This is a genomic window from Pseudomonas fulva (genome assembly GCF_023517795.1).
GTDB lineage: Bacteria > Pseudomonadota > Gammaproteobacteria > Pseudomonadales > Pseudomonadaceae > Aquipseudomonas > Aquipseudomonas fulva_D.
On sequence record NZ_CP082928.1, the window covers coordinates 3471999 to 3528891 of the forward strand.

General features: G+C 65.2%; 48 protein-coding genes (1 of these 48 running past the window's edge). 15 read left to right on the forward strand and 33 right to left on the reverse strand.

Annotated features, from left to right (window positions below; translation table 11 throughout):
* Positions 1-110: 110 nt before the first annotated feature.
* Positions 111-668: a hypoxanthine-guanine phosphoribosyltransferase gene (locus K8U54_RS15865; RefSeq protein WP_249906715.1), complete on the forward strand. Its 558-nt coding sequence runs from the start codon at positions 111-113 to the stop codon at positions 666-668.
* 246 nt (positions 669-914) lie between these two features.
* On the opposite strand, the gene dauA is transcribed toward K8U54_RS15865, so the two are convergent.
* The gene (dauA, locus tag K8U54_RS15870) at positions 915-2621 is read right to left on the reverse strand and encodes a C4-dicarboxylic acid transporter DauA (protein WP_249906716.1); all 1707 of its coding nucleotides are present in this window, start codon (positions 2619-2621) and stop codon (positions 915-917) included.
* Positions 2622-2817: 196 nt separating this feature from the next.
* On the opposite strand from dauA, the gene K8U54_RS15875 reads away from it, so the two are divergent.
* Positions 2818-3105: a PA4642 family protein gene (locus tag K8U54_RS15875; protein ID WP_249906717.1), complete on the forward strand. Its 288-nt coding sequence runs from the start codon at positions 2818-2820 to the stop codon at positions 3103-3105.
* Between the two features lie 293 nt (positions 3106-3398).
* Here K8U54_RS15875 and K8U54_RS15880 read toward each other — a convergent pair whose 3' ends face one another.
* The 14 genes from K8U54_RS15880 to K8U54_RS15945 form a co-directional block, all read right to left on the reverse strand.
* Positions 3399-3701, reverse strand: coding sequence for a DUF2845 domain-containing protein (locus tag K8U54_RS15880; RefSeq protein ID WP_434059954.1), 303 nt, complete (start codon positions 3699-3701; stop codon positions 3399-3401).
* A 2-nt stretch (positions 3702-3703) separates the two neighbouring features.
* Entirely contained in the window at positions 3704-4000 is a 297-nt protein-coding gene (locus K8U54_RS15885; RefSeq protein WP_249906719.1) for a DUF2845 domain-containing protein, read from the reverse strand.
* Positions 4000-6942: a DUF748 domain-containing protein gene (locus tag K8U54_RS15890; RefSeq protein ID WP_249906720.1), complete on the reverse strand. Its 2943-nt coding sequence runs from the start codon at positions 6940-6942 to the stop codon at positions 4000-4002. Before K8U54_RS15890 ends, K8U54_RS15885 begins: the two co-directional genes overlap by 1 nt.
* Positions 6943-7019: 77 nt before the next feature.
* Complete coding sequence (locus K8U54_RS15895) at positions 7020-8036, reverse strand: class I SAM-dependent rRNA methyltransferase (protein WP_249906721.1); 1017 nt, start codon at positions 8034-8036, stop codon at positions 7020-7022.
* A gap of 78 nt (positions 8037-8114) precedes the next feature.
* Positions 8115-8990: an oxygenase MpaB family protein gene (locus tag K8U54_RS15900; protein ID WP_249906722.1), complete on the reverse strand. Its 876-nt coding sequence runs from the start codon at positions 8988-8990 to the stop codon at positions 8115-8117.
* Positions 8991-9060: 70 nt separating this feature from the next.
* Positions 9061-10998 (reverse strand): acetate--CoA ligase, encoded by a 1938-nt coding sequence (acs, locus tag K8U54_RS15905; RefSeq protein WP_249906723.1) that lies wholly within the window; start codon positions 10996-10998, stop codon positions 9061-9063.
* A 122-nt stretch (positions 10999-11120) separates the two neighbouring features.
* The gene (pgi, locus tag K8U54_RS15910; RefSeq protein WP_249906724.1) at positions 11121-12785 is read right to left on the reverse strand and encodes a glucose-6-phosphate isomerase; all 1665 of its coding nucleotides are present in this window, start codon (positions 12783-12785) and stop codon (positions 11121-11123) included.
* A gap of 95 nt (positions 12786-12880) precedes the next feature.
* Entirely contained in the window at positions 12881-13741 is an 861-nt protein-coding gene (gene panC / locus K8U54_RS15915) for a pantoate--beta-alanine ligase (RefSeq protein WP_249906725.1), read from the reverse strand.
* Entirely contained in the window at positions 13738-14538 is an 801-nt protein-coding gene (panB, locus tag K8U54_RS15920) for a 3-methyl-2-oxobutanoate hydroxymethyltransferase (RefSeq protein ID WP_249906726.1), read from the reverse strand. Before panB ends, panC begins: the two co-directional genes overlap by 4 nt.
* Before the next feature lie 210 nt (positions 14539-14748).
* Positions 14749-15231 carry a 2-amino-4-hydroxy-6-hydroxymethyldihydropteridine diphosphokinase gene (gene folK, locus K8U54_RS15925; RefSeq protein WP_249906727.1) on the reverse strand — a complete coding sequence of 161 codons (483 nt, stop codon included), beginning with the start codon at positions 15229-15231 and terminating at the stop codon, positions 14749-14751.
* 3 nt (positions 15232-15234) lie between these two features.
* On the reverse strand, positions 15235-16632 hold the full coding sequence (locus K8U54_RS15930) for a polynucleotide adenylyltransferase PcnB (protein WP_249906728.1): 1398 nt from the start codon (positions 16630-16632) through the stop codon (positions 15235-15237).
* A gap of 646 nt (positions 16633-17278) precedes the next feature.
* A complete protein-coding gene (locus K8U54_RS15935; RefSeq protein WP_249906729.1) occupies positions 17279-18700 on the reverse strand; it encodes a sigma-54-dependent transcriptional regulator in 1422 nt (473 codons plus the stop codon).
* A 94-nt stretch (positions 18701-18794) separates the two neighbouring features.
* A complete protein-coding gene (locus tag K8U54_RS15940) occupies positions 18795-21749 on the reverse strand; it encodes a sensor histidine kinase (protein WP_249906730.1) in 2955 nt (984 codons plus the stop codon).
* 51 nt (positions 21750-21800) lie between these two features.
* Positions 21801-21977: a hypothetical protein gene (locus K8U54_RS15945; protein WP_042556252.1), complete on the reverse strand. Its 177-nt coding sequence runs from the start codon at positions 21975-21977 to the stop codon at positions 21801-21803.
* Between the two features lie 280 nt (positions 21978-22257).
* On the opposite strand from K8U54_RS15945, the gene K8U54_RS15950 reads away from it, so the two are divergent.
* On the forward strand, positions 22258-24726 hold the full coding sequence (locus K8U54_RS15950) for a circularly permuted type 2 ATP-grasp protein (RefSeq protein WP_249906731.1): 2469 nt from the start codon (positions 22258-22260) through the stop codon (positions 24724-24726).
* Positions 24723-25610 (forward strand): transglutaminase family protein, encoded by an 888-nt coding sequence (locus tag K8U54_RS15955; RefSeq protein ID WP_249906732.1) that lies wholly within the window; start codon positions 24723-24725, stop codon positions 25608-25610. Before K8U54_RS15950 ends, K8U54_RS15955 begins: the two co-directional genes overlap by 4 nt.
* A gap of 8 nt (positions 25611-25618) precedes the next feature.
* On the opposite strand, the gene K8U54_RS15960 is transcribed toward K8U54_RS15955, so the two are convergent.
* The 8 genes from K8U54_RS15960 to K8U54_RS15995 all read right to left on the reverse strand — a co-directional run bounded on the left by K8U54_RS15960 (position 25619) and on the right by K8U54_RS15995 (position 33960).
* On the reverse strand, positions 25619-25912 hold the full coding sequence (locus K8U54_RS15960) for a hypothetical protein (protein WP_249906733.1): 294 nt from the start codon (positions 25910-25912) through the stop codon (positions 25619-25621).
* Positions 25913-26236: 324 nt separating this feature from the next.
* Positions 26237-27568 carry a DUF58 domain-containing protein gene (locus K8U54_RS15965; RefSeq protein WP_249906734.1) on the reverse strand — a complete coding sequence of 444 codons (1332 nt, stop codon included), beginning with the start codon at positions 27566-27568 and terminating at the stop codon, positions 26237-26239.
* Positions 27569-27593: 25 nt separating this feature from the next.
* On the reverse strand, positions 27594-28643 hold the full coding sequence (locus K8U54_RS15970; RefSeq protein ID WP_249906735.1) for an AAA family ATPase: 1050 nt from the start codon (positions 28641-28643) through the stop codon (positions 27594-27596).
* Positions 28640-29866: a DUF4350 domain-containing protein gene (locus tag K8U54_RS15975; RefSeq protein WP_249906736.1), complete on the reverse strand. Its 1227-nt coding sequence runs from the start codon at positions 29864-29866 to the stop codon at positions 28640-28642. Before K8U54_RS15975 ends, K8U54_RS15970 begins: the two co-directional genes overlap by 4 nt.
* Positions 29863-31425 carry a DUF4129 domain-containing protein gene (locus K8U54_RS15980; RefSeq protein WP_249906737.1) on the reverse strand — a complete coding sequence of 521 codons (1563 nt, stop codon included), beginning with the start codon at positions 31423-31425 and terminating at the stop codon, positions 29863-29865. Before K8U54_RS15980 ends, K8U54_RS15975 begins: the two co-directional genes overlap by 4 nt.
* Complete coding sequence (locus K8U54_RS15985; RefSeq protein ID WP_249906738.1) at positions 31412-32392, reverse strand: stage II sporulation protein M; 981 nt, start codon at positions 32390-32392, stop codon at positions 31412-31414. Before K8U54_RS15985 ends, K8U54_RS15980 begins: the two co-directional genes overlap by 14 nt.
* Positions 32389-33114 (reverse strand): RDD family protein, encoded by a 726-nt coding sequence (locus K8U54_RS15990; protein ID WP_249906739.1) that lies wholly within the window; start codon positions 33112-33114, stop codon positions 32389-32391. Before K8U54_RS15990 ends, K8U54_RS15985 begins: the two co-directional genes overlap by 4 nt.
* Before the next feature lie 90 nt (positions 33115-33204).
* Positions 33205-33960, reverse strand: a complete 756-nt coding sequence (locus tag K8U54_RS15995; RefSeq protein ID WP_249906740.1) for a hypothetical protein — start codon at positions 33958-33960, stop codon at positions 33205-33207.
* Positions 33961-34149: 189 nt separating this feature from the next.
* Between K8U54_RS15995 and sbcB the strand changes: the two genes are divergently transcribed.
* On the forward strand, positions 34150-35595 hold the full coding sequence (sbcB, locus tag K8U54_RS16000) for an exodeoxyribonuclease I (protein ID WP_249906741.1): 1446 nt from the start codon (positions 34150-34152) through the stop codon (positions 35593-35595).
* Positions 35596-35725: 130 nt separating this feature from the next.
* Here the strand turns inward: sbcB and mvaT are convergent, their stop codons facing one another.
* A complete protein-coding gene (mvaT, locus tag K8U54_RS16005) occupies positions 35726-36109 on the reverse strand; it encodes a histone-like nucleoid-structuring protein MvaT (RefSeq protein ID WP_249906742.1) in 384 nt (127 codons plus the stop codon).
* A 347-nt stretch (positions 36110-36456) separates the two neighbouring features.
* Between mvaT and purU the strand changes: the two genes are divergently transcribed.
* Genes purU through K8U54_RS16020 form a run of 3 tightly spaced genes read left to right on the forward strand, consistent with a single transcriptional unit; the run spans position 36457 to position 37952 of the window.
* Entirely contained in the window at positions 36457-37308 is an 852-nt protein-coding gene (gene purU / locus K8U54_RS16010; protein ID WP_070887596.1) for a formyltetrahydrofolate deformylase, read from the forward strand.
* Positions 37309-37346: 38 nt separating this feature from the next.
* A complete protein-coding gene (locus tag K8U54_RS16015) occupies positions 37347-37769 on the forward strand; it encodes a CBS domain-containing protein (RefSeq protein ID WP_249906743.1) in 423 nt (140 codons plus the stop codon).
* Positions 37770-37775: 6 nt separating this feature from the next.
* Positions 37776-37952 carry a hypothetical protein gene (locus tag K8U54_RS16020; protein ID WP_249906744.1) on the forward strand — a complete coding sequence of 59 codons (177 nt, stop codon included), beginning with the start codon at positions 37776-37778 and terminating at the stop codon, positions 37950-37952.
* 40 nt (positions 37953-37992) lie between these two features.
* Here the strand turns inward: K8U54_RS16020 and K8U54_RS16025 are convergent, their stop codons facing one another.
* Positions 37993-39888: a methyl-accepting chemotaxis protein gene (locus tag K8U54_RS16025; protein ID WP_249906745.1), complete on the reverse strand. Its 1896-nt coding sequence runs from the start codon at positions 39886-39888 to the stop codon at positions 37993-37995.
* Between the two features lie 158 nt (positions 39889-40046).
* On the opposite strand from K8U54_RS16025, the gene K8U54_RS16030 reads away from it, so the two are divergent.
* Entirely contained in the window at positions 40047-41531 is a 1485-nt protein-coding gene (locus K8U54_RS16030; protein ID WP_249906746.1) for a helicase HerA-like domain-containing protein, read from the forward strand.
* Positions 41532-41575: 44 nt separating this feature from the next.
* Here K8U54_RS16030 and K8U54_RS16035 read toward each other — a convergent pair whose 3' ends face one another.
* Together K8U54_RS16035 and K8U54_RS16040 are read right to left on the reverse strand one after the other, a co-directional pair.
* Positions 41576-41794: a hypothetical protein gene (locus tag K8U54_RS16035; protein ID WP_027906000.1), complete on the reverse strand. Its 219-nt coding sequence runs from the start codon at positions 41792-41794 to the stop codon at positions 41576-41578.
* A gap of 210 nt (positions 41795-42004) precedes the next feature.
* Positions 42005-42874: an aldose 1-epimerase gene (locus K8U54_RS16040; RefSeq protein ID WP_249906747.1), complete on the reverse strand. Its 870-nt coding sequence runs from the start codon at positions 42872-42874 to the stop codon at positions 42005-42007.
* A 114-nt stretch (positions 42875-42988) separates the two neighbouring features.
* On the opposite strand from K8U54_RS16040, the gene K8U54_RS16045 reads away from it, so the two are divergent.
* Positions 42989-43744 carry a FadR/GntR family transcriptional regulator gene (locus K8U54_RS16045; protein WP_070887592.1) on the forward strand — a complete coding sequence of 252 codons (756 nt, stop codon included), beginning with the start codon at positions 42989-42991 and terminating at the stop codon, positions 43742-43744.
* Between the two features lie 110 nt (positions 43745-43854).
* On the opposite strand, the gene K8U54_RS16050 is transcribed toward K8U54_RS16045, so the two are convergent.
* From K8U54_RS16050 to K8U54_RS16075, 6 genes are all read right to left on the reverse strand, one after another.
* Positions 43855-44766 (reverse strand): EamA family transporter, encoded by a 912-nt coding sequence (locus K8U54_RS16050; protein ID WP_249906748.1) that lies wholly within the window; start codon positions 44764-44766, stop codon positions 43855-43857.
* 117 nt (positions 44767-44883) lie between these two features.
* Positions 44884-46164: a TRAP transporter large permease gene (locus K8U54_RS16055; RefSeq protein WP_249906749.1), complete on the reverse strand. Its 1281-nt coding sequence runs from the start codon at positions 46162-46164 to the stop codon at positions 44884-44886.
* Entirely contained in the window at positions 46164-46691 is a 528-nt protein-coding gene (locus K8U54_RS16060) for a TRAP transporter small permease (RefSeq protein WP_249906750.1), read from the reverse strand. The genes K8U54_RS16055 and K8U54_RS16060 overlap by 1 nt, the downstream gene beginning before the upstream one ends.
* A 110-nt stretch (positions 46692-46801) precedes the next feature.
* Positions 46802-47776: a TRAP transporter substrate-binding protein gene (locus tag K8U54_RS16065; protein WP_111464066.1), complete on the reverse strand. Its 975-nt coding sequence runs from the start codon at positions 47774-47776 to the stop codon at positions 46802-46804.
* Positions 47777-47858: 82 nt separating this feature from the next.
* Entirely contained in the window at positions 47859-48752 is an 894-nt protein-coding gene (locus tag K8U54_RS16070) for an SMP-30/gluconolactonase/LRE family protein (RefSeq protein ID WP_249906751.1), read from the reverse strand.
* A 40-nt stretch (positions 48753-48792) separates the two neighbouring features.
* Complete coding sequence (locus tag K8U54_RS16075) at positions 48793-49620, reverse strand: NAD-dependent epimerase/dehydratase family protein (RefSeq protein WP_249906752.1); 828 nt, start codon at positions 49618-49620, stop codon at positions 48793-48795.
* Between the two features lie 372 nt (positions 49621-49992).
* Between K8U54_RS16075 and kdgD (K8U54_RS16080) the strand changes: the two genes are divergently transcribed.
* The 5 genes from kdgD (K8U54_RS16080) to garD all read left to right on the forward strand — a co-directional run.
* The gene (kdgD, locus tag K8U54_RS16080; protein WP_249906753.1) at positions 49993-50904 is read left to right on the forward strand and encodes a 5-dehydro-4-deoxyglucarate dehydratase; all 912 of its coding nucleotides are present in this window, start codon (positions 49993-49995) and stop codon (positions 50902-50904) included.
* Positions 50905-51357: 453 nt separating this feature from the next.
* Positions 51358-52269, forward strand: a complete 912-nt coding sequence (kdgD, locus tag K8U54_RS16085; protein ID WP_249906754.1) for a 5-dehydro-4-deoxyglucarate dehydratase — start codon at positions 51358-51360, stop codon at positions 52267-52269.
* 246 nt (positions 52270-52515) lie between these two features.
* A complete protein-coding gene (locus K8U54_RS16090) occupies positions 52516-53556 on the forward strand; it encodes a LacI family DNA-binding transcriptional regulator (RefSeq protein ID WP_249906755.1) in 1041 nt (346 codons plus the stop codon).
* A 416-nt stretch (positions 53557-53972) separates the two neighbouring features.
* Complete coding sequence (locus tag K8U54_RS16095) at positions 53973-55325, forward strand: MFS transporter (protein ID WP_249906756.1); 1353 nt, start codon at positions 53973-53975, stop codon at positions 55323-55325.
* 67 nt (positions 55326-55392) lie between these two features.
* On the forward strand, positions 55393-56893 hold the 5' portion of the coding sequence (gene garD, locus K8U54_RS16100) for a galactarate dehydratase (protein WP_249906757.1). 56 nt of this gene lie beyond the right edge of the window; 1501 of the gene's 1557 nt are visible here — the first part of the coding sequence; its start codon is at positions 55393-55395; the stop codon falls past the right edge of the window.

Here is a 56893-nt window from a genome sequence, read left to right on the forward strand (position 1 = left end):
GCCTTGCCGAGCGGATGCGTAACGTTGCCGGCTTTTTTCTGACCCGGTGATCAACTCCTGCGCCGGGGCCACCCATGCGGTGCATGCCAGCCCGCCTACGAGGACACGATATGTCTGCCGATCTCGCCCACATCCGCCAGGTAATGGCCGAAGCCGACTGCCTGTACAGCGAAGCCGACGTGGAGGCCGCCATCACCCGCGTCGCGGCGGCCATCAACGCCGACCTGGCCGAGCGCAACCCGGTGGTGTTCTGCGTGATGAACGGCGGGCTGATCTTCTCCGGCAAACTGCTGACCCAGCTCGGCTTCCCGCTGGAGGCCAGCTACCTGCACGCCAGCCGCTACCGTAACCAGACCAGCGGCGGCGAGTTGTTCTGGAAGGCCAAGCCGGAAGTGTCGTTCATCGACCGCGACGTGCTGATCATCGACGACATCCTCGACGAAGGGCACACCCTGGGCGCCATCATCGACTTCTGTCACCACGCCGGTGCCGCCAACGTGCACACGGCGGTGCTGATCGACAAGGATCACGATCGCAAGGCACGCCCGGACCTGAAAGCCGATTACGTCGGCCTGCCGTGCATCGACCGCTATATCTTCGGTTACGGCATGGATTACAAGGGCTACTGGCGCAACGCGCCGGGCATCTTCGCGGTCAAGGGGCTCTGAGAGCCTGTTCACGATCTTTTTAGGCGACATTAAAGAGACTGCTACAAAGCGGCCGGTCGTGCTGCGATTTCAAACCTGCTGATATTGGTGGGCTGAAGCCCACCCTACGGGGCTGGCACGATCTGTAGGGTGGGCTTTAGCCCACCACTGCAAATGGCCTCTTCCGCCACTTTGCAGGCAAAGCGCTGAAATCGAGCCGCAAGATCGTGAGCGGCTTCCAAGCCCTTCGGCTGGCCGGGGCGCGTTTCAGGCGTCGCCGGGCCAGCCCTCGCAGATCGCCCGCGCCTGGGGCAGATCCCGGGCGTAGCTGAGGCGCCCGTGGGCTCGCTGCAGGCCGGCCCGGCGCAGCTTCAGGCGCAGTGACGGCGAGGCGCCGCTGACGATCAGGGCGATGCCCTGCTGGCGGTATTCCAGCACGGTGCTGTGCAGGGCGGCGAGGGCGGTCATGTCGAGCATCGGCACGGCGCTGACATCCAGAATCACCACGCGGATATGCGGGTCGAGGCGGCGCAGGGTTTCCAGGGTGCGCTGCGCGGCGCCAAAGAACAGCGGCCCGCGGATGGCCAGGGCCAGCACGTGCTCGGGCAGGTCGCTCAGGGCCTGGTGGCCGTGGCTGGGCAGGCGCCGGGCATCGGTCAGCTCGCTCATGCGCTTGATGAACAGCCCGGCGGCCAGCAGCAGGCCGACGCCCACTGCCAGCACCATGTCGAACAGTACCGTCAGCGAGAGGCAGGTGAGCAGCACCAGCACGTCGCTGCGTGGCGCGATGCGCAGGGTATGGGCCACGTGGTGGGCTTCGCTCATGTTCCAGGCCACCATCAGCAACAGGGCAGCCAGGGCGGCCATCGGCAGATAGCTGAACAGCGGGGCGAGAAACAGGATGGCGGCCAGCACCACGCCGGCGTGGATGATCGCCGCCAGCGGCGAACAGGCGCCGGCCCGCACGTTGGTGGCACTGCGGGCGATGGCCGCGGTGGCGGTGATGCCGCCGAACAGCGGTGCCACCAGGTTGCCGATGCCCTGGCCGAGCAGTTCGGCGTTGGGGTCGTGCCTGCTGCCGGTCATGCCGTCGGCGACCACCGCGCAGAGCAGCGACTCGATGGCGCCAAGCATGGCGATGGCAAAGGCCGGCGCCAGCAACTGGCGGATCAGCTCGAACGACAGCAGCAGCGGCTGGCCATCGGCGCCCGGCAACTGCCAGGGCCAGGCGAAGCTCGGCAGGAAAGGCGGAATGCCTGGGTAGCTGATGCCATCGACGCTGTAGCTGAAGCGTTCACCGAGCGTCGCCACCGACAGGCCGCCATGCTCCAGCAGCAAGCCCAGTAAAGCGCCGACCGTAAGTGCTGCCAGATGCCCGGGCACCCGCGGTACCAGCCGCGGCCATAGCAGCAACACGGCCAGGCAGGCCAGGGCCACCAGGCTGTCGCCGAGCTGGATGCCGGGTAACGCCTGCCAGAGCATCTGCAGCTGCTGCACGTAGTGGCTCGGCTGCCCGGCCAGTTGCAGGCCGAGCAGATCCTTGAGCTGCAGGGTGGCGATGACGATGCCGATGCCGGCGGTGAAACCGAGGGTGACCGGGTAGGGCACGAACTCGATCAGGCGGCCGGCCTTGACCAGCCCCAGGGCGATCAGGATCAGCCCCGCCATCAGGGTGCACAGCAGCAGCCCGCCGATGCCGAACTGCCCGGTGATCGGCAGCAGGATCACCACGAAGGCGGCGGTGGGGCCGGAGATGTTGAAGCGCGAACCACCACACAGGGCGATCAGCGGAGCGGCGACCAACACCGTGTACAGGCCGTGTTGCGGCGCCACGCCGACGGCGATCGCCAGGGCCATGGCCAGGGGAATGGCGATGATGCCAACCGTCAGGCCGGCGGCCAGGTCGCCGCGCAGGCTGGCCCAGGTGTAGCCACTACGCAGGCTCTGGCGGCACGCGGCGAACAGGGTAGGCATGGTGGCGCTTCCTGAAGGAGTGCCGCCAGTATAGAGCGGCACCGGGTCCGTGGGTGTTGACTTATGTCGGCTAGCGACTGATGTACCGTGGTGTTAGAAAAACCGGCTGCAGGCGTTGATCACGACGTGCGTTGAGCGGCTGCAGCGCCGGCGTTACACTGCCGGCCCCGTGTATTCTGGTTGGCTGGAGTGAGCGATGCGTAAAGACAAGAAGCAGGTGATTGGCGACGACGTGAGCGATGAGCAGATCAAGCTGTTTCTCGCCGTGGAACCGGCCGATGCCACGCCGCCCTCGCTGCACAAGCTGGTCAAGGCCTACCGTGGCCTGCGCGATCACGACTTCGAGCGTTTCGTAGGCTTCTTCGTCGAGGCCGGTTATGACCTGGATGCCAAGGACGCCGACGGCAATGATTTCATCGCCCTGATCCAGGATCAGCGCAATGCTGAACCCTACATCCAGGCGGTCAAAGCCGCCCGCGGCTAAGAACCTGCTCACGATCTTCTTAGACGGTATGAAAGAGGTTGCTACAGGCAAAAGCGGCCGGTAATGCTGCAATTTCAAATCTGCTCATATTGGTGGGCTGAAGCGGATCGCCGCCCGGCCCAACCTACGAGGCTAGCACGATCTGTAGGGTGGGCTTTAGCCCACCACGGCAAATGGCCGCTTGCGCCACTCAGCAGCCAAAATCGACGAGCCTGTGCTTGAGGACTTTGATCAGGTTCCAGGGGCTTTCCGGCGACGGCATCCTGTCGTCGCCCACCTGATGTGGCAGCAAGCTAGTCGCCGCGCTTGCTGTCGATCCGCTCCAGGCGATTGCCCACGAAGCGCAGGAAGTAGTTCATGCCGTTGCGCGGGCCGTAGTTCCATTCCTCGATCTGCACCTCATGGGTGAAGCCGTAGCGGTCGGTCTGCTCCTTGTAGCCGATGAAGTCGCGGTTGTTCGGCTCGCCGCATTTGGCCTGCACCTCGGCCGTGGTGTCGCCTGTGCTGGCGATCGCGCTGCCGCAGCGCCAGGTCGCAGCATTCGCGGTGCCGGCGAGCAGCACCAGCAGGACGCAGGGGATGAGTGTCTTGATCATGGTCATTGCCGGCGTTTGCGCTCGATGCGCGTCAGCCGATTGCCCTCGAAGGTCAGGATGGTGAACATGCCGTTGCTGGGCTCATAGGCCCATTCCTCGATGTTGGTTTCACGTCGGTTGTAGGGGCCAACGGTATAGCCGACCGGATCGCGGAACGCCGGCTCGCCGCATTTCTGCATCACCTCGAAGGTGCGATCGCCCAGGTTCACCAGCTTGCTGCCGCAGCGCAGCGTGTCGGCATGGCTCAGCAGGGGGCTGGCGCACAGCATCAGCAGCAGACTCAGTCGTTTCATGTGCATCACTCGCTGCCCAGATGAAGAGGGGTGGCCACGCGGCCGTCGGGTTCGGCCTGGCCCAGGTTGACGTCGAGCAGGTAGATACGCTCGTCCGCCAGTTTGCCATTGTCCGCCAGATAGGCCTTGATCGCCGCCGCTCGTGCCTGCGCCAGCTGACGCTGCAGGCCGCGGCTGTCGCTCCAGGACGCCAGCACCGCCGCATGCAGTTTCGCGGTGCGTTGTTCATCATTCAGTTCGGCCCAGTCGGCCGGTGGCTGCTGCTTGAGGCGGGCGCGGTAGATGCCTTCGAGCAACGGCGCTTTTTCCTCCTCGGGCACCACCAGCTCCTCGGCGCTGGCCGGAACCTGGTCACCACGGCGCTGCATGATGCGGTACAGATAATCCTGATACTCGCGCTCCAGGCGCCGTTCGGCGAGCAGCGGGCCGTCGCTGCTCTGGGCGGCAGCGCCTTCGATTTCCAGGCGCAGGGCCGGGCGCTCCTGCAGGGCGCTGGCCAGGGTGTCGAGGGCTTTACGGGCCTGGCCGTCCAGCTCGGCACTGCCCGGGGCGAACAGCACGGTGCTGAGGTCCATCTCGCTGCCGCCGCTGACCAGGCCGCCAATGAACTTGAAGGGCGCCTGGGCGGTGCGCAGCACCAGGTTGCGCAGAGTCTGCCAGACGATCGGCATGACGCTGAACTGCGGGTCGTTGAGATTGCCCTGCAGCGGCAGCTCCAGGGCGATGCGCCCCTGGGTGTCCTTGAGCAGGGCCACGGCCAGGCGGATCGGCAGGTCGACGGCATCCGGGCTGTCGACCTTCTCGCCAAGCTGCAGCTGCTCGACCAGCACCTTGTTCTCGGCGTTGAGCTTGCCGTCGTTGATGCGGTAGTGCAGGTCCAGGTTCAGGCGGCCCTTGCGGATGCGGTAGCCGGCGAACTTGCCGGAGTAGGGCGTCAGGGTGGTCAGTTCGACCTGCTTGAACTGAGTGGCGATGTCCAGGCTCTGCAGCGGGTCGAACGGCGTCAGGCTGCCCTTGATGCTGACCGGTGCGTAGCGGTCGACCTTGCCGCTGATATCCACCGGAGCAGGCGTGTTGCCTGTGCTGTCGAGGGTGCCGATGCGGCCATTGAGCTGCTGCACGGCGGTGGCGAAGTTGGGCCTGAGGCTGAAGTCGGCGAAGTTGGCCGAGCCATCCCTGAGGCTGACCTCGCCGATGCGGATCGCCAGCGGTTTGCTCTCGGCCGCCGTGGCAGACGACTGCGCCTGCGCGGCATTGCCAGCTGGCTGCCTGATGATCAGTTCGTTGACGTTGGTGGTCAGGTCTTCGTTGATGATGAAGCGGGCATAAGGCTGCTGCAGGTCGACCCGTTCGATGTCCAGGCGCTCGCCATGGCGGTAATCGATACCGCCCAGGTCGAGCTGCTTCCAGCGCAGCAGGTCGCGGTCCTTGAGGGTGTCGAGGGTATGCAGCTGGGTCACCTGGGCCTTGCCCTGCACGCGCAGCGCCAGCGGCTCGGTGCTGGTCAGGGCGACGTCGAGGTCGCTGCTCAGCAGGCCGCTGCGCAGTTCCAGGTGCACGAAGGGGCTGATATAGGCCTGGGACACGCGCATATCGAGGTTGCGGGTGGCGACCTTCAGGCTGGCGGTGGTCGGGCTCAGCTGCACCTGGCCCTGGGCCTCGAGCTTGCCCTGCCTGCCGACCCCGGTATCCAGCTTGAGGGTGACGGGCGAGGTGCCCAGGCTGTCTAAATTCTGCATGTCGAGGTTGAGCGGGCCGAGTTCGACGGCGACTTCCTCGTCGGGTACGCGATCCACCAGGTGGGCGTGGTAATCACGCAGTTGTGCGTCCTTGATCTGTACCTGCCAGGGCCTGGCCGGCTGTTTCGCCGCCTGCGGGGCGTTTTCTGCTTTGGCGGGCTTTGGCTGCTCGGTGCCGGCTGCCGGGGCCTGCTTGGCGCCTTGGCCAGCCTCTCCAGCCAACAGCTTCTGCCAGTCCAGCTCGCCATCTTTTTCCCGCGCTGCCCAGGCTTCGAGCTGCTGCCCGCGCACCTTGCCGATCACCACCTGCTGCTTGGCCAGATCCAGCGCGGCTTCGCTGACTTCCAGGGATTGCAGCTTGATCAGCGGCTTGCCGTCCGGCGCTTTCATGGCGAAGGGCGCGGCCTTGATGCGCGTGTTGCTGAGGGTCAGCTCGGTGCCCTTGCGCAGGTCCAGGCGGTAGTCGGTGGCGAGATTCACCACGCCCTGCTCGAGCACCAGCGGCACGGCGTCGCGCACGTAGGGCCAGAAGGCCTGCATCGGCTCGTCGGTGATCTTCAGGGTGCCGCTGGAGCTGAATGGGCTGAGGCTCAGCTCGCCGCGCCAGTCGATGCGCCCACCGGCCGGGCCGGTGGCCACCAGGGTCATGTCGGCGTTGTCGTCGGGCAGGGTGCTGAGGTTGTGCAGCTCGAGGTTCAGGTCGTCGTAGTGGATGTCGATCGGCTCCTGCGGGCGCAGGTCTTGAAAGCGCAGGTTGCCGCCGGCGAGTTCGATACGATCGATACGCAGGGGGAACGGCTCGCTGGGCTCGTCGGGCTTGGGCTCGCTGGGCGGCAGCTTGAACAGTTGCGCCAGGTTCAGGCTGCCGTTCTTGGCGAAACGGACCTCGGTGTGCGGCTTGACCAGGGTCACGTCCGCCAGGTGCAGGGCGCCGCTCCACAGGCTGTCCAGCTGCAGGTCGACCGCCAGGTGTTCGAACGCCACCTGCTCCTTGCCGGGCTCGCCCAGGTGCAGGCCCCACAGTTTCAGTTCCAGGGTAAAGGGGTTGAGCTGCAGACGATCCAGCCGCGCCGGCTGGGTGGCGTAATTCTCCAGCTGCTGATTGGCGATGCGCAGGGCGACGCCTGGCAGGATCAGGAAGCCGATCAGGCTGTACAGCCCCAGGGCGATCAACAGGGCGGTGGCGGCGCGGCGCAATCCTTTGGGCATGGTCTCGCTTCATCTTCCTGGCGGGAGTGCCTTGGATTATGGCATGGGGCCTTGGTTCCGCGGGAGGCTGCTGCCTGTCAGAAATGCAGAACCAGGGTCTTCAGCGGCGGGTTGCCATCGCTCGAGGGAAAGTCCGCGGCCGGCTGCAACTGCTCGTGCTCGCGTACCGGACGGCCCAGCTTTGCGGCGCAGCGCAGCACCTGCTCGCGCCACTCGTCCAGGGGCACCTTTGCCAGGTTGTTGCAGCACACCAGGGTGCCGTCTTCGGCGGTGGCGAGAATCGCCGGCTTGAGCAGGCTCTGGTAATCGCGCAGCAGGTCGACGGTGCCAAAGGCGCTCTTTGCCCAGGCCGGCGGGTCAAGAAACACCAGGTCGAACTGGCGCTGTTCCAGGCGTGGGTAGCTTGGCAGCTTCTGGCCGCGCCGGGACGCGATGGGCAGACCGGCCCACTGGCGGATCGCCGGAAAGTAATCCGATTGCACGAACTGCATGGCCGGCAGATCCGGGTTGAGCGCGCCGTTCTCGCGGCCGACCGCCAGGTTGCCTTCGGCGAAGTCGAGGTTCACCACCTCGCGGGCACCGCCAGCGGCGGCATTCAGGCCCACGCCGCAGGTGTAGGCGAACAGGTTGAGCACGCTTTTCCCGGCGCTGTGGCGCTGCACCCAGCCGCGGGCGTTGCGCAGGTCGAGAAACAGCAGTGGGTCCTGGCCGGCATGCCGGCCGCGCACCCGGTAATCGAGGCCCCACTCCCGACCCACCAGGTCGACCAGCGCATCGTCAGCGGCGCTGTATACAGGGTCGCTGCGATCGACCCGCGAGTTGCCCCTGGAGCGGTCGTTGTAGACCAGCAGGGTGGACAGCTCGAGGGTTTCGTTGACCTGCTCGTGCAGGGCCAGTAGCTCGTCGCGGCTCAGCGTCTGGTGAAAGCTCTGCACCATCAGCTGCGGGCCGTAGCGGTCGACGGTCAGGCCGCCGGCGCCTTCCTGGCTGCCGTGGAACAGTCGATAGCAATCGGTGCTCTGCTCGTGCAGCTCGGCGATCAGGGCTTGGCGATTGGCGAGTGCGGCGCGCATCGCCTGGTCGAGAGACGGCATGGCGGCGACTCGTGGAAAAGGGGCGCGCAGTCTACCACCCCTGGAATCGGTTGAACGCCTGGCGGGCTTGCCGGACGCTCAGTATGGCGGCAGGCCCATGCGAATACGCGACCGGTGCAGCGAGCCACTGCGCACCGCCCAGCGAATGACCGGCGCGATGCCATGCACGCCGCTGCGTACCAGGCGGCTGCGCAGCGGCGTCATGGGTTGGTCGAGCATCTGCTGTGCCCAGTCTGGCAATAGGTCGATGCCGGCCTGCATGAACAGCTTGCCCACCGGTGCGGCCAGCCGGCTGGGCGCAGGTGCCGCCAGCAGGATGCGCAGGATTTCCCGCGAGCGCGCGTCGCACAACAACTGGCTGCGCATGCGCTGCAGGTAGCTGTCGATCTGCGCGCGGTCGCGCGGCACGTCGCGCGCGCCCAGGCGTTCGGCCACCAGGGCGATCTCGGCGTAGTAGCGATCCTGATCGGCGCCGCTCATCTGCGGGTTGAGGTAGCGCAGGTGGGCCCGCAGGAAGCTGTGCACCTCGGCGACATGCACCCAGGTCAGCAGTTCGGGGTCGCTGGCGCTGTAGGGGCGGCCATCCGGCGCGGTACCGACCACGTGCAGGTGGATGCGCCGGACCTTGTCGATCAGCCAGTCGGCGTCGGCCCGGCTGGCGAAGGTGGTGCCGGAAACGAACTGGCCGGTGCGGCGCAGGCGGCCGAGCAGGTCCTCGCGAAAATTGGAGTGATCCCAGACCCCGGCCAGCGCCAGTGGGTGCAGGGCCTGCAGCAGCAGGGCGGTGATGCCGCCGATCAGCATGCTGGTGAAGTCGCCGTGGATACGCCAGCACACCGCCTCCGGGCCGAACAGGCCGGGGTCGCCCTTGGGGTTTTCGAAGTCGATCTGGCCCAGGGAAATACCGCTCAGGCTCAGGGCTTGCTGTTCGATACGGCGGCGAATGATTTCCATGCCGCGAGCCTAATGCGCGCGGCTGCCGGCCACAAGTCAGGCCGCATTGGCCGATGCCCGGGAGCGGCAGTCAGCAATTGAGCCGCTCGGCCACCAGGCTGTCGACCACCGCCGGGTCGGCCAGGGTCGAGGTATCACCGAGGCTGTCCAGTTCGTTGCAGGCGATCTTGCGCAGGATGCGGCGCATGATCTTGCCCGAGCGGGTCTTCGGCAAACCGGGCGCCCACTGGATCAGCTCCGGTTTGGCGAAGCTGCTGATTTCCTTGCCGACCAGGCTGAGCAGTTCTTTCTTCAGTTCTTCACCGGGCTCCACGCCGTTCATGGTGGTGACGAAGGCGTAGATGCCCTGGCCCTTGACGTCATGGGGGTAGCCGACCACGGCGGCTTCGGCCACGGCGTCGTGGAGCACCAGGGCGCTCTCCACCTCGGCGGTGCCGATGCGGTGGCCGGAGACGTTGATCACGTCGTCGATGCGCCCGGTGATCCACCAGTAACCGTCCTCGTCGCGGCGTGCACCGTCACCGCTGAAGTAGTAGCCGGGGTAGGCGGTGAAGTAGGTTTCCAGCATGCGCTGGTGGTCGCCATACACGCTGCGGATCTGGCTCGGCCAACTGGCCTTGATCGCCAACACGCCGGCGCCGGGACCATCGATTTCCTTGCCTTGCTCGTCGAGCAGCACCGGCTGCACGCCGAAGAACGGCCGCGTCGCCGAGCCCGGTTTGAGGTCCGTGGCGCCGGGCAGCGGGGTGATCATGATGGCGCCGGTCTCGGTCTGCCACCAGGTGTCGACGATGGGGCAGCGCTGTTCGCCGACCACCTTGAAGTACCACTCCCAGGCTTCCGGATTGATCGGCTCGCCGACGCTGCCGAGCAGGCGCAGGCTGCTGCGCGAGGCTTTCTTCACCGGCGCCTCGCCTTCGCGCATCAGCGCGCGCAGGGCGGTCGGCGCGGTGTAAAAGATGTTCACCTGGTGCTTGTCGATCACCTGCCAGAAACGCGAGGTGTCCGGGTAGTTGGGCACGCCCTCGAAGATCAGGCTGGTGGCGCCATTGGCCAGCGGGCCGTAGACGATGTAGCTGTGGCCGGTGACCCAGCCGACATCGGCGGTGCACCAGTAGATGTCGCCGTCGTGGTAGTCGAACACGTACTTGTGGGTCATCGCTGCCTGCAGCAGGTAGCCGGCGGTGCTGTGCAGCACGCCCTTGGGTTTGCCGGTGCTGCCGGAGGTGTAGAGGATGAACAGCGGGGCTTCGGCATCCATCGGCTCGGCGGGGCAGTCGGCCGCCACCTGCTGCACAGCCTCGGCGTACCAGAGGTCGCGCTTGTCGTCCCAGTCGACCGTGTTGCCGGTGCGCTTGACCACCAGCACGGTGGACACGTCTGGGCAGCTCTTCAGCGCCTTGTCGACATTGCCCTTGAGGGGAATCAGCTTGCCGCCGCGCACCGCTTCATCGGCGGTGATCAGCGTGCGGCAGTCGGCATCGACAATGCGGTCGCGCAGGGCGTCCGGCGAAAAGCCGCCGAACACCACCGAATGCACCGCACCGATACGGGTGCAGGCGAGCATGGCGTAGGCCGCCTCGGGGATCATCGGCATGTAGATGCACACCCGGTCGCCCTTTTTCACGCCGCGGCTCTTCAGCACATTGGCCAGGCGGCAGACCTGCTGGTACAGCTCCCGGTAGGTGATGCGTGCCGAAGCCTGCGGGTCGTCGCCTTCCCAGATCAGCGCGACCTGATCGCCGCGCGCGGCCAGGTGGCGGTCGATGCAGTTGTGGCTGATATTCAGCTGACCGCCGGAAAACCAGCGAGCGTCGCCCTGGCCCAGGCTGCCGCTGCAGACTTCGTCCCAAGGCTTGAACCAGTCGAGAAAGGCCTTGGCCTGCTCGCCCCAGAAAGTCTGCGGATCGTCGACCGACTGGCGATAGAGGCGTTGGTAGGCTGCGTCGTCGAGGTGGGTACGCTGGCGCGCGGCGTCGCTGACGGGATAGCGATGGGGGAGAGACATGGCGGGTACCTTTGTTGTTATGTCCGCAATAGACATCAAGGGTAGCAGCCAAGTTTTGAGGTGCTGTCGCTGAGTGACGCAAAGTGTTGCAGACGCCCATTGCCGGGCGCCTGCAACAAGGATCAACCGCGGTGGCGCCCGCGGAAGTAGTTGATCAGCCCCTGGGTGGAGCCGTCTTCGGCGCTGGCTTGCTCGCTGCCGACCATGCGCGAGTACACGCCCTTGCCCAGCTCCTTGCCGAGCTCGACGCCCCACTGATCGAAGGCGTTGATGCCCCAGATGGCGCTCTGGGCGAACACCTTGTGCTCGTACAGTGCCACCAGGGCGCCGAGGCGGCGCGGGCTGATGCGTTCGAGCACCAGGGTGTTGCTCGGCCGGTTGCCGGGAATCACCTTGTGCGGCGCCAGGCGCTGCACGTCGTCCTCGCCCATGCCCTTGGCACGCAGTTCGGCCTCGGCCTCCTCGCGGGACTTGCCAAGCATCAGTGCCTGGCTCTGCGACAGGCAGTTGGCGTACAGCCACTGGTGGTGGTCGGCGACCGGGTTGAAGCTGACCACCGGCACGATAAAGTCCGCCGGAATCAGCTGGGTGCCCTGGTGCAGCAACTGGTGGTAGGCGTGCTGGCCGTTGCAGCCCACGCCGCCCCAGATCACCGGGCCGGTGGCGCCGCCCACCGGGCTGCCATCCTGGCGCACGCTCTTGCCGTTGGACTCCATGTCCAGCTGCTGCAGGTGCTTGGTGATGTTGCGCAGGTAATGGTCGTACGGCAGGATCGCCTGGCTCTGGGCCTCCCAGAAATTGCCGTACCAGATGCCCAGCAAGGCCAGCAGCACCGGCATGTTCTGCTCGAACGGGGCGGTCTTGAAGTGCATGTCCATGCTGTAGGCGCCGGCCAGCAGTTCCTTGAAGTTGGACATGCCGATGGACAGGGCAATCGGCAGGCCGATGGCCGACCACAGCGAGTAACGGCCGCCCACCCAGTCCCACATCGGAAAGATGTTTTCCTCGCGGATGCCGAAGCTCACCGCCGCCTCGCGGTTGCTCGACACGGCGATGAAGTGGCGGTACAGCTCGGCCTCCGAGCCGCCTTGGGCCAGGTACCAGCCGCGTGCGGCCTGGGCGTTCTTCAAGGTTTCCAGGGTGCCGAAGGACTTCGACGAAACGATGAACAGGGTGGTTTCCGCCTGCAGCTTGGCCGACAGTTCATGGAACTCACTGCCGTCGATATTGGCCAGGTAATGGCAGCGCACGCCGCGCTGGGCGAAGGGCAGCAGCGCCTCGGAGACCAGCTGCGGGCCGAGGAAGGAGCCGCCGATGCCGATGTTCACCACGTCGGTGATCGGTTTTTCGGTGAAGCCGCGCCACAGGCCGCTGTGGATGCGCCCGACCAGTTCGGTCATCTGCTGCAGTACACGCTGCACCTGGGGCATCACATCGACGCCGTCGACCAGCACCTTGTCGCCCAGCGGTCGGCGCAGGGCGGTATGCAGCGCCGGGCGGCCTTCCGAAGCGTTGAGTTTCTCGCCGTCGAACATGGCGCGGATCGACTGCTCCAGGCCGACTTCGCGGGCCAGGGCCATCAGCAGGGCGATGGTCTGGTCGCTGGCCAGGTTCTTCGAATAGTCGAGAAACAAGCCGCAACTGCTCAGGGAAAACTGCTCGAAACGCTTTGGGTTGCCCGCGAAGGCGTCGCGCATGCTGAAGTGCTGCATGGCCTGGCGGTGCTGCTGCAGCGCCTGCCAGGTGGGAAGGGCGAGAACATCGAGCGGCTGACGGTGATACGCCATAGGGCTTCCTTGTTGAGGCTTCGGTTGGCGGTGATTCAGGCATTAAAAAGCCCGGCTGATCGTCCGGGCTTTCAGTGTAGGCGTGCTGCGGTATATCAGTAACCCTGATCCAGGGTGAAAGTCAGGTTATCGATCAGTCGGGTGTTACCCAGGTAAGCGGCCACCAGCACCACCAGCTCGCGGTCGCCGGGGCTGGCCGGGCGCAGGGCCCGGGCTTCACGCACTTCCAGGTAATCGGCGCGCAGGCCCGCAGCGGCGTGCTGGCGCTGGGCGTCGGCGAGCAGTTTGGGCAGATCGCGTTCACCGCCCTGGATGGCCCCGGCGATATGCTTGAGCGAGCGATAGAGCACGCTGGCGGTCGCGCGCTGCTCGTCGCTGAGGTAGCCGTTGCGCGAGGACAGCGCCAGGCCGCTCTCGGCGCGTACCGTCGGCTCGCCGATGATCTCGATCGGCATGTTCAGGTCGCGCACCATGGTGCGGATCACCGCCAGTTGCTGGAAGTCCTTCTGGCCGAACACCGCCAGATCCGGCTGCACCATGTTGAACAGCTTGGTCACCACCGTCGCCACGCCTTCGAAGTGCCCGGGGCGGCTGGTGCCGCACAGGCCTTCGGACACGCCGGGCACGCTGACCCGCGTCTGCTCGCCCATGCCGCCGGGGTACATCTCCTCGACATCCGGGTGGAACAGCAGATGGCAGCCGGCGTCGATCAGGCGCTGCTGGTCGGCCTGCAGGGTGCGTGGGTACTTGTCGAGGTCCTCGGCGGGGCCGAACTGCATCGGGTTGACGAAGATGCTGGCGACCACGAAATCGGCGCGCTGGGCGGCTTTTTCCACCAGCGCGGCATGGCCGGCGTGCAGGTTGCCCATGGTCGGCACCAGGGCGATCTGCTTGCCTTCCCGGCGAGCCTGGGCAACGGCGGCGCGCAGCTCGCGCACGGTGTTGACGGTGTTCATGCGGAGAATCCGTGCTCGGCGGCGGGGAAGCTGACTGCTTTCACTTCTTTCACGTAGGCGGCGAGGGCATCCTGGATGCTCGCCTGGCCGCCCATGAAGTTCTTCACGAACTTGGCCACCCGGCCGCTCAGCGACAGGCCGAGCATGTCGTGCAGTACCAGCACCTGGCCGTCGGTCTGCGGGCCGGCGCCGATGCCGATCACCGGCACCTTCACCGTCCGGCTGATTTCGCCGGCCAGGTCGCTCGGCACGCACTCGAGCAGCAGCATGGCGGCACCGGCCTGCTCCAGGGCGATGGCGTCGGCGACCATCTGGCGCGCCTGGTTGTGCTCACGACCCTGCACCTTGTAGCCACCGAGGATGTTCACTGCCTGGGGCGTCAGGCCCATGTGCGCGCATACCGGCACGCCACGTTCGGCCAGCTTGCTGATCGATTCGGCCAGCCAGGCGGCGCCTTCGACCTTGATCATGTGGGCGCCGGCCTGCATCAGCAGGCCCGAGTTGTGCAACGTCTGCTCGAGCGTAGCGTTGGCCATGAACGGCAGGTCGGCGACGATCAGCGCGCCGGCATTGCCGCGCTTGACGCTGGCCGTGTGGTAGACGGTATCGGCCATGCTCACCGGCAGGGTGCTGTCGTGCCCCTGCAGCACCATGCCCAGCGAGTCGCCGATCAGCAGCACTTCGACCCCGGCCTTGCTGCAGGCATCGGCGAAGGTGGCGTCGTAACAGGTCAGCATGGCGATTTTCTCACCCTTCTGCTTGAGCGCGCGCAGGGTGGTCAGGGTTACATCAGGCATGAACGTATCCTCACTCGGAACCTGTGCGGGCCTGTTCATGCAGGCTCTCGTGGAGCAGGTTCACGTTGGCATCGAAGGGGCAGCGGGGCTGCTTCAATGTGGCCCCGGCAGGGGCAATGGGTGGCTATAGTCCCGATGGCAGGGGCGCAAGTCAATCGAATGTGTTACCGCGCTGTTACGACGTTACCGCCAGGGGCACGGCCACTGGCGTCAGGGCGTGAGGCGTTCCAGGCCCTCGAATGGGCAGGCCGCCAGCAGCTCGCCGAGGGGGCGGCCGTCGGGCAGTTGCAGATCGTCGGTGGCGATCTCCGCCAGGGGGTAAAGCACGAAGGCGCGCAGGTGCATCTGGTAATGGGGCACGCGCAGGCGCGGCTCGTCGATCAGCTGATTGCCGAACAGCAGGATGTCCAGATCCAGGGTGCGCGGCCCCCAGCGCTCAATGCGCTCGCGGCCCTGATCCAGCTCGATGGCTTGCAGGGCATCGAGCAACTGCAGCGGTTGCAGCACGGTATCCAGGGCGGCGACGGCGTTGGTGTAGCGGGGCTGACCGGGCAGCAGTGAATCGCTGACATAGAAGGAGGACACCGCAGCGAGGCGACTGTGCGGCAGCTGCTCCAGCGCCGCCAGGGCCTGGCGCAGCTGTTCGGCGGGGTCGGCCAGGTTGCTGCCCAGGCCGATATAGACGCGTTCCATCGCTTACTCGCCGGCGCCGCCGCCCTGGGGCGTGCGCTTGCGCTTGGCGCCGCCACTGCGACGGCGCTTGCGTGGCGCGCTGCCGGGCTCGTCCTTGCCCGACAGGTTGCGGATCATCACTCGGCGATCACTGTCGCTGGCGTCCTGGTAGTCGGTCCACCACTCGCCCAGGCCGCCGGTTTGCTCGCCAGCACTTTCGCGCAGCAGCAGGAAGTCGTAGCCGGCGCGAAAGCGTGGATTCTCCAGCAGCAGGTCGGCACGCTTGCCGCTGCGGCGTGGCAGGCGCTCCTGCATGTCCCAGATCTCGCGGATCGGCAGGGTGAAACGCTTCGGTACGGCGATGCGCTGGCACTGCTCGGCGATCAGCTCGTGGGCCGCTTCCTGCATGGCCGGGATGGCCGGCATGCCGCGCTCCTGCAGCCGAATCACCCGAGCCGGTAGGGCCGGCCAGAGCAGGGCGGCGAACAGGAAGGCCGGGGTCACCGGCTTGCCCTGGTGGATGCGCAGGTCGGTGTTGTCCAGGGCGTTGCGGATCAGCGTGTCGGTATATTCCGGGTTCTGGCGCAGCGCCGCGGCGCTGGCCGGGAACAGCTGGCCGAACAGGCCGTAGTCGACCAGCAGGTCGTAGGTGTAGATGGCGTAGCCGCTGAGAAACAGCTTGAGCACTTCATCGAACAGGCGCGCGGCGGGGATGCCGCCCAGCAGGTGCGCCAGGTCGTGGATCGGGTCGGCGCTGTGCTTCTCGATATCGAAGTCCAGCTTGGCGGCGAAGCGCACCGCACGCAGCATGCGCACCGGGTCTTCCTGATAGCGCTGGGTGGGGTTGCCGATCAGCCGCACCAGGTTGTTGCGGATGTCGTGCATGCCGTTGGCGTAGTCGAGAATCCGCTCGGAAACCGGATCGTAGTACAGCGCGTTGATGGTGAAGTCACGGCGCTGGGCGTCGTCTTCCAGGGTGCCGTACACGTTGTCACGCAGGATGCGGCCGCTTTCGTTGCGCGAGGACTGGTTGCTGTTCTCTTCCTCGTCGCCTTCCGGGTGGTTGGCGCGGAAGGTAGCGGTTTCGATGATCTCGCGGCCGAAGTGCACATGCACCAGCTTGAAACGGCGGCCGATCACCCGGGCGTTACGGAACTCGCCCCTGACCTGTTCGGGCGTGGCGCTGGTGGCGACGTCGAAATCCTTGGGCTCGATGCCCAGCAGCAGGTCGCGCACGCAGCCACCAACCAGGTAGGCCTCGTAGCCGGCGTTCTGCAGGCGCTCGACCACGCTGATGGCGTAGCGGCTGATCTGCCCGCGCTGGATCGGGTGCTGGTTGTTGTTCAGCACGTGCGGCGTGCTGTGGGGCTGGTGCGCACGGCGCAGCGGTGAGCGAAAGGACTTGAACAGCTTTTTCAGCATGGAGGGCACTGTATGGCGAATTGAGCGGCCAGAATAATGGAAAGGCGCAGAAATAGCGCGGATTCTAGCATCAGGTGGCAGCGGGGCGTAAGCGGGGAGGCGGGCAGGCCGGGGCGGGATACGACTGGGGGAGCCGAAGCTCCCCCCTAAATGTTGCCATGTCGTTCTTGTTATGCAGGCTGTTGTTCTTGTTGGGGTGCCTGTTTCCGGATCGGGTCCGGAGTACCTCCCGACTGGGAGCAAGAGCGAACGGATTATTTTGGATGCTGACGCTACCTCCGGCCCTGGACTTCACCCGTGGGTGCTGCCCGTCGACATTTATTGTTGTTGTCTGTCTGGCTGTGGTGCCGAGAGGCGATCCTCTCCAAAATAATCAGTTAGCTGCGCCTTCCGCGATCTTGTTCTTATTGTGCTGAAGCCGTTACGTCTTATTTTTATTATCGTGGGTCATGCTTGTTATTGTTGTTGTGCCAGAGATAAAGCATTCGGCGTGCCAGTTTTAATTTTTCCTTTAAAAACAGATGGTTGCGATTTTCATCATTTTTGTGGGCAGAAAAAAGCCGGGATTCCGTTACCGTAAACCCCGGCTTTGTTACGTGTTGTCATGATCGGCGGTAACACCCGCCCTAGAGCGCCGCGCGCCGTGCTACTCGCTGGCGGCTCCGGATTTGCGGCGCGGAATGCCCAGGCGCTGGCGCCGTTCCCACAGGCATTTGCGGCTGATGCCCAGCTTGCGAGCCAGCTCGGTCTCGGTCATGTGGTCCTGGTGCTCGAGGACGAAGTGCTGGAAGTAGTCTTCCAGTGACAGGTCTTCACTGGGATCCTGGCTGGTGGCGTTGACCGCGGCGCTCTGTGTCGCCAGGCCCATGAACACGTCCTCGTCCAGATCCTCCAGCTCGATGTCGATGCCCAGCAGGTCGGCGTTGATGGTGCTGCCGTCGCAGAGGATCACCGAGCGCTCGATGGCGTTCTCCAGCTCACGCACGTTGCCCGGCCAGCTGTAGTGGTGGATGGCCTGTTCGGCATCCGGGCCGAAGTGCAGGTCGGTGCGGCCCATGCGCGCCGACTGGCGGGCCAGGAAGGCGCGGGCGATTTCCAGCACGTCGGCGCCGCGCTCGCGCAACGGCGGCAGCTTCAGGGCGATGACGTGCAGGCGGTAATAGAGGTCTTCACGGAACTGGCCGGTCTTGGCCAGGGTTTTCAGGTCGCGGTGGGTCGCGGCGATCAGGCGTACATCGACCTTTTGCGACTGCACCGAACCGACGCGGCGGATCTCGCCTTCCTGCAGCACGCGCAGCAGGCGCGCCTGGGCTTCCAGGGGCAGTTCGCCGATCTCGTCGAGAAACAGCGTGCCGCCGTCGGCTGCTTCCACCAGGCCGGCGCGGCTGGCGCTGGCTCCGGTGAAGGCGCCTTTCTCGTGGCCGAACAGTTCGGACTCGATGAGGGTTTCCGGAATCGCCGCGCAGTTCACCGAGATCAGCGGCGCCTTGGCGCGCCTGGACAGGTTGTGCAGGGCGCGGGCAACCAGCTCCTTGCCGGTACCGGATTCGCCCTGCACCAGTACATTGGAGTCGGTGGGCGCGACCTTGCGGATCTTGCCGTACAGCTCCAGCATCGCCGGGCTGGAGCCGATGATGCCGATCTCGCCGGTGGCCGCCTTGTCGGCTTTCTCGGCACCACGCGGGGCAGCAGGCGCGCCGGCGGCCTGGTTGCGCGCCTCGCGATCACGCAGGATGCGCGCCACGGCCTGGAGCATCTCGTCATGGTCGAAGGGCTTGGCGATGTAGTCGACGGCGCCCATTTTCATCGAGTCGACCGCCGAGCGCAGGCTGGCGTAGCTGGTCATGATCAGCACCGGCGCGCCCTGGGCGAGCTTGATCAGTTCGGTGCCCGGCGCGCCCGGCAGGCGCAGGTCGCTGACCACCAGATCGAAGCCGGGAATATCGAAACGTTCCTGGGCTTCCTGTACCGAACCGGCCTCGCTGACCTGGTACTGGTTGCGTTCGAGCAGGCGACGCAGGGCAGAGCGGATGATGGTTTCGTCTTCGACGATCAGGATATGAGGCATTTAAACGAATTCTCTCGACGGTCTCGGAACCTGCTTCCTGGTGCTGCAGCCAAGCCCGGCCGCGCGCACTCCCGGGAATGCGGTTCTTCGGAATTTAGTTCGCCAGTGGCATTGCCTCGATGTGCCGCGGCAGCGTCACCCGGATGCGGGTGCCACGTTGCTGCTCGGGGTCGATCGGGCTGTCGATTGTTATCTGGCCATAATGCTCTTCCACGATGGAATAGACCAGCGCGAGGCCGAGTCCGGTTCCTTTTCCCGGGTCCTTGGTGGTGAAGAACGGCTCGAAAAGCCGGTCCATCACGCCCTTGGGAATACCGCTGCCCTCGTCCTCGACGATCAGGTCGACGGTGTGCTCGGACGCCTCGCTGCGCACGCGGATCGCGCCGCCGGCAGGCGAGGCGTCGCGGGCATTGCTGAGCAGGTTGATCAGCACCTGGGCCAGGCGCTGGGGGTCGCCTTCGGCGCGGTGCGCGGGGTCACAGAGGTTGAAGAACTGCACGTCGACGCTGCGCCGGTTGAGGGCCAGCAGGCCGATGGCTTCCTGGGCGATTTGCGCCAGGCACACCGGCTCGTCGGCCTGCTGGTGGTTGCCGGAGTGGGCGAAGTTCATCAACGAGTGGACGATGCGCGTGACCCGCTTGGTCTGTTCGAGGATCTGCCCGCTGATTTCGGTCAGCTCCGGGTCGTCCTCGCGTTCCTCGCGCAGGTTCTGCGCCAGGCAGGCGATGCCGGTGATCGGGTTGCCGATCTCGTGGGCCACCCCGGCGGCCAGGCGGCCGATGCTGGCCAGGCGTTCGGAGTGCACCAGCTTGTCCTCGAGCATCTGGGTTTCCGTGAGGTCCTCGACCAGCAGCACCAGGCCGCTGTTGCCGGGTGCCAGGGGCTCGTCGATGGCCGCCTTGTGCAGGTTCAGCCAGCGGGTCTGGCCGTCGAGGGCCAGGCGCTGCTTGTGCAGGTGCTCGTCGGGAATCTCGGTGAAGCTCTGCAGCAACTCGCGCCAGGGCTCGGCCAGGGTCGACAGACGCGAGCCGACGATGCGCTGGGCGGGGATCTCGGTGAGTTCTTCCATGGCCTTGTTCCACATCAGGATCTCGTGATCCTTGGCCAGCGAGCAGACGCCCATGGGCAGTTCCTGCAGGGTCTGGCGGTGGTAACGGCGCAGGGCATCGAGCTCGGCGGCCAGGCCCGTGAGGCGCGAGTGGTAGTCCTCCAGGCGGCTCTCGATGAAGTGGATGTCCTCGGTCACGTAGCCTTCGCTGCCGGACTTGTAGGGCAGGAAGGATTCGATGATGTCCTGGGCCACGCTGGGGCCCATCAGGCCGGACAGGTTGGCCTCCAGGCGGTCACGCAGGCGGCGTAGCGCGTAGGGGCGGCTCTCGTCGAAGGGCAGGTGCAGGTCGCGCAGGGCCTGTTCGACCTCGCGCTGGGCGGTCTTGGCGCCAAGCGGCTTGGCCAGTTGGGCAGCGAATTCCTGGGGTGACAGGGCCAGCAGTTCGCGGCGTTGCGGGCGGCGCACGTTGTCCACCGCGCAGGCCTCGGCGGCGCTGTCTTCCTCGGGGCTGGAGTCGGTGAACACCGACACCAGGGTGAACACCAGCACGTTGATGGCCAGCGAGGCGATGGCCGCTAGGTGCCAGCTGCTGTCATCGAGCACGTAGACTAGGTCCAGCACCGGCACGTACAGGCCGGGCAGGGTACCGAGCAGCGGCAGCAGCATGCTGACGCCCCACACCGCGATGCCAGCCAGCAGCCCGGCGATGAAACCGCGGCGGTTGGCGGTCGGCCAGTACAGCACCGAGAGCACGCCGGGCAGGAACTGCAGGGTGGCGACGAAGGAGACGATGCCCAGGTTGGCCAGGTCCTGCTGGGCGTCGAGCAGGTTGTAGAAGGCGTAGCTGGCCAGGATGATGGCGACGATCAGCGCGCGGCGCGTCCATTTCAGCCAGCGGTAGATGTTGCCTTCGGCCGGCGGCTGGTAGAGCGGCAGCACCACATGGTTGAGCAGCATGCCGGACAGCGCCAGGGTGGTGACGATGATCAGCCCGCTGGAGGCCGACAGGCCGCCGATGTAGGCGATCAGTGCCAGCGTCGGGCTGTCCACGGCGATGCCCAGGCCCAGGGTGAAGTACTCCGGGTTGGTGGTCGAGCCCAGGCGCAGCCCGGCCCACAGCACCAGCGGCACGGCCAGGCTCATCAGCAGCAGGAACAGCGGCAGGCCCCAGCTGGCGCTGACCAGTGCGCGCGGGTTGAGGTTCTCGGTGAAGGTCATGTGGTACATGTGCGGCATGACGATCGCCGAGGCGAAGAACACCAGCAAGAGGGTGCGCCACGGACCCTCCTGCAGCGGCGTGTGCAGGCTGGCCAGGGCAGCCTGGTTGAGCACCAGCCACTGCTCCAGCTCGCGCGGGCCGTCGAATACCGCATACAGCGCGTACAGGCCGATGGCGCCCATGGCCAGCAGCTTGACCACCGACTCGAAGGCGATGGCGAACACCAGGCCTTCGTGTTTTTCCCGGGTGGCCAGGTGGCGGGCGCCGAACAGGATGGTCACCAGGATGAACAGCCCGCAGAACGCCAGGGCGATCTGCGGTTGCACCGCTTCGCGGGTGAGGATGCCGATGGCGTCGGTCACCGCCTGGATCTGCAGGGCCAGCAGCGGCAGCACGGCGATCAGCATGCACAGGGTGCTCAGCGCGCCGGCCCAGGTACTGCGGAAGCGGAAGGCGAACAGGTCGGCCAGTGACGACAGCTGGTAGGTGCGGGTGATGCGCAGGATGGGGTAGAGCAGCACCGGGGCGAGCAGGAAGGCGCCGGTTACCCCCAGGTAACTGGCCAGGAAGCCGTAGCCATATTGGTAAGCGAGGCCGACGCTGCCATAGAAGGCCCAGGCGCTGGCATACACGCCCAGCGACAGGGTGTAGGTCAGCGGGTGGCGGATCAGACGGCGGGGGATCAGCCCGCGGTCGGCGCACCAGGCGACGGCGAACAGCACGAGCAGGTAGGCGGCGCTGATCAGCATCAGCCCACCGAGGCTAAAGTTCATCGGCATTCACGGCTCGGCGAGTCAGGGGAGGCGGCGGGGTTCGGCTGGCGCCTCGGTTCAGAGCTCATCGGCATCGCGCTGGCTCTGCAGGATGAAGGTCACCACGATCAGGATCAGCCACAGCATGTAGGGGCGGTACCAGGCGCCGTTGGGGTCGATCCACCAGTCCATGATGGCAGGCGAGAACAGGTAGATGCCGACTACCAGAATCAGAACCAATCGATAGATATACATGCCGCGTCTCGCTACTGAGTGTGCCGATGGTAACGGAAGCGCGGGGCGCTGGCTAAGGGGCGTTGCTCGGCCCGTTCGCCCATGCCCTGGTCGCCTCGACAATCCCATGGCTGGCGCTGCTGCTGGCGCATATCTTGCTGGTTGATCGCGCCTGGCAACTGGGCAGCGCCTGGTCCAGCTGGCATTCTTGACGATCTGCAGCCCCCTGGCGGGTGGCAGCAGCTACGCTTTCACGGCGCGCGGCAGCGCCGCGCCATCGACGGACTGCTCTGGGACATCCATGCCTGACTTGCTTGCCGGTTACCTGCCTGACGAGGCCGCCTACGACGAGTTGCTCGACCGCCAGGGGCAGGTGCGTGCGCACTGGCGGCCGGTGCTGGATCAGCTGCGGCGCAACACGCCCGCGCAGTTGCAACAGCGCCAGGCCATGGTCACCCGGCAGATCCAGGCCAACGGCGTCACCTACAACGTCTACGCCGATCCCGACGGCGCCGACCGCCCCTGGGAGCTGGACCTGCTGCCCAATCTGCTGCCCGCGGCCGAATGGCAGGCCATCGCCGCGGGCGTGGCGCAGCGTGCCGGCCTGCTCGACAAGGTGCTGGCCGACCTTTACGGCCCGCAGCACCTGCTGGCCGAGGGGCTGCTGCCGCCGGAGCTGGTGTTCGGCCACGAGAGCTTCCTGTGGCCGTGCCAGGGCGTACAGCCGCCCGGTCGTACCTATTTGCACCTGTATGCCGTGGACCTGGCCCGCTCGGCGGACGGCCAGTGGCAGGTGATCGCCGATCGCACCCAGGCGCCGGCCGGTGCCGGCTTCGCCCTGGAGAACCGGCAGATCATCTCGCGGGCCTTTCCCGAACTGTACCGCGACCTTGGCGTGCAGCACCTGGCCGCCTTCTTCCGTACCCTGCAGGACACCCTGACCAGCCAGGCGCCGGCCGGCAACGACACGCCGCTGGTGGTGGTGCTGAGCGCCGGGCGGTTCAACGAGAGCTACTTCGAGCACCTGTACCTGGCGCGCCAGCTCGGCTACCCGCTGGTGGAAGGCAGCGACCTGACCGTGCGCGATGCCACGCTCTACCTCAAGACCCTCGCCGGGCTGCAGCGGGTGCATGCGGTGCTGCGCCGCCTCGATGACGATTTCTGCGATCCCCTGGAACTGCGCAGCGATTCGGCACTCGGCGTGCCCGGGCTGCTGGAGGTGGTGCGCCAGGGCCGGGTGCTGATGGCCAACGCCCTGGGCAGTGGCCTGCTGGAAGCCCCGGGACTGAGCGGGTTTCTGCCGGCGATCAGCGAGCGCCTGCTCGGCGAGCCATTGCTGTTGCCCGGCCTCACCAGTGCCTGGTGCGGGGAGGCGACGGTGCTGGCGCAGGTGCTGGAAGACCCGCCGGGCTGGCTGATCCGCCCCTGTTCAGCGGCCCAGCGTCTGGCGGCGGGGCAGGGCGGCAATCCCGATGCCGATCACCTGCGCCAGCACCCCGAGGCCTATGTGGCCCAGGCGCCGGTACAGCTGTCCCAGGCGCCGGTGTGGCTCGGCGAGCAGGGTATGCAGCCGCGTGCCATCGGCATGCGCGTGTTCGCGGTGGCCAGCGCCGACGGTTACCGGGTGATGCCTGGCGGCCTGACCCGGGTGGCCGTGGCGAGCGATGGCGAGGTGGTGTCCATGCAGCGCGGTGGCGTCAGCAAGGACACCTGGGTGCTGGGCGAACGCCAGGCGCCCGGTGAGCAATGGCAGGGCACGCGCGCCCTGGGCGCTGCCGATCTGGTGCGCAGCGACCCCTACCTGCCCTCGCGGGTGGTGGAAAACCTGTTCTGGTTCGGCCGCTACAGCGAACGTTGCGAGGACAACGCGCGGCTGCTGCGCATCATGCTGGCCCGCTACGTCGATGACGAAGACGACCCGCGGGCATTGCAGGCGATGTTCGCGCTCGCCGAGAAACTGGGCACCTTGCCCGATGAGGCCCACGGCACCCTGGAGGCGCGTTTGCGCGAGGCGCTGCTCGGCAGCGAGTGGCCCGCCAGTGTGCGCGTCAATCTGCAGCGCCTGCAATGGACGGCCGGCAGCGTGCGCGGCAAGCTGTCCCAGGCCAACTGGCAGGCCATGGTGGAGCTGCAGCGCGACCTGCAGCGCCTGGAAGGGCGTGAGGGCGACCTCGGGCAACTGCTGGACGTGCTCAACCGGCTGATGATCTCCCTGGCCGCGCTGTCCGGTTTCGCCCTCGACGACATGACCCGCGACGATGGCTGGCGCTTCCTGATGATCGGCCGCTGCATCGAGCGGCTGCAGTTTCTCTGCGATAGCATCGGCGGCTTCCTGCGTATCGGCGCCAGTGACGACGCCGCAGCGCTGGACTGGCTGCTGGAACTGGGCAACAGCTCGATCACCTACCGCACCCGCTACATGGCTTCCGCGCAACTGATTCCGGTACTCGACCTGCTGCTGCTCGACGAGCGCAACCCCCATGCCGTGCTGTACCAGCTGCGCTTGCTGTTGCGCGCCCTGAAACGCCTGGCCGAGCGCTTCGAGATGCCGGGCAGCCCTGAACTGGCGCAGCTCGAAAGACGCTTGAGCGCTTTCGATCTGCACAGCCTGGAAAACCCCTTGTTCGGTGCCGGCGGCATTCGCGCCGTGCTCGAGGGGCTGGCCGGGCTGCTCGACGCCATTGGCCAGGCCGCCGGCACGGTCTCCGAGCAGCTGAGCCTGCGTTTCTTCGCCCATGTGGCCGCCAGCCAGGGAACCCAGTCGTCATGAGCCGGCGTTACCAGGTGCTGCACGACACCCACTACCGTTACGCGGCGCCGGTTTCCCTGGCCCAGCAGCTGGCGCACCTGGGGCCGCGCGACTGCCCGTGGCAGCGCTGCCTGGCGCAGGATCTGCAGGTCAGCCCGCCACCCTGCCAGCGCCTGGATGGCCGCGACGTGTTCGGCAATCCGCTGACCCGGCTGGCCTTCGAGCGGCCCCATGATGCCCTGCACGTGCGCGCGCAGCTGACGGTCGAGGTGCTGCCGCGTCGCCCCGTCGACCTGCCAGGCTCGCCGCCCTGGACCGCCGTGCGCCAGGCCCTGCGCTACCAGCGGCGCGCCTGGCCTGCGGATGCTCTGGAAGCCGTGCGCTATCGCTTCGCCTCAGCCTACGTGGGCCTGGAACCGGCCTTCGAAGCCTTTGCCGCCGAGTGCTTTTCGCCCGGGCGACCGCTGCTGGAAGCGGTGCAGGCGCTGATGCAGAAGATCCATGGCGAATTCGCCTTCGATGCGGGCGCCACCCTGGTGGCCACACCGCTGCTCACCGTGCTCGAACAGCGCCGCGGGGTCTGTCAGGACTTCGCCCACCTGATGCTCGCCTGCCTGCGTTCCCGGGGGCTCGCCGCCCGCTATGTCAGCGGCTACCTGCTGACCCAGCCGCCACCTGGGCAGGCGCGGCTGGTGGGGGCCGATGCCTCCCACGCCTGGGTATCGGTGTACTGCCCGCACAACGGCTGGGTGGACTTCGACCCGACCAACAACCTGCTGCCGGCGCTGGAGCACGTCACCCTGGCCTGGGGACGTGATTTCGGCGACGTGTCACCCCTGCGCGGGGTGATTCTCGGCGGCGGCCATCATGACCCGGACGTCCAGGTGACGGTCACGCCGCTGTAGGGCGGGGTTCAGCCTGCGATCACCCGGATAACGGCGATCAGCTGGAAGGCGCAGAAGAAACCAAGGGCGATGCGCAGTGGCTTGGAGAGGTTGGCGCCGAGGCTGTCACGCAGCGGCTGCAGCATGAACTGCGGGGTCAGGGCCAGGCCGATCACCAGCGATACCACGGCGAACATCGAGAAGAACTCGCTGCTCATCGGCGGCACGCCCGAGGCGAAACCGTACAGCAGGCAACCAATGGCCACGGCGAAGAAGGCCGCGGAAATCAGGCGCTCCTTGGGTGTCCAGGACGAAAAGTTCACGGGCGTAGGCTCCACAGGCATAAACGATGGAGCGCAGTATAAGGAATGGCGTGCGTGTGGGCAGCCGCCGGTAACAAAGTAACGGCAGCCGGGCGAGCGGTGCCCTCGGCCCAAGAGCCTGTTCACGATCTATCGGCCCCACTTCAGCGTTTTGATTGCAATGTGGCGCAAGTGGCCTTTCGTAGGGTGGACGACGCTTTACCCGTCCACCGCTCTGCGATCGCAATTGTGGACAAAAAGAGCGTTGTCCACCCTACGCTGGGAGCGGCCGCTTCTGTCTTTTTGCAGTCTCTTTAATGTCGCCTAAAACACCGTGAACAGGTTCTAGAGTACGCCGGCTTTCTTCCAGGCCAGGTAGCGGTTGACCAGCTCCGGGCCCAGCTCACCGGGGCGGGCGTCGAGCACTGGCACGTTATGGGCCGCGAGGCGCTCGTGCAGGCTGTTGCGGGCGTTGAGGTAGTCCACGGCGCCGCAGTAATTCAGCGCCGACTCGTAATCCTGCACCTGGGTATGGCGCAGGGTGTCGAGCACCTCTTCGCGTAGGCTGGCGATCAGCACCCGGTGGCGCCGTTCGAGGCGCTTCACGGCGCCGAGCAGATCCTCGTCGTCCTCGTCGCGCAGGTTGGTGATCAGCACCACCAGGGCGCGCCGGTTCTGGCGCGAGAGCAGGGCGTCCACCGCATCGCTGTAGTCGGCCGGACGCTGGCTGCTCTGCAGGTCATACACGGCGTTGAGCAGCACGTTGACCTGGGCCTGGCCCTTGACCGGCGGCAGGTAGCGGCGCTGCTCGCTGGCGAAGGTCATCAGCCCCACCGCGTCGCCCTGGCGCAGGGCCACGTAGCCCAGCAGCAGGCTGGCGTTGAGGGCATGGTCGAAGTGCGACAGCTCGTCGTCCTGGCTGCGCATGCGCCGGCCGCAGTCGAGCAGAAAGAGGATCTGCTGGTCGCGCTCGTCCTGGTATTCGCGGGCGATCGGTGTGCGTTTGCGGGCGGTGGCCTTCCAGTCGATCTGGCGTAACGTGTCGCCATCGCGAAATTCGCGCAGCTGATGAAATTCCTGGCCCAGGCCGCGACGCTGGCGCTGGCGCACGCCCAGTTGGCTGATCCAGTCGTCCACGGCCATCAGCTGGGCGCCGTACAGGCGGGCGAAGTCCGGATAGACCCGGGTTTCGTCGCGCAGCTCGAGGGTGCGGCGCGATTGCCACAGGCGCAGCGGGCTCGGCAGGCTGACTTCACAGCGCGGCAGCACGAAGTGGCCACGCACCAGCGGGCGCACCCGGTAGGTGAAGGTGGTGTGCTCGCCGGGCCGCAGTTCGACCCTCTGCGGCATGTGCTCGACGGCCATGTCCTGGGGCGCGTGATCGAACACCTCGATGTGCAGGCCGTTCTTGTAGGCATGCTCGGCGCTCAGGCGCACGTCGCTCCAGCGGCCCAGGGGCAGATTGCCCGGCAATTGCCGGTGCAGGCGCGGCGAGGGCAGGCGACGCAGACGCAGTGCGTCAACCAGGGCTGCCAGCGCAAGCAGTAGCAGGGCGCCCCACCAGAGGGTGGTGAGGCGTTCGGGCACGGCCACCGACAGCGCGTCCAGGGCACCGAGGACGATGGCGACCACGAGCAGTCCGGCCAGCAGGCGCAGCAGGGTGGAAGAGGGCTTCATGCCGCTTTATCCCGGTTCGATTCGGTCATAGACGGGGTGCAGGCACCTGGTCGAGCAGTTGCAGCAGAACCTGGTCGACCGACAGCCCTTCGAGGTCCAACTCCGGCGACAGGCGCACGCGGTGGCGCAGCACCGCCAGGGCGCACCCCTTGATGTCGTCGGGCAACACGAAGTCGCCGCCGCGCAGCAGGGCGCGGGCGCGGGCGCCGCGTACCAGGGCGATGGACGCCCGCGGGCCGGCACCGATGGCCAGGCCCGGCCAGCTGCGGGTGGCACGAGCCAGGCGCACGGCGTAGTCGAGCACCTGATCGTCGAGCGGCAGGTCGCTGGCGATCTTCTGCATGATCAGCACGTCCTTGGCCTGCAGCAGGGTGCGCAGCGGGGTGACGTCGAGCATGTCGGCCTTCGGCGAGCGGGTGACCTGGCGGACCATGTTCAGCTCTTCGTCCTGCTCGGGGTAATCCATGTGCAGCTTGAGCATGAAGCGGTCGAGCTCGGCTTCCGGCAGCGGGTAGGTGCCTTCCTGCTCGATGGGGTTCTGGGTGGCCAGCACCATGAACGGCAGCGGCACCGCCAGCGGGCGGCCTTCCAGGGTCACCTGGCGCTCCTGCATGACTTCCAGCAGGGCGGCCTGGGTCTTGGCCGGCGCGCGGTTGATCTCGTCGGCGAGCAGCAGGTTGGTGAAGATCGGCCCCTTGCGCAGCTTGAACTGCTCGCTCTGCAGGTCGTACACGGCGTGGCCGGTGATGTCGCTGGGCATCAGGTCGGGGGTGAACTGGATGCGCGCGAACTCGCCGCCGAAGCAGCGCGCCAGGGCGCGCACCAGCAGGGTCTTGCCCAGGCCGGGTACGCCTTCGAGCAGCACGTGGCCACCGGCGATCAGGGCGGTGAGCACGTCGTCGATCACCGCCGTCTGGCCGATCACCGCCTTCTGCAATTCCTGGCGCAGGCCCTGGGCCAGCTGGCTGGCGCGCTGGCGCTGCTGGGCGATGTTGCTGGCCGCCGGAGCGGCTGCCGGCGCAGTGGCCTCTTCGCTGATCGGACTGCTCGGCTGGTCGGGGATATGTTCGCTCATAACGCATTCCTGAGTGTTTGCAGGTGGGCGACCTGGCGGGTGAAGTCGCTGGCGGACAGGCGTTTCTGGCCCAGTGGGCGCATGGCCTGGCTGATGATTGTTGAAGGTTGGCGGCTGAGGCGACCGAGTATCTGCCACTGGTCGGCCACGGCGAGGCGTTCGAAACCGGGGTGGCGACGGCGGGCACGGCGCAGGATGTCCTGCTGCAGGTTGCTCAACAGGCGCTGCTGGCCGCCCTGGCGCAGCAGGAAATCGGCGCCGGCGCGCAGGTGTTCCTGCAGTTGCCGGCGGCTGGCCGGTTGCGGCTGCAGCAGCGGCCCGTGGCGCTGGCCGATGTGCCACAGGGCCAGCACCAGTAGCAGGCCGAGGGCCAGCAGCGCAGGCGCGAAATGACGCTGCAGCAGTGTCAGCAGGCCATCGCGGTCGGCGTTGTAGACCAGGGTCACGGCGCTGTCCTGGCTGAGGTACCAGAGCAGCCAGGCGTTGTCGTAATCGCCCAGATTGGCGTTCTGCCAGATCCAGGCGTCGGTGACGATGCTGATCAGCCCGTCGCCGTGGTAGATCTGCAGCAGGTGGGTGGCTTCACCGCTGTTGGCCCAGACATGGGCCAGGTTGTTGGCATCATAGAGGTGGAAGTCGGTATCGAAACCGATATAGGCCGGTGCCTGCTCGTTTTCCAGGTACAGCTTGGTCAGGTCCGGGTAGGCATCGGCCGGTTCCTCCTGATCTTCCTCGCCTGGCGGCGCCGGGTCCTGCTCGTCGGTAGCGCTGTCGCTTGGCTCCTCGGCTTCGTCCTCGTCGAGTTTCTCGACCGGGTACTGCTGCACGTTGAGGGTGTCGAGCAGCCCGTCGCCGCTCTTGCCCTGTTCTTCGTCCCACATGCGCTCGGCGATGAACAGCAGGTGGCCACCACGGGCCGTCCACTCCAGCAAACGCTCGTTCTGCCGAGGCGTCAGGTTGCTGCGGTTGGCGAGCAGCAGCAGGGTGTGGCCGCGACTCGGCAGGGTGTCCAGGCCGCTGAGGTTGTCGGCGCGGGTCACCTGCAGCCCTTGCTTGTGCAGAAACTGTTCGGCGGCCAGGTAGGGATTGGCGCGTGCCTCGGGTGACGGGCCGTGGGTGACCACCTCCTCGTAGGATTCGGCGCGTTGCAGCAGGTAGTTGCCGAGCAGGCCGAGGGCCAGCACCAGCAAGGCGCCAAGGCCCAAGCGCAAGGTGCGGCTCATGGGCGGCCCCCCTGTTCGATCAGGCGTCGCCAGTCATTGCACAGCACCGGGCACAGCTCGGCCGGTGGCAGGCGATGGCCGTAGGCGAGGTTCTGCCAGTGGCGCGTCAGGGTCTGGCTGAAGTTGCTCAACTCCGGATCGTCGAGGCCGTCGACCAGCGGCAGCACCTCGGCTTCGGTGTGAGAACTCTTCAGGGGCAGTTTGTGGTCGTGAATCAGGCGGCTGAGCAGGGCACGGTAGAGCAGGCCCAGGGCGGCGCGCGGGTCTTGTTGCCAGAGACGCTCGGCGTTGCCGGCCACGTCGTCCGGCAGGCTTTCCGGCACCACGTCCAGGCCGAACAGCTGGTCGGGTGACTCGCTCCTGTGCGGCAGCTTGAGCCGCGCGCGGCCGACGAAGGTGCCCAGCCATTCGCGGTAGCGCCACAGCACCAGGGCGATGACGCCGATCACCAGGGCCCACAGGGCGGCCTCGAAGAACAGCGCGAGGCCTTTCAGGGCGCCCCAGTTCTCGATCATGTCGAGCAGTTTCTGCAGGTTCTCGGGCGGCTCGGGCTCCTCTTTGCTGGTCTCGTCGCCGAAGCGCCAGCGGGTCACCGTTTCGCGGTTCTCGAACGGCGGCGCGTCGAGAATCTGCAGCGCCGCTTCCCGTGAAGCCTGGCTGGTCAGTGGCTGGGCGAGCAGGCGCGCGGCGTCCGGCCCATTGGGGTCTTCGCTGGGCAGCGGGCAACTGGCAGGCGTGTCGGCGAAGGCCGGCGTCGGCGCCTGCAGCGCCAGCACGCCGACGCCCAGCAGCAGGGCGTAGGCGACGCCGGTCAGGCGCTGGCGCAGGCGCCGGAAGGTCAGCTCGATGTCCCAGCCTTCCAGGGCGGTACGCCGGTTGAGGTAGAGGCTGAAGCCACCGGCGACGTAGATCGGTCCCCAGAGGATCAGCAGCAGCGCGTAGCCGAGGTTGGACAGGTGCTCCAGCCACAGCCAGTCGCTGGTGTCGCCATTGATCAGGCTCTGCCAGTCCCACTCGGTGGAGACCTGGGTCGGGATAAGCAAGTAGACCAGGCTGCCGAGGCCGATCCACAGGGCGGTTTCCAGGTGCATGCCGACCACGGTCAGCCAGGTGGCCGCGCCGGCGTCGCGTTGCGCCAGTACGTTGAGGCGCTGGGTACGCGCCTTGCCCTTGAGGCCTTCGAGCTGCAGCACCGGCAGGTCGAAGCTGCGCGTCGGGCTCAGGCGGCGCCAGGTCAGGCTGGCCAGCAACTGTGGCTTGAGCAGGCCGGGAAAGGCTTTCAGTGCCTGCTTGAGGGTCGGCGCTTCGCCGAACAGCGAGCGCGACAGGATGTACAGCGGCAGCCGCTCGTAGGCCGGCTTCAGCCACCAGAAGACGAACATCGCCCAGGACGGGTATTGCCACAGCAGCGCACAGAGCACCGCAAAGACCGGCAGGGTCACCGCGGCCCAGCTGGCCATCAGCAGACGGCGATGCTGGCGGGCCATCAGCACGCCGAGGTCGATGGCTTCCCAGGGGGTACGCGGGCGAATCGCCACGCTGGCGTCAGTCAGGCGCATGGTGCCTCCTGCCAGCCAGGCACAGGTACCCCAGCACCAGCGCCCACAGGCCGGCACCCACCCAGTATTTCACCGTGGGTGTCGAGAAGGTCATGGACGACCAGTAGGCTTCGATAAAGGCCGCGATCAGCAGAAACAGCGCGGCGCCGCCGAGCAGTCGCACGGCGCGGATCGCCGCCAGGCGCAGCGCTTCGCCGCGTGGCAGGCGGCCGGGGGCGAGCAGCGCCCAGCCAAGCTTGAGGCCCGCGGCGCCGGCCAGGGCGATGGCGGTCAGCTCGAAGGCACCATGGCCGATCACGAACGACCAGAAGGTTTCGCTGTAGCCGAGTTGCGTCAGGTAGCCGGCCACCGCGCCGATCATCAGGCCGTTGAACAGCAGGAAGAACAGGCTGCCGACGCCGAACAGCAGGCCGCTGGCGAAGGTCTGGAAGGCGATGCCGATGTTGTTCATGATGTAGAAGCCGAACATCATCCAGTCGTCCCCCGAGTCGCGCTCGCCAAAGCGGCCCAGGCGCGTAGTGTCGGGGTCGTACATGCTTTCCATCTCGCTGACGCGGGCCGGATCCATGACGCTGTAGACCAGGTCCGGAAACAGGTAGACGAGGCTGCCCATCAGCGCCAGGCTGCCGAAGAACAGCAGGCTGGCGATACCCACCAGGCGCCACTCCTCACGCACCAGGCGCGGGAAACCGGCCAGCACGAAGCCGATCAGCTGCGGGCCGATGGCGCTGCGGTGCCGGTAGAACTGCTGGTGGCCGCGCAGGGCCAGGTGTTGCAGTTCCTCGATCAGGTGGTTGCTGTAGCCGCGAGCCCTGGCCAGTGCCAGGTGCTGGCAGAGGCGGCGGTACTCGGCTGCGAAGGTGCGGCTGTTTTCCGCATCGCGGCCGCCGGCTTCGAGGCGCGTGAGCTGCTCGGCGAAGGCCTGCCACTGGGGCTGATGACGGTTCTCGAAAAGGCTCTGTTTCATGTCGGGCCCAACAAGCCGCGGGCGATGCCGTTGATGCGCTGTTCCGCCTGGCTGGCGTCGACCTGCAGCGGCTCGGCGAGAATGCCGGCCAGCTCGGCGCGGCGTGCGGTGGACAGGCCTTCGCCACGCTCGGCAAAGGCCAGGACCGCACGTTGCTCGGCGAAGTCCAGCACGAAGGGCGCCGGCAGGGCGTCGGCCTCGGGCAGGTTGGGCCGTTCGATCGGTTGCTCGCGGTAGACCACCAGGGTGCCGGCGGCGATGTCGCCGAGGCGTTTGAAGGCGCGATTGCTCAGGCAGCTGATGATGCCCAGGGTGTAGGCGAACGGCAGCAGGTCGACGAAGCGCAGCAGGTTGCGGGTCAGCGACGCCGGCCAGCCGATCGGTGTGCCATCGTCATGCACCACGCGCAGGCCGAGCAGTTGCTTGCCCGGCGAACGGCCCTGGTTGAGCACCTCGAACAGCACCATGTACCACCAGGTGACCAGAAACAGCGCGATGGTCGCCAGCCCCATGCCCAGCTGGCCGAACAGGCCGAGTACCAGGTAGACGATGGCGAGGATGGCGCCGCGGATCAGCAGGTCGATGGTGAAGGCCAGGGCGCGCGGCACCAGCCCGGCAGGACGCAGCGCGAGGTCGATCCCTTCCGGGGTTTCCACCTGATAGCGCGTGTCCAGCACGGCCTGCTGGGGTCGGGAAGAAGGGGAAACGGAGGAAGCTGGCATCGTCACGTCGTAGGGAGCAAAGCCCGATGCTAGCCAGCAGCGGGGCAGTAAGCAACCAGGCCGCGTCAACGCGGCCGGTGCCACGTGTGCTTAGCGAGCGACGGGCAGGACGCCGAAGATGGTGCGATACAGCACGCCCATGACCATCACGAACAGCGGAATGGTCCAGATCAGGCCGATGCCCAGCGGGATGGCGCTGACGGTGACGATCAGGCCGAGCAGCAGGAACAGGCCGAAGACCTTGAACCAGTGCTGGGTGATGGCCTTGCGCGAGGCTTCCATGGCCTGCCACGGCGACAGGCCGCGCTCGACGATCAGGGGGATCGCCAGCATGTAGGCCACCGCCAGGTAGATGCCGGGGATCAGCAGCAGGATCATGCCGAGGTAGATCAGCACCATCATCAGCACGGCGGCGATCAGCAGCGGCACCAGGCTGCCGAAGTGGCTGAAGATTTCGTTGAAACTGAACGGCTGGCCAGCGGCGCGGCGAATACCGACCATGTTCAGGCCGGCGAAGAACGGGTAGCTGACCGCGGACGCAATGATGGTGGTCAGCAGCTGACCGATGATGATCAGCACCAGGTTGTCGCTGAACAGGCTGAAGATGCCCAGCACGGCACCGACTACGAACGAGGCGACCAGGATCGCCACGTAGAAGATCAGGAAACCACCGATGATGATGCCCTTGGTGCCCTTGGTCAGTTGCCAGGCTTCGCTGAGCAGGCCGCCTATGGTGAAGTCGTAACCGCGGCTCAGGGCCTGTTCGACGCTCGGTGCGTGATCGCCAGTGGGCGCATCCTGCAGTTGGCTGGTGGGAACGGCATAGGGATTGGTAGCGTCACTCATGATTCATCCTTGGCGAGCGGAATAAGATTGTTTCCTGATATTAATGGTGTTGCAAATAGTGAACAAGGGGTGGCTCGCCGACTTTGTCTGCAGCCGTGAACGCCATCAAGCTTTTTCCCAACCCTGATGGTTTGTGGTCGGGGGACAACGAACCTAGACTGCCACGCTCATTCGCTACAGGAGTCCGCTGTGCCTTCCAGCCTGTTCTGGTACGACTACGAAACCACCGGTATCGACCCGCGCCGGGATCGCCCGCTGCAGGTCGCCGGTATCCGCACCGATGAGCAGCTCAACGAGATCGAGGCGCCGGTCAACCTGTACTGTCAGCCCAGCGACGATATCCTGCCCCATCCCGCGGCCTGCATGATCACCGGCATCGGGCCGCAGCGTCTGGCCAGTGAGGGCCTGGCTGAAGCCGAGTTCATGACCCGCGTGCACGCCGAGCTGGCACGGCCGGGCACCTGCGGCGTGGGGTACAACAGCCTGCGTTTCGATGACGAGGTGACGCGCTACAGCCTGTATCGCAACTTCTTCGACCCCTATGCCCGCGAGTGGCAGGGCGGCAACAGCCGCTGGGATCTGATCGACATGGTGCGCACTGCCTATGCGTTGCGCCCCGAAGGCATCCAGTGGCCCCAGGACGAGCAGGGCGTCAGCCTCAAGCTCGAGCGGCTTACCGCGGCCAACGGCATCGAGCATGGCCAGGCCCATGACGCGCTTTCCGACGTGCGCGCGACCATCGCCCTGGCGCGTCTGATCCGCGAGCGCCAGCCCAAGCTCTATGACTACCTCTACGGGCTGCGCAGCAAACAGCAGGTGCTCGACCAGATCCGCCTGTTGCAGCCACTGGTGCATGTGTCCGGGCGTTTTTCCGGGGCGCGGCATTACCTGGCGATCGTGTTGCCCCTGGCCTGGCATCCGCGCAACCGCAATGCCCTGATCGTCTGCGACCTGCACCTCGAGGCGGCGCCGTTGCTGAACGAAGATGCCGACACCTTGCGCCGTCGCCTCTATACCCGTCGCGATGAGCTGGCTGAGGGCGAGCAGCCGGTGCCGCTCAAGCTCGTCCATATCAATCGCTGTCCGGTGGTCGCACCGCTGGCAGTATTACGCCGCGAAGATTGCCAGCGCCTGCAGCTGGACAAGGCCGAGTTCCACGCCCGTGCCCAGCGGTTGGTGGATACTCAGCAACAATGGCGAGACAAATTGCCGCAGGTATATGCAGAGGAAAGTTTCGCAGCGGTGATGGATCCGGAGCAGCAGTTGTACGACGGCTTTATCGGTGACCGTGATCGGCGACTGTGCGAGCAGGTTCGCAACAGCGACCCGATGCAATTGGCGACCCACGCCTGGCCATTCGATGATGCGCGTTTGCCCGAGTTGCTGTTTCGTTACCGGGCTCGCAACTTTCCCACCACCTTGAACAGTGAAGAGCAACTGCGCTGGTACAGCTTCTGCCGTCAACGACTTACCCAGCGTGAATTGGGTGCGCCGAATACGCTGGCGAGTTTCGAGGCGGACATGGTGGCTTATCTGACCAAGGCGACAGATAGTCAGCGCTTGATATTGCAGGCCTGGATCGAGCATGCCCATCAGTTGCGCAAGCGATATGGACTACAACATCAAGGGGCATAATGGGAATGCCACCCGGTGAATCACCTGATGTGGCCAATGGAATCTTTCTATTGAGGTGATTCGAATAGGCGCCCATAAAAAACGCCAGCGATGCTGGCGTTCTTCATGGACTCACCGCCCCGGTCTGGCATTAGCCCAGCAGGGTGGCCCAGCCTTCGACGACGTCAGCGCCCCACTTGGCTTTCCACTCTTTCAGGGTCTTGTGGTTGCCACCTTTGGTTTCGATGACTTCACCGGTGTTCGGGTTCTTGTATTGCTTAACCTTGCGTGCACGTTTGCTGCCAGTGGCTGCTGCTTTACCTGTAGTGCGTGGTGCTTTGCCGGCTTTGGCTTCCGGATCGAGCAGGGCAATGATGTCGCGCAGCGACTTCTGATATTCACCCATCAGCGTGCGCAGCTTGCCTTCGAACTCCAGTTCCTTTTTCAGCTTGTCGTCTTGCGACAGGCTTTTCAGGCGCTCTTGCAGTTCTTTGATGTTTTCTTCGAGGCTGCGGTATTCGGTGATCAGCGACATATGTGTACCTTTAATGCAATGCAAGGGAGGGGGTGACCAAGTGTTGCTTATAGTAGACAGGGGCCGGTTTCAAGTAAACCGCTTTGTAGTAAACAGACGTATTTGCACGAGGGAAGTTGCACCGTGCCGTCAACAATTCAGTGCGTTTAATTTAATTGCTACTTAAAAAATGGGTATTTAACCGGTTGCCGTACCCAGGGAGAATCTATTGAAGCAATTGCCGCCGCCCTTGTTTTTTGGCGGCGGGGCCGCGCCCGCCGGTGGTCGGTGGGGGCCATCACGAGATACTGCAGTTTTTCGTTAGTCTGGCTAAAATGCGCGCCTTCGCTAATTCTCTGGAGTTGTTCATGCGCACTTTTCGGCTGGTAATCGCCTGCCCTGATCGTACCGGCATCGTTGCCAAGGTCAGTAACTTCCTGGCGACCTACAACGGCTGGATCACCGAAGCGAGCCACCATTCGGACACGCAGAGCGGCTGGTTTTTCATGCGCCATGAAATCCGCGCCGATTCGTTGCCCTTCGACCTGGACGGCTTCAACCAGGCGTTCTCGCCGATCGCCCGGGAATTCTCCATGGAGTGGCGCATCACCGATTCGGCCCAGAAGAAACGCGTGGTGCTGATGGCCAGTCGCGAATCCCACTGCCTGGCCGACTTGTTGCACCGCTGGCACAGCAACGAGCTGGACTGCGACATTCCCTGCGTGATCTCCAACCACGACGACCTGCGCAGCATGGTCGAGTGGCATGGCATTCCGTTCATCCATGTGCCTGTGGATGCGCAGAACAAGCAGCCGGCGTTCGACGAAGTCGCGCGGCTGGTCGAGGAGCACCAGGCGGACGTCATCGTGCTGGCGCGCTACATGCAAATCCTGCCGCCCAAATTGTGCCAGGACTATGCCCAGCGAGTGATCAATATTCACCACAGCTTCCTGCCCTCGTTCGTTGGCGCCAAGCCGTACCATCAGGCCTCGCTGCGTGGCGTCAAGCTGATCGGTGCGACGTCCCACTACGTGACCGAAGAGCTGGACGCCGGTCCGATCATCGAGCAGGACGTGGTACGCGTCAGCCATCGCGAGTCCATCGAAGAGATGGTGCGTCTGGGCAAGGACGTGGAAAAGATGGTGCTTTCCCGTGGTCTGCGCTATCACTTGGAAGACCGAGTGCTGGTGCACAACAACAAGACGGTGGTATTCGACTGAGCCGTCTGGCCCGGCGCTCGAACAAGGAGTTCGCGTTCATGCTCAAGTCCGTAAAAGTGCGTGATTACATGACTCGTCACCTGGTGACCTTTCATGCCGATACCGATCTGTTCACCGCCATCAACCGGTTGCTCGAGCACCGCATTTCCGGGGCGCCGGTGGTCGACGGCCAGGGGCGCCTGGTCGGCCTGCTGTCGGAGGGCGACTGCCTGCGGGGCATCCTGCAGGGCGCCTACTACGAGGCCACCGGCGGCAGCATCGCCTCGTACATGACCACCGCCGTGGAGACCACTTCCCCGGAAGCGGATATCATCGAGGTGGCCGAGCGTTTTCTCAAAGGTCGCCGTCGGCGTTTTCCGGTGGTCGAAGGCGGCAAGCTGGTCGGCCAGATCAGCCGCCACGACGTATTGCTGGCGGTGAAGGAATTCGCCCAGCACGAGGAAGGTCATAAGCGCGGGTGAATGATCATGAGCGACGACAAGCCTCCACAGCCCGGCACGGCCACCGCGCCGCCGATTGTCGGGCAGGGCTGTGTGCAGCGTTTCGACCCCGAGGCGTTGAGCGACGAGGACGGCACCGCGTTCGAAGGCGCCGAGGCCTTGTGGCTACGCACTCAGGCTGAGAAGCAGCAGTCGGACAAATGAAAAAAGGGCGCCAATGGCGCCCTTTTTCCTGGTTGCGGTTTCAGATCCGGAAGCTGTCGACCAGATGCTTGAGGCGCGCGGCCTGCTGCTCCAGGTCCGCACAGGCGCGCAGGGTGGCCTGCAGGTTTTCCACGCCTTCCTGGTTGAGGGTGTTGATCTCGGTGATGTCCATGTTCAGCGCCTCGATCACCGAGGTCTGCTCTTCGGTGGCGGTGGCCACCGACTGGTTCATGCCGTCGATCTCGCCGATGCGCAGGGTCACGCTGCCCAGGCGCTCGCCGGCCTGGTTGGCGACCTCTACGCTCTGTTCACTGTAGTGCTGGCTTTCGGTCATGGTGGCGACCGACTCGCTGGAACCGACCTGCAGCTCCTCGATCATCTTCTCAATCTCCTGGGCCGACTCCTGGGTGCGATGGGCCAGGTTGCGCACTTCATCGGCGACCACCGCGAAACCACGCCCCGCTTCACCGGCACGGGCGGCCTCGATGGCGGCGTTGAGCGCCAGCAGGTTGGTCTGTTGGGAAATGCTCTTGATCACCTCGAGAATCTGTCCGATATCGGCGGTCTTGCCCGCCAGCATCTCGATCTTGCCGCGGGCGTCGACGACCTTGGCCGACAGGTCGGTCATGGCGTTGATCGCCTGCTGCACCACCTTGCCGCCGTCCTCGGCCTGATGGCGAGCGTCGGAGGCCTGGCTGGAGGCATCCGCGGCGTTGCGGGCGATTTCCTGGGCAGCGGCGCCGAGCTCGTTGATCGCGGCCGCCACGCTGTTGGTGCGGCTGGCCTGCTCGTCTGAGTTGACGATCGAGGAGTTGGAGGCGTTGACCACCAGCTTGGCGACCTCGTTGACCTGGGCGGTGGCCGAGGACACTTCGCGGATCGAGGCGTGGATACGCTCGACGAAGCGGTTGAAGGAGCTGGCCAGGGCGCCGAATTCGTCCTGGGACTGGATGGCCAGGCGCTTGGTCAGGTCGCCCTCACCGCGGGCGATGTCCTCCATGGCCTTGCCCATGGTGGTCAGCGGTTGCATCAGCACGCGGATCAACACGCCGAGCAGGGCGATGATCAGCGCCACGGCGATCAAGGTGGCGATGGCGGCCGACAGGCGGAATTCATCCAGCGCCGCGTAGGCCAGGTTCTTGTCGATCGACAGGCCCACGTACCACTGCACGTCCGGCAGGCCCTTGACCGGCGCGAAGGTCAGCAGGCGTTCCTCGCCATCCTGGGTGACTTCGGTGAGTTTGCTGTCCAGGCCGATGGCGGTGTTCGGGTAGAGGTCGCGCAGGTTCTTCATCACCCGCTCGCCCTGGGGGTGAACCAGCACGGTGCCGTCCTTGCTGACCAGGAACGCATAGCCCAGATCGCCCAGCTCGATGGCGTTGATGATCTGCACCAGGGTATCCAGGCTGACGTCACCGCCGGTCATGCCGAATGGCTGGCCGTCCGGGCCGCGTACCGGGGCGATCGGCGAGATCACCAGGGAGTTGGTGATCTGGTCGACGTAGGGCGCGGTAAGGATGGTGCGGTTGGCCTGGGCGGTGTCCTTGTACCAGGGGCGGGTGCGCGGATCGTAGCCGGCGGCCATCTGGGTCGGCGGGCTGGACAGGAAACGACCGTCGCTCTGCACGCCGATATAGGTGGAAAGGAAGGCGGACTTGTAGACCGGCCGGGAAATGACCTCCTGCAGGTTGCCGCCGGCAATGGCCAGCTCCAGGTTCTGGGCCAGGCTTTCGACCAGCAGGATACGCCCGGACAGCCAGCTTTCGATGTTGCCGGCGGCGGCGTTGCTGGCCTGGCTCAGGTTGCTCTGGAGCGATGCCTGAATGCTGCTACGCTGGCGGCTGTCGTTATAGAGGCTGAACAGGGCGAAGGCGACCGTGACCACCAGGGTGGCGGCCAGCAGGATCTTGTGGCTGAACTGCAGGTTTCTCGTCATGGGCATCTTGCGTCCGATAGTCACTGGAACCAGTCTTGTAGGGCGTCGCCAGGTGGCGAGTGGGGCGGGGCAGACGATCGAGCCGAGGCTGAATCGGTCGCGACCTGGCGGGTATGTCGGCAGCAGATCCCTAAAGCTTTAATCCAGAGGACGGTGGTATGGCGTTGAATCAGCAATTCGTTCTGGGCGCTGGCAGTCATGGCGACGCGGTCAGCCAGTCGCTGCGTCTGGCCAACCGCCACGGCCTGATCGCCGGCGCCACGGGCACCGGCAAGACGGTCACCCTGCAGCGTCTGATCGAGAATTTCAGCGAGGCCGGCGTGGCGGTGTTCGCGGCAGACGTGAAGGGCGATCTGTGCGGCCTCGGCGCCGCCGGCGTGCCACAGGGCAAGGTAGCCGAGCGTATCGCCAGCATGCCCTGGCTGGCGCACAGCCCGACGGCCTATCCCGTCAGCCTGTGGGACGTGCACGGGCAGAGCGGCCATCCGCTGCGCACCACGTTGAGCGAAATGGGGCCGCTGCTGCTCGGCGCCCTGCTGGAACTCACCGACAGCCAGCAGGCGGCGCTCTATGCCGCGTTCAAAGTGGCTGACCGCGAAGGCCTGCTGCTGCTCGACCTCAAGGATCTGAAAGCACTCCTGACTCACCTGAAGGAGCAGCCCGAGGTGTTGGGCGCCGACAGCGCGTTGTTCACCAGTACCTCGGCCCAGGCGCTACTCAGGCGCCTGGCCGGCCTGGAGCAGCAGGGCGGCGAGGCGCTGTTCGGCGAGCCGGCGTTGCAGCTCGAAGACATCCTGCAGCCGGACCGCGATGGCCGTGGGCGCATTCACCTGCTCGACGCCAGTCGGCTGGTTCACGAGGCGCCCAAGGTCTATGCGACCTTTCTGCTCTGGCTGCTGGCCGAGTTGTTCGAGCAACTGCCCGAACGCGGCGATGCCGACAAACCGGTGCTGGCGCTGTTCTTCGATGAGGCGCACCTGCTGTTCGCCGATACCCCGAAGGCGCTGCAGACGCGCCTGGAACAGGTAGTGCGGTTGATTCGCTCCAAGGGCGTGGGCGTGTACTTCGTCACCCAGTCGCCGGGCGATCTGCCGGATGACGTGCTGGCCCAGCTCGGCTTGCGCATCCAGCATGGGCTGCGCGCCTTCACGAGCCGTGAGCAGAAGGCATTGCGCGCCGTGGCCGAAGGCTTTCGGCCCAACCCGGCGTTCGATTGCCTGAGCGTGCTCACCGAGCTGGGCATCGGCGAGGCACTGGTCGGTACGCTGGAAGACAAGGGCACGCCGGCCATGGTTCAGCGTGTCGCCATCGCCCCGCCACAGTCGCGCATCGGCCCATTGTCCGCAGCGGAGCGTGCCGGATTGATCCGCCAGTCGCCACTGGCAGGCCGTTATGAAAAACCCTTCGATCGCGAATCGGCCTACGAGATTCTCACCGCGCGCGCGACCCAGGCGAGCGAGCAGGTGCAGGCCGGCAAGCAGGCACCCTCTACCGCCAGCGTGGCGGGCGAGTTTCTCGGCGGGCTGGCCAGCCAGGCAGTGAAAACCGCCATGCGCCAGGTGGCCAATCAGCTTGGTCGGCAACTGGTTCGGGGCGTGCTGGGATCGTTGTTGGGGGGCAAGTCCGGCTCCAGGCGGCGCTGAGCCTGGGCGGGGCCGCTGCTGGCAGCCCGGGAACCGTCAGCGCGTCAGGCGCTTTCGGCTCTGGCCTCGGCCTTGCTGGACAGATCTTTTTCGATCTTCTCGATTTCTTTGTCGAAGGCCTGATCGAGCAGGCTGGCCTTCTTGCGCCAAGGCTTGCGTTCCGGATCCGGTTGGGCGGCATAGGTGATCACTTCACCGCCGTATACATCCTTGTAACGCTGCGCCTGGCGCTCGAGTTCGGCGCGCAGTTCGTCTTTCGTCACGATAGTACCCATGGTTTCTGATTGGGGATGGGCGACAACGTAAGACCGGGCGGTCTTACTGATACGGTCGCCACATCTTTTTGAAGCCTATGCCCCTTCTATGGTTCAGGTTATTCGCCAGTGCGGCTGAACAACGGGGCTAGGCGGGTGATTATCATCAACCCACGCGGAAAGTCCAGCGCTGCGGCCCGGCGCCGTGAATCGGTTGGCTCAGCTCAGCGGGCGGTAGTGCAGGCTGAGCGTCAGGCTGTGGCTTTGATTCGGGTGCAGCAGTACCAGGCCGGGCTTGCCGGGCAGATGGTGGGCATTGACCGGATGGCTGACCGGTTCGAAACAGAAGAAGGGTTTGCCAGCGGGGCAGAACAGCAGGTAGATGCCCTGATCGCTACCGATCTCCAGGCTGTAGCCGGCGTCCGGCTGAAGGATCCGCGCCTGGCCGTTCCAGCCGATAAAGGCGTTGTCGGTGTGCAAGGGCGGCAACTGCTGTTCCTGGCTGAAATCCCAATGCGGCGGCAGCGCGCTCAGCTCGGTGGGCAGGCTGTTCGCGTCGCAGTGCCAGACTTGCTCGGCACGGGCCTGCAGGCGGGTATGGGGGGTACGCGGGAAATAGGGATGCAGCCCCAAACCATGCCACATCGGCGCCTCGGCGCCATGGGTGACGCGCAGGTGGATGTGCAGGCGGCCTTCGTCCAGTTCGATGCGCTGCTCGGCGGTGTAGGCGAACGGCATCTGGCTGTCGAGGCGCAGCAGTGCCGAGCGATCGCTGTGCTCGATCACCTGCCAGGCTTGCTGCCAGGCGCTGCCGTGAATCGGCAGGGGCGAGTTATCGGCATTGGCGGCCAGGGCCAGCCAGCCTTCGGGGTTGTCGAAACCGCCTTCGGTGATGCGGTTCGACCAGGGCGCCAGCGGGTAGCAGCCGAGCTGGCGCGGCGTACCGGCCTTGAGCGCCTGCTCGTCGGCGGGGCGCAACAGCGGCTGGCCGGTGGCGACCACCGTCCAGTTGGCGATCGCCCCGCCAACGGCCGGTAGCAGGGTCAGCTGGGTAATACCGTCGTGCAGGTGTAGAGTGTCGGTCGACATAGGGCAGTACCTGTGCAGTTATCGAGCCTTTAAGCGGAGATAAACGAAGAACGTGTCATCATACAACTCTCTGAGATATGATGCGCTTTGGCCATCCAGACGATAGCGATCTCTATGGAAACTCAGAACACGCAGCCACGCGCGCGCCGCAAGCACCGCAGCCTGGCACAGGAACTGGTCGCGGAGTTGTCCCAACGCATTCGCGACGGGGTGATCAAGCGTGGTGACAAGTTGCCGACCGAGTCGGCGATCATGGAAGAGCAGGGTGTCAGCCGCACCGTGGTGCGTGAGGCGTTGTCGCGGCTGCAGGCGTCCGGCCTGGTGGAAACCCGCCACGGCATCGGCACCTTCGTGCTGGATACGCCCAACCCCGGCGGTTTCCGCATCGACCCGGCGACCATCGTCACCCTGCGTGAAGTACTGGCCGTGCTCGAGCTGCGTATCAGCCTGGAAGTGGAGTCCGCCGGCCTGGCTGCCCAGCGCCGCACACCCGAGCAACTGGCCTCCATGCGCCAAGCGCTGGATGCGCTGAACGAGGGCGCCGCCCACGAAAGCGATGCGGTGTCGTCGGATTTCCAGTTTCACCTGCAGATCGCCCATGCCACGGGCAACCGCTACTTCACCGATATCATGAGCCACCTGGGCACCAGCATCATCCCGCGTACCCGGCTCAATTCGGCGCGTATCGCCCATGACGACCATGCCCACTACATGGCGCGCCTGGAGCGCGAGCACGAGCAGATCTTCGAGGCCATCGCCCGCCAGGATTCCGATGCGGCGCGTGCCGCCATGCGCCTGCACCTGACCAACAGCCGCGAGCGGCTGCGGCAGGCCCACGAGTCCGCCGAGGTGGCGGCCAAGCAGGCCTGAGTCCGGTGAGACCCTAGAGGGCCTGGGTGCCGAATCTACGTTGCTAGATGAGCACCCAGGCCCTTTTTCATGGCTGCAGGAGCGACGCGTGGCCCGTGCTGACACGCTGCTCAGGCGTCCTTGCGGTAGGTCAGCAACACGATACCCGCCAGCACGATCGCGCCGCCGATCATCTGCATGCCACTCAATACCTGATCCAGCAGCAGCCAGCCGAACAACAGCGTGGCGATGGGCTCCATGTTCATCACCGGGGCATTCTTGGCCATGTTCAGGCGCGGCACGGTCACGAACAGCATGCAGAAGGCGATGCCATAGAGCAGCACCAGGGCGCCCAGGGCGGTCCAGCCGGTGCTGTTGGCCGGCAGGTTCATACCGCCGGGGATCAGGTCGGCGCTACCGGCCAGGGCCATGCTGCTGAACACGATCATCAGGGTCAGCATGCTGCGCACCGAGCCGCGCAGGCTGGATAGCTTGTGGTCGGTGATCCACAGCGCGCAGGCGAACACGCAGGCGGCCAGGAACGAGGCGCTGACGCCGACGATCCATTCGGGGCCGACCCGTTCGCTGGCGCCCAGGCGTGCCGGCAGATCCAGGGCGAAGACCAGGCCGAGCAGGATCAGGCCCATCAGCATCACCGTACGTCGCGTCGGTGCCGAGCCACCCAGCGCCCAGGTGAGCAGGGCGAGCAGGATCGGGAAGGTATTGCCGATCAGCAACGCCAGCGCCACGGGAATGCGTGCCACGGCCGAGTACAGGCAGATGCTCTGGGTGGCGATCAGCAGACCCAGCAGCAATTGCCAGCGCCAGGCTCCGGGCGGCATCTGCAGGGCCTGGCGTTGCCACAGCACGATGCCGAGCAGCACCAGCATGGTCACGCCGGAGCGGCAGAGGATGGCCAGCAGCAGGCCCGTCTCGTTGTCGAAGGCGATACGCGCGGCAATGTGGTTGCCGGCAAAGGAGCAGGCCAGCAACGCCAGGATCATGACGGCGATGTGGCGGGGAAACAGGGCAGGGGACGTCATAAGGTAATTTCCATATCGAGTTGAACCTCGAGCGCCTGACGGTTCGAGCACCGTTCTGGTTGCGCTAAAAAAACGGCGGGTCATGCCAAGGCATGACCCGCCGCGGGTGGAGCGGTATCAGAGTACGACGCTAGGCAGCCACAGCGAGATGGCCGGGACGTAGGTCACGGCCATCAGGACCATGAACAGGGCTGCGTAGAATGGCAGCAGCGCCTTCACGGTGTTTTCGATGGTTACCTTGCCGATGGCGGCACCGACGAACAGCACCGCGCCTACCGGCGGGGTGATCAGGCCGATGCCCAGGTTGACCAACATGATCATGCCGAAGTGTACCGGGTCGACACCGAAGGAGGTCACCACCGGCAGCAGGATCGGGGTCAGGATCAGGATCAGCGGCGCCATGTCCATCAGAGTGCCCAGAGCCAGCAGCATGATGTTCACGCACATCAGGATCACGTAGCGGTTATCCGACAGGGTCAGGAATGCCGTGGTGATCTTGGTGGGGATCTGCATCAGGGTCATGATGTAGCCGAACGCGGCGGCGAAGGAGATGAGGATCATCACGATCGACAGCGTGCGTACGGTACGGTGCAGCATCTTCGGCAGTTCACGCCACTTGTAGTCGCGATAGATGAACATGGTCACGAAGAACGCCCAGATCACCGCCACGGCCGCCGACTCGGTGGCGGTGAACACGCCGGAGAGGATGCCGCCGAGGATGATGACCATGGTCATCATGCCCCACAGGGCTTCGACGCAGATCTTGATGGCCTGACGCAGCGGGATCACTTCGCCTTTCGGGTAGTTGCGCTTCTTGGCGAACCACAGGCACAAGGCGGCCATGGTGGCGCTCATCAGCAGGCCCGGGCCGATACCGGCCATGAACAGCGCGGCGATGGACACCGTGCCGCCAGCGGCCAGGGAGTAGATCACCGAATTGTGGCTGGGCGGGGTGAGCAGCGCCTGCACGGAACCGGAAACGGTCACGGCGGTGGCGAACTCACGGGGGTAGCCCTTCTTCTCCATTTCCGGGATCAGCACCGAGCCCACCGAGGCGGTATCGGCCAGGGAAGAACCGGAGATGGCGCCAAAGAAGGTCGATGCGGTGATGTTGACCAGCGACAGGCCGCCGCGCACGAAACCGACCAGTACGCCGGCGAAGGCCACCAGGCGACGTGCCATGCCCCCTTCGGCCATGATCGCACCGGCCAGCACGAAGAACGGAATGGCCAGCAGGGAGAACTTGTTCACCCCACCGGCGATCTGGATCATGATCGCTTGCAGCGGGATGTCGATGTACCAGGCGCCGATCAGGGCGGACATGCCGAGCGCATAGGCGACCGGCACGCGCAAAAGGATCAGGGCAAGGAAACTGCCTACGAGAATGGCGGCGTCCATTACACGGCCTCCTTGGCTTCTTCAGCGGCTTCGAAGTTGACGACGCGGCGTTTGTGCTGGTCGCCGTAGAGCAGTTGCTCGATCACGAACAGCAGGGTGATGAAACCGCCCACGGGAATCGGCATGTAGCTGATGCCGACGCGCACCGAGGGCAGGGTGCTGAGGAACTGGTTCCAGGTGGCCACGCACAGCTTGTAGCCCCAGATCAGCATGAACAGTGCGATGGCCCCCATGGCCAGGCGCACGAAAAGAGTGATCAGCGGCTGCGCGACGGTCGGCAGGCGATCGGTCAGTGAGGTCACGGCCATGTGAGCCCCGGCACGGTAGCTGGCGGCAGCACCGATAAAGGTGAACACCACCATCAGCATCACGGAGATGGGCTCGGGCCAGCCCAAGCCTTGCCCCAGCGCGTAACGGCTGAAGACGCCCCAGGGGATGATCGTGGCCATGATCACGATCGCCAGGCTGGTGACGATGATGCAGGCACGATAAATGGCGTCATTGACGCCTAGAACCAGATTTTTCATGTGACTTCACCGGAAGGTGTGGAGCCGGCAGGACGCCGGCTCCGTACGCTTGCGCGAGATTTTTATCAGATCATTGAAAAGCGGCAACGCAGCTAGCTTTTCAAGACCTGTTACTTGACGGCTTCGATGCGCTTGATCAGGTCGGCGTACTGAGCGCCGTACTTCTCACGTACCGGAGCGGTCGCGTCGTAGAACGGCTTGGTGTCGATTTCGATGAACTCGACGCCTTCGGCCTTGAGCTTCTCGTTGGAGGCGTTTTCCTTGGCGACCCACAGATCACGCTCTTCCAGCTGGGCTTCCTTGGCCAGTTTCTTGACCAGGGTCTGCTGCTCCGGGGTGAGCTTCTCCCAGGTGGTCTTGGACATCAGCAGCGGCTCGGGCAGGATCAGGTGGTGGGTCTGGGTGTAGTACTTGGCCACGCGGAAGTGGTTGTGCTCGAGCAGGGTCGGCGAGTTGTTCTCGGCGCCGTCGATCACGCCGCTCTGCAGGGCGCTGAAGATTTCACCGGTGTCCATGGCGATGCCGTTGCCGCCCATGGCGTTGAGGGTGTCGATGAACAGCGGGTTGCCGATCACGCGGATCTTCATGCCCTTGAGGTCTTCGATCTTGCGCACCGGCTTCTTGGTATAGAGGCTGCGGCTGCCGGCTTCCATCCACGCCAGGCCGACCATGTTGAAGTCGGAGTTGGTGATGGAATCGAGAATTTCCTGGCCGATTTCACCGTCCACCACCTTGCGCATGTGGTCGATGTCGCGGAACACGAATGGCATGTTGAAGACGTTGGTGGCCGGCACCACCGAACCGACCGAGCCGAGGCTGACGCGGGTCAGCTGCACGGCGCCGATCTGGGTCTGTTCGATCACTTCCTTCTCGGAGCCCAGTACGCCACCGGCGAACATGCGCGATTTGATCTCGCCGTTGGTGGCGGTATCGAGTTTCTTGCCGAGGTTTTCCATGGCCACCACGGTCGGGTAACCGGCTGGGTGGATTTCAGCGATCTTCAGGGTGATGTCCGCCTGTGCCAGGCTGGACAGGCCGAGTGCCAGCGGGAGTGCGGCGATGAGCAACTTGCGCTTGAAGTTCATGTGAAGCTCCGTTTTGTTGTTGTTGGTTTGCAGCAGTGTGTAGCGTCTGGCGTCCCGCGAATCGCCGGGACCAGGGTTGGTATCAGTGTCCGAACGGGGTTTCTGCAAGGCCACTGACGCCCGGTCGCAGCGCGAATATACCGCCGGCCAGTGGTTGATCGTCCAGGTTGCCGCCCGGGCGAATCGAGGTGACGAACAGGGTGTCCAGATCGGGGCCGCCGAAGGCGCACATGGTCGGCTTTTTCACCGGCACCTCCAGCGAGCGATCGAGGCGCCCGGCCGGGGTGAAGCGGTGAATCAGGCCGGCATCGTTGCCGCAGATCCAGTAGCAGCCGTCGGCGTCCACCGCGGCGCCATCGGGGCGGCCTGGGTAGTCGTTCATGTCGACGAACAGGCGGCGGTTGTGCGGGGTGCCGCTGTCGATGTCGTAGTCGAAGGCCCAGATGGCCTGTACCGAGGGATGCGAGTCGGAGAGGTACATGACGCGGCCGTCCGGGCTGAAGCCCAGGCCGTTGGGCACAATCAGCTCGTCCAGCAGCACCGGCAGGCTGGCCTGGCCGGCGCCGTCATAACGATACAGCGCACCGACATTGGCTCCGGCGGCCATGTCCATCAGCATGCTGCCGGTCCAGAAGCGTCCCTGGCGGTCGCAGCGGCCGTCGTTGAAGCGCATTTGTTCGCGGGCGTGGGCGACCTCGACCAGGCGCTCGCCGCTCAGGCGGCCATCGTTGCCCGTGGTCAGTTGGAAAATGCCGCTCTGCATGCCGGCGACCCAGCTGCCATCGGCGCGCTGGGCGATGCAGGCGAGCATTTCGTCGGCTTCCCAGCTCTGCGTGCTGGCATTCGCCAGGTTCCAGCGATACAGGCGCTTGTTGGGGATGTCGGCCCAGTACAGGGCCTGATCCCGCGGGCTCCACACCGGGCTTTCGCCCACGGCGTTGCGGGCATCGAGAATCAGTTCGGCTTGCGTGGGCATGTCCGACCTCTTGTTATTGTTATCGAGGGGAAGGGCGGCTTCAGTCGTCGCCGAACGGGCCGGCGGCGGTGAAGGCGCCGCCGTGATAGAGCGCATTGGGGTCGTCTGCCGGCACCGGCGGTTGGGCCTCGACCTTGTCGCGGAAGACTTCCGAACTGTCCTTGGGCTGGAAGCCCAGGTGGGCGGCCTTGCTGTTGTCCCACCAGACGGTCTTGTTGGCCGAGGCGCCGTAGACCACGGTGTGGCCGACGTCCGGCGTGGTGAGGCCGCGTTCGATCAGCTGGACCAGGTCGTCGTAGCTGAGCCAGGTGCTCATCATGCGGCGGTTCAGCGGTTCGGTGAACGAGGAGCCGATGCGGATGCTGACCGTCTCGATGCCGTAGCGATCGAAGTAGAAGCTGGCCATGTCCTCGCCGTAGGACTTCGACAGGCCGTAGTAACCATCCGGGCGGCGCGGAGCGTTGGCGTCGATGGTGTCGGTCTGTTTGTGGAAGCCGATGACATGGTTGGAGCTGGCGAAGATCACGCGTTTGACGCCATGGCGACGCGCGGCTTCGTAGATATGGAACACACCGCTGATGTTGGGGCCGAGGATTTCCTCGAACGGCCGCTCCACCGAGACGCCACCGAAGTGCAGGATGGCGTCGACCCCTTCAACCAGTTGGTGAACGGCCTGTTTGTCGGCCAGATCGCAGATCTGCACTTCGATGTGCGGGCCTTCGGCCGGCGCCATTTCGGCGATGTCGGAAAGACGCAGAATCTCGGTCAGTGGCTGCAGGCGCTCGCGCAGCACCTTGCCCAATCCGCCTGCCGCGCCAGTGAGCAGCAGGCGATGGAAGGGCGGTTGCGCATTGGAAGTGGTAGTCATGGCGGAAGCGGTCTCTGGTTTGTTTTTATGGAGAGCTTGTTATCGGTTGTCGTATGACGTGAGAGGATTATCAACAGCCTCCGATTGTGCTGTCAACGCGACGCCGTAAAAAACCTCGGCAATCCATCTGGTATGCCAGAAACCGCCGGGGTGGTGCGTTTGCGCATGGTTTTGCGCAATCTCGACAGCCAGGAAATGACTGGTTGGTCACGGGCATTTATCGATAGTCAGCGGTGCTTCGAGCAACGACTTTTGCAAACCCTTAGCGTATAAAAGGTCGCAGGGGGGATGGTTTTAGTTATTGTCGTACGATAACGTATCTCTACAGCCAGCGGCTGCCCTCTTTCCACATGCGCTACAGGTGTTCGAAGAATGACCCCACAAGAATTAAAATCCGTTCTCTCCTCCGGTCTGCTGTCCTTCCCGCTGACCGATTTCGATGCCCAAGGCGAGTTCAATCCTGAAGGCTACGTGCGCCGCCTCGAATGGCTGGCCCCGTACGGCGCCACCGCCCTGTTCGCTGCCGGCGGCACCGGTGAGTTCTTCTCCCTGGCCGCTGACGAGTATTCGTCGGTGATCAAGACCGCCGTCGACACCTGCGCAGGCAGCGTACCGATTCTCGCCGGCGTCGGCGGTTCCACCCGTCAGGCCATCCAGTATGCACAGGAAGCCGAGCGCCTGGGCGCCAAGGGCCTGCTGCTGCTGCCGCATTACCTGACCGAAGCCTCCCAGGAAGGCGTGGCCGCCCATGTCGAGCAGGTCTGCAAATCGGTGAAGATCGGCGTGGTGGTCTACAACCGCAACGTCTGCCGCCTGACCGCGCCGCTGCTCGAGCAGTTGGCCGAGCGCTGCCCGAACCTGATCGGCTACAAGGACGGCCTGGGCGATATCGAGTTGATGGTGTCGATCCGTCGTCGCCTGGGTGATCGCTTCAGCTACCTCGGCGGCCTGCCGACCGCGGAAGTCTATGCCGCGGCCTACAAGGCCCTGGGCGTGCCGGTCTACTCCTCGGCGGTGTTTAACTTCATCCCGAAAACCGCGATGGACTTCTACCACGCCATCGCCAAGGACGATCACGCCACCGTCGCCAAGATCATCGACGACTTCTTCCTGCCGTACCTGGACATCCGTAACCGCAAGGCCGGTTACGCCGTGAGCATCGTCAAGGCCGGTGCCAGGATCTCCGGTTACGATGCCGGTCCGGTCCGCGCGCCGCTGACCGATCTGCTGCCCGACGAGTACGAGAAGCTGGCTGCGCTGATCAAGGCGCAAGGCGCGCAATAAAGCGTCTGCCCGTTACTCGAAAAGGCCGCTGTTTACAGCAGCCTTTTCCTATTGTGGGGGAGGGGAGCCCCGTGGATGGGGCGGGCCGCGTAGGCCGCTCAAAGGTAAAAGGCCTCACCTCCATGACCTGACCCATACGCCTGAGCGACAGGCCGACCCCTCAAGGGAGCAGGCCATGCCCGCGATGGGATTCGATGGGCAGCTGCGTGTCTCGGCACGGTTCGATGCCCGTAATGCTGGTAGCAGGTGCGCCTAGATGTCACGCCCATGGCGTGCGCCCGCGAAAACGCTGCATTGTGCAGCCCCTGCCGTTCCCGCAGAGCATCCGACTATAGTCGGGCAATCGTAAAAACCGACCTCATCAGGCTTGGCTTTTTTATAGTTGTACGATAACGTATGACTTCATCTGGTCGCTAACGGCCCCTAACGTTTTCCTCCAAGGGTGTAAGAAGAATGACTCCACAAGAATTAAAAACCGTCCTCTCCTCCGGTCTGCTGTCCTTCCCGCTGACCGACTTCGATGCAGCAGGTGAATTCAACCGCGCAGGTTATGTGCGCCGCCTGGAGTGGCTGGCTCCCTACGGCGCCACCGCGCTGTTCGCCGCGGGCGGTACCGGTGAGTTCTTCTCCCTGGCCGCTGACGAGTATTCGTCGGTGATCAAGACCGCCGTCGACACCTGCGCAGGCAGCGTGCCGATCCTCGCCGGCGTCGGCGGCTCCACCCGCCAGGCCATCCAGTACGCACAGGAAGCCGAGCGCCTGGGCGCCAAGGGCCTGCTGCTGCTGCCGCACTACCTGACCGAAGCCTCCCAGGAGGGCGTCGCCGCTCACGTTGAGCAGGTCTGCAAATCGGTGAAGATCGGCGTGGTGGTCTATAACCGCAACGTCTGCCGCCTGAACGCGACCCTGCTCGAGCAACTGGCCGAGCGTTGCCCGAACCTGATCGGCTACAAGGACGGCCTGGGCGATATCGAGCTGATGGTGTCGATCCGTCGCCGTCTGGGCGAGCGCCTGACCTACCTGGGTGGCCTGCCGACCGCCGAAGTCTACGCCGCGGCCTACAGGGCCCTGGGCGTGCCGGTCTATTCCTCGGCGGTGTTCAACTTCATCCCGAAAACCGCGATGGACTTCTACCACGCCATTGCCCGTGAAGATCACGCCACCGTTGGCAAGATCATCGACGACTTCTTCCTGCCTTACCTGGACATCCGTAACCGTAAATCCGGTTATGCGGTGAGCATCGTCAAGGCGGGCGCCAAGATCGCCGGTTACGACGCCGGTCCGGTTCGCGCCCCGCTGACCGAGCTGCTGCCGGACGAATACGAGAAGCTGGCAGCGCTGATCGACGCCCAGGGCGCTCAGTAAGTCCCGGCGCTCGTTGCCCACGAAGGCCACTGTTTACAGTGGCCTTTTGCATCGTGGGGCAGGGCAGCCTCTGGTTTATCACCGGGGGCGAAGAGCTGAGCGCTTGTGGGAGCGGGCGGGGACGCCTAGTCCATGCCCGCGATGGGCTGATGGGGTGCACCCTGCACAGCCGATTACCGCCGCTCTCTGGTTGCCGCCTGAGTGGCTGGTTAAGATGGGTGATCCTCCACGCAACTGCGGCCCGTCATGGCAAAGAAATCTCGCGCTTCATCTTCCTCCACGCCTGCGAGCAAGGGTGCGAGCGTGACGCTGATCGACGTGGCCAAGGTGGCCGGCGTTTCGCCGATCACCGTGTCCCGCGCTCTGCACCGGCCCGAGGTGGTCAGCGAAAGCGCCCGCAAGAAGGTGCTCGAAGCGGTGCGGGTGACCGGCTACGTGCCGAACATGCTGGCGGGCGGCCTGGCCTCTAACAAGAGCCGGCTGGTGGCGATTTTCGTGCCGACCATCGCCCACTCGATCTTCGCCGAAACCGTGCAATCACTGATGGATCACCTGACCACCGCGGGCTACCAGACCATGATCGGCCTGACCGGTTATTCGGCCGAGCAGGAAGAGCGCCTGCTCGGCGCAGTGCTTGGTCGGCGCCCCGATGGCATCGTGCTGACCGGCACCCTGCACACCGAGGAGAGCCGGCTGCGCCTGCAGGCGGCGGGCATTCCAGTGGTCGAGGCCTGGGACCTGGGCGCATCGCCCATCGACATGCAGGTGGGCTTCTCCCACGAGAGGGTCGGCCAGGCGATTGCCGATCACCTGCATGGCAAGGGCTATCGCCGCTTCGCCATCGTTTCGGTCGATGATTCCCGGGCGCTCAAGCGCGGCAGCAGCGTGATCGACCAGCTCAAGGCGCTGGGCATCGACGAGGTGCCCATGGCCGTGCTGGCGGCACCGGCCACCTTGCAAAGCGGCAGGGAAGGGCTGCGTCAGCTGCTTGCCGACGGGCATGCCCCGCAGGTGATCGTCTGCAGCTCGGACACCGTGGCCCAGGGCATCCTTGCAGAAGCGGCGAGCCGAGGTATCGAGGTGCCCGACCAACTGGCCGTCATGGGCTTCGGGGACCTGTCCAGTGCGGCCCATCTTCATCCAGCGCTGTCGACAGTGAACGTCGATGGCCGGCGCATGGGCAAGCAGGTTGCCAGCGCGCTGCTGCAGCGGTTTCGCGAGGGGGGTGAGCAGCAACCGGTGCGTCTGGATACCGGCTTCACGCTGATCGATCGCGAAACCACCTGACTTGGATCGGCTTCTTATCGGACAACTGACAACGTAGCGATTATTTGCTTGAATGATTGCGCAATCATAGTAAAGTCGGTCGTGTAGCGAACTGCGTGGCGCCGTATTCAATGCCGCATTGATTGCGCAATCATCGATTGCCGATCTGCGAGCCAGGCGCCGTCAGCCAATAAGGATAATAAAGCCGTGAAAAACAGTATCCGCACGTCCTCTCCAGGCCCCGACACGGGCCCTATTCGCTTGTCCCCGTCTGCGTCCAACGCCACGAGACCCTACCCGGGTGTCGCGACGGCTGCTGCCACGAGCTAGCCGGCCAGATACAGCTCCGTTTTCAGACTTCATGACCCCGCCCCTGGGCGGCTGGCGCGTCCGCACGCGCCTGTCAGCAATAAAAATAACATCGAGGTGAGATCTCCATGGGAGACACAAAGAAAACCCACGTCCGTTACCTGATACTGCTGATGCTGTTTCTGGTGACCACCATCAACTACGCCGACCGCGCCACCATTTCCATCGCAGGCTCCAGCATGCAGAAGGATCTGGGCATCGATGCGGTCACCCTCGGCTATATCTTTTCCGCCTTCGGCTGGGCCTACGTGATCGGGCAGATTCCGGGTGGCTGGCTGCTCGACCGTTTCGGCTCCAAGCGCGTGTACGCCGCCGGCATCTTCATCTGGTCGCTGTTCACCCTGCTGCAGGGCTTCGTCGGCATGATGCCGGTGGCCTGGGCCGTGGTGACCCTGTTCGTGCTGCGCTTCATGGTCGGCTTCGCCGAAGCGCCGTCCTTCCCGGGTAACGCCCGTATCGTCGCGGCCTGGTTCCCGACGGCCGAGCGCGGCACCGCCTCGGCGATCTTCAACTCGGCGCAGTATTTCGCCACCGCGCTGTTCGCGCCGCTGATGGGCTGGATCGTCTACGCCTTCGGCTGGGAGCATGTGTTCGTGGTCATGGGCGTGCTGGGCATCGTCTTCGCCGGCATCTGGATGAAGACCATCTACAACCCCAAGGAACACCCGCGCATCAGTGCCGCCGAGGTCGACCACATCGCCAGCAACGGCGGCCTGGTCGACATGGACCAGTCCAAGGGCAGCGGCGGGCCGAAGTGGCACTACATCACCCAGCTGCTGACCAACCGCATGATGGTCGGCGTGTACCTGGGGCAGTACTGCATCAACGCCATCACCTACTTCTTCCTCACCTGGTTCCCGGTCTACCTGGTGCAGGAGCGCGGCATGACCATTCTCAAGGCCGGCTTCATCGCCTCCCTGCCGGCAATCATGGGGTTCGTCGGCGGCGTGCTCGGCGGGGTGATCTCCGACTGGCTGCTGCGCCGTGGCCATAGCCTGACCCTGGCGCGCAAGCTGCCCATCGTCTGCGGCCTGATGCTGTCGACCAGCATGGTGCTGTGCAACTACGTGTCGGCCGAATGGATGGTGGTCGGTTTCATGACCCTGGCCTTCTTCGGCAAGGGGCTCGGCGCCCTCGGCTGGGCCGTGGTCTCGGATACCTCGCCCAAGCAGATCGCGGGGCTGTCCGGTGGCCTGTTCAACACCTTCGGCAATATCGCCTCGATCACCACGCCCATCGTCATCGGCTACATCATCAGCGCCACCGGCTCGTTCAAGTGGGCACTGGTGTACGTCGGCGCCAACGCCCTGGTCGCGGTGTTCAGCTACCTGTTCATCGTCGGTCGCATTCAGCGCGTGGTGCTGAAGGATGAAAACGGCCAGGCGCTCGGCGAGCAGGCTTCGCCTGCACCGGCAACCTGACCGCCAGCGGCCTCGCCGGGCAGGCGAGGCCGCAACCGTGTTTCTACAACAAGAAAAGGATTAGCCCATGGACCTCATTCAGCATCAGGACTCCCCGCGATACATCCGCCTGCATCCCGATGACAACGTCGGTGTGGTGGTCAACGAACAGGGGGTGGCGGCCGGTGGCCGTTTCGCCGATGGCCTGGCGGCACTGGAAGGCATACCCCAGAGCCACAAGGTGTCGCTGGTGGCGATTCCCGAAGGCGGCAGCGTGGTGCGCTACGGGGAAGTGATCGGCTACGCCCTCGATCCCATTCCTGCCGGCACCTGGGTGACCGAGGCGCTGTTGCGCATGCCCGAGCCGCCGGTGCTGGACAACCTGCCCAAGGCGACCATCGAGGCACCGACGCCCGAACCGCTGGAAGGCTACACCTTCGAAGGCTTCCGCAACGCCGACGGCAGCGTCGGCACGCGCAACATCCTCGGCGTGACCACCACGGTGCAGTGCGTGGTCGGCGTGCTCGACCACTGCGTCGAGCGCGTGCGCAAGGAAATCCTGCCCAGGTACCCGAACGTCGACGACGTGGTGCCGCTGTCGCACAGCTACGGCTGCGGCGTGGCGATCAACGCGCCGGACGCGGTGGTGCCGATCCGCACTCTCTACAACATCAGCCGCAACCCCAACCTGGGCGGCCAGGCGCTGGTGATCAGCCTGGGCTGCGAGAAATTGCAGGCCCATCAGCTGATGGACGGTGATGCCCTGACCTGTGGCCAGGACGAGGAACAATGGCTGTTCCGCCTGCAGGATTCGGGCACCGGCTTCGCCGGCATGATCGAGCAGATCATGGGCATGATCGAGGATCGCCTGAAGGTGCTCGACCAGCGTCGCCGGGAAACCGTGCCGGCCAGCGAACTGGTGGTGGGCATGCAGTGCGGCGGTAGTGACGCCTTCTCGGGCATCACCGCCAACCCGGCGCTGGGCGTGGCGGCCGACCTGCTGGTGCGGGCCGGCGCCACCGTGATGTTCTCCGAGAACACCGAGGTGCGTGACGGCATCCATCTGCTGACGCCGCGCGCCTCGACCGTCGAGGTCGCCGATGCGCTGATCCGCGAGATGGACTGGTACGACCGCTACTTGGAGCGGGGCATGGCTGATCGCAGCGCCAACACCACGCCGGGCAACAAGAAGGGCGGCCTGAACAATATCGTCGAAAAGGCCATGGGCTCCATCGCCAAGTCCGGCAACAGCCCGATCGTCGGGGTGGTTTCGCCCGGCGAGCGGATCCGTGGCAAGGGCCTGTGGTTCTGCGCCACGCCGGCCAGCGACTTCATCTGCGGCACCCTGCAACTGGCCGCCGGCATGAACCTGCACATCTTCACCACCGGGCGCGGTACGCCCTACGGCCTGTCCATGGTGCCGGTGATCAAGGTGGCCACCCGCACCCAGCTGGCCGAGCGCTGGCCGGACCTGATCGACGTGGATGCCGGGCAGATCACCTCGGGGCGCATGAGCCTCGAAGAGATGGGCTGGCACATCTTCCAGCTCTATCTGGATGTCGCCAGTGGCAGGAAACAGACCTGGGCTG

Excerpts from the sequence above, each read along its gene's own strand:
- K8U54_RS16025 (WP_249906745.1), bottom strand. The coding sequence starts at position 39,888 with ATGACGAGAAACCTGCAGTTCAGCCACAAGATCCTGCTGGCCGCCACC.
- K8U54_RS15970 (WP_249906735.1), bottom strand. The coding sequence starts at position 28,643 with ATGAGCGAACATATCCCCGACCAGCCGAGCAGTCCGATCAGCGAAGAG.
- K8U54_RS16065 (WP_111464066.1), bottom strand. The coding sequence starts at position 47,776 with ATGAACTTCAAGCGCAAGTTGCTCATCGCCGCACTCCCGCTGGCACTC.
- K8U54_RS16075 (WP_249906752.1), bottom strand. The coding sequence starts at position 49,620 with ATGACTACCACTTCCAATGCGCAACCGCCCTTCCATCGCCTGCTGCTC.
- K8U54_RS15865 (WP_249906715.1), top strand. The coding sequence starts at position 111 with ATGTCTGCCGATCTCGCCCACATCCGCCAGGTAATGGCCGAAGCCGAC.
- K8U54_RS15935 (WP_249906729.1), bottom strand. The coding sequence starts at position 18,700 with ATGCCTCATATCCTGATCGTCGAAGACGAAACCATCATCCGCTCTGCC.
- purU (WP_070887596.1), top strand. The coding sequence starts at position 36,457 with ATGCGCACTTTTCGGCTGGTAATCGCCTGCCCTGATCGTACCGGCATC.
- K8U54_RS16055 (WP_249906749.1), bottom strand. The coding sequence starts at position 46,164 with ATGGACGCCGCCATTCTCGTAGGCAGTTTCCTTGCCCTGATCCTTTTG.
- K8U54_RS15885 (WP_249906719.1), bottom strand. The coding sequence starts at position 4,000 with ATGCACATGAAACGACTGAGTCTGCTGCTGATGCTGTGCGCCAGCCCC.
- K8U54_RS16090 (WP_249906755.1), top strand. The coding sequence starts at position 52,516 with ATGGCAAAGAAATCTCGCGCTTCATCTTCCTCCACGCCTGCGAGCAAG.
- dauA (WP_249906716.1), bottom strand. The coding sequence starts at position 2,621 with ATGCCTACCCTGTTCGCCGCGTGCCGCCAGAGCCTGCGTAGTGGCTAC.
- K8U54_RS15900 (WP_249906722.1), bottom strand. The coding sequence starts at position 8,990 with ATGGAAATCATTCGCCGCCGTATCGAACAGCAAGCCCTGAGCCTGAGC.
- K8U54_RS15985 (WP_249906738.1), bottom strand. The coding sequence starts at position 32,392 with ATGAAACAGAGCCTTTTCGAGAACCGTCATCAGCCCCAGTGGCAGGCC.
- mvaT (WP_249906742.1), bottom strand. The coding sequence starts at position 36,109 with ATGTCGCTGATCACCGAATACCGCAGCCTCGAAGAAAACATCAAAGAA.
- pgi (WP_249906724.1), bottom strand. The coding sequence starts at position 12,785 with ATGGCGTATCACCGTCAGCCGCTCGATGTTCTCGCCCTTCCCACCTGG.
- K8U54_RS16040 (WP_249906747.1), bottom strand. The coding sequence starts at position 42,874 with ATGTCGACCGACACTCTACACCTGCACGACGGTATTACCCAGCTGACC.
- K8U54_RS15975 (WP_249906736.1), bottom strand. The coding sequence starts at position 29,866 with ATGAGCCGCACCTTGCGCTTGGGCCTTGGCGCCTTGCTGGTGCTGGCC.
- K8U54_RS16050 (WP_249906748.1), bottom strand. The coding sequence starts at position 44,766 with ATGACGTCCCCTGCCCTGTTTCCCCGCCACATCGCCGTCATGATCCTG.
- K8U54_RS15895 (WP_249906721.1), bottom strand. The coding sequence starts at position 8,036 with ATGCCGTCTCTCGACCAGGCGATGCGCGCCGCACTCGCCAATCGCCAA.
- folK (WP_249906727.1), bottom strand. The coding sequence starts at position 15,231 with ATGGAACGCGTCTATATCGGCCTGGGCAGCAACCTGGCCGACCCCGCC.
- K8U54_RS15930 (WP_249906728.1), bottom strand. The coding sequence starts at position 16,632 with ATGCTGAAAAAGCTGTTCAAGTCCTTTCGCTCACCGCTGCGCCGTGCG.
- K8U54_RS15955 (WP_249906732.1), top strand. The coding sequence starts at position 24,723 with ATGAGCCGGCGTTACCAGGTGCTGCACGACACCCACTACCGTTACGCG.
- K8U54_RS16060 (WP_249906750.1), bottom strand. The coding sequence starts at position 46,691 with ATGAAAAATCTGGTTCTAGGCGTCAATGACGCCATTTATCGTGCCTGC.
- acs (WP_249906723.1), bottom strand. The coding sequence starts at position 10,998 with ATGTCTCTCCCCCATCGCTATCCCGTCAGCGACGCCGCGCGCCAGCGT.
- K8U54_RS16095 (WP_249906756.1), top strand. The coding sequence starts at position 53,973 with ATGGGAGACACAAAGAAAACCCACGTCCGTTACCTGATACTGCTGATG.
- panB (WP_249906726.1), bottom strand. The coding sequence starts at position 14,538 with ATGCCTGATGTAACCCTGACCACCCTGCGCGCGCTCAAGCAGAAGGGT.
- K8U54_RS15965 (WP_249906734.1), bottom strand. The coding sequence starts at position 27,568 with ATGAAGCCCTCTTCCACCCTGCTGCGCCTGCTGGCCGGACTGCTCGTG.
- K8U54_RS16015 (WP_249906743.1), top strand. The coding sequence starts at position 37,347 with ATGCTCAAGTCCGTAAAAGTGCGTGATTACATGACTCGTCACCTGGTG.
- kdgD (WP_249906754.1), top strand. The coding sequence starts at position 51,358 with ATGACTCCACAAGAATTAAAAACCGTCCTCTCCTCCGGTCTGCTGTCC.
- kdgD (WP_249906753.1), top strand. The coding sequence starts at position 49,993 with ATGACCCCACAAGAATTAAAATCCGTTCTCTCCTCCGGTCTGCTGTCC.
- K8U54_RS15950 (WP_249906731.1), top strand. The coding sequence starts at position 22,258 with ATGCCTGACTTGCTTGCCGGTTACCTGCCTGACGAGGCCGCCTACGAC.
- K8U54_RS16045 (WP_070887592.1), top strand. The coding sequence starts at position 42,989 with ATGGAAACTCAGAACACGCAGCCACGCGCGCGCCGCAAGCACCGCAGC.
- K8U54_RS15875 (WP_249906717.1), top strand. The coding sequence starts at position 2,818 with ATGCGTAAAGACAAGAAGCAGGTGATTGGCGACGACGTGAGCGATGAG.
- K8U54_RS15995 (WP_249906740.1), bottom strand. The coding sequence starts at position 33,960 with ATGAGTGACGCTACCAATCCCTATGCCGTTCCCACCAGCCAACTGCAG.
- K8U54_RS16020 (WP_249906744.1), top strand. The coding sequence starts at position 37,776 with ATGAGCGACGACAAGCCTCCACAGCCCGGCACGGCCACCGCGCCGCCG.
- K8U54_RS15940 (WP_249906730.1), bottom strand. The coding sequence starts at position 21,749 with ATGCCGATGAACTTTAGCCTCGGTGGGCTGATGCTGATCAGCGCCGCC.
- panC (WP_249906725.1), bottom strand. The coding sequence starts at position 13,741 with ATGAACACCGTCAACACCGTGCGCGAGCTGCGCGCCGCCGTTGCCCAG.
- K8U54_RS15980 (WP_249906737.1), bottom strand. The coding sequence starts at position 31,425 with ATGCGCCTGACTGACGCCAGCGTGGCGATTCGCCCGCGTACCCCCTGG.
- K8U54_RS16070 (WP_249906751.1), bottom strand. The coding sequence starts at position 48,752 with ATGCCCACGCAAGCCGAACTGATTCTCGATGCCCGCAACGCCGTGGGC.
- K8U54_RS15945 (WP_042556252.1), bottom strand. The coding sequence starts at position 21,977 with ATGTATATCTATCGATTGGTTCTGATTCTGGTAGTCGGCATCTACCTG.
- K8U54_RS15880 (WP_434059954.1), bottom strand. The coding sequence starts at position 3,701 with ATGATCAAGACACTCATCCCCTGCGTCCTGCTGGTGCTGCTCGCCGGC.
- K8U54_RS15890 (WP_249906720.1), bottom strand. The coding sequence starts at position 6,942 with ATGCCCAAAGGATTGCGCCGCGCCGCCACCGCCCTGTTGATCGCCCTG.
- K8U54_RS16030 (WP_249906746.1), top strand. The coding sequence starts at position 40,047 with ATGGCGTTGAATCAGCAATTCGTTCTGGGCGCTGGCAGTCATGGCGAC.
- K8U54_RS15990 (WP_249906739.1), bottom strand. The coding sequence starts at position 33,114 with ATGCCAGCTTCCTCCGTTTCCCCTTCTTCCCGACCCCAGCAGGCCGTG.